We start from the raw sequence: 57,671 nt of genomic DNA, 5'->3' as shown, positions 1-57,671 counted from the left end.
ACAACGTCGCTTTATGGCACAAAGTGTACCTTATGGTATTGGTATGGTTCAGGCTGATCAAGTTGATGACAGTGTTGCATCAGCTAATTCTGGCGGTAAGAAAATTTGTATCATTGATTCAGGTTTAAACTTACCTCATGAAGATATGGGCGTTCAAGGCGGTACTATTAATGGTTCTAGTGATAGCGGAACGGGTAATTGGTTTGATCATGGTGGACCTCACGGTACTCACGTAGCGGGTACTATTGCTGCGCTTAATAACGGCATTGGTGTTCGTGGTGTTATTGGTACTGATCCTAATTTACATATTGTTAAAGTATTTAATGAAGCAGGTTGGGGTTACTCTTCTGACTTAGTTAGCGCAATTAACAAATGTGTGAGCAATGGCTCTGATGTTATTAACATGAGTTTAGGTGGTACCGGTTCAAGTACGAGTGAGAAAAACGGTATTCAAGCCGCTTATGATGCTGGTGTATTACTTATCGCTGCAGCAGGTAACGACGGTGTTGCAACCAGCACTACAGATGTTGAAAGCTTTCCAGCATCATACGACTCAGTAATGTCAGTAGCCGCTATCGATAGCGCTAAAGTATTAGCTGATTTTTCACAGAAAAATAGTCAAGTTGAAATATCAGGCCCAGGTGTTGATGTTTATTCTACTTACCCTGAAGGATTAGGCTCAGTAGTTGAAGTATCAGTGTCAGGCACTGGTTACACAGCCAATGCAATGGAAAACCAAGGCAGCGCGACAGGCTCTTTATATAATTTTGCTACAGGTGAAGTTATTGATTCAGGCGCTAGTGGCAATGTTTGTTTAATTCAACGAGGTAACATTTCTTTCCATGATAAAGTGAAAGCTTGTCAAGACAGTGGTGGTGTCGGTGCTATTCTTTATAACAATGCTGCAGGTAGCTTTGGTGGTACTTTAGGCGATACAAATGCAACGAATATCCCTAGTGTTACAGTATCGGATACAGATGGCGCAGCGATGTTAGCTAACATCGGTTCAAGTGCAACGGTAAATATTGGCGCGGGTAATTACGGTAAAATGAGTGGAACTTCAATGGCATCTCCTCATGTCGCCGGTGTTGCTGCACTAGTATGGAGTCATCATCCAACTTGTACTAACGTTGAGATCCGCAATGTACTTAACGCAAGTGCACAAGATCTTGGTGCTACAGGTCGCGATGTTAAATTTGGTCACGGCTTAGCGCAAACTAAAGATGCGATTGATTACATAACCTCGAATGGTTGTGACGGCAGTGGCTCAGGTGGCGGCGGTGGTACAACACCAGATGATACAGTACTTGAAAATGGTGTTGTGAAATCAGGTTTAACTGCTTCTACGGGTAATGACTTAGTATTCACTATGGAAGTCCCTGCTGGCGCAACAGATATTAGTATTGCTACCACAGGTGGTAGTGGTGATGCGGATTTATATGTGAAGTTTGGTGCAGAGCCAACTGATGGAGATTACGATTGTCGTCCCTATAAATCAGGTAATGTTGAATCATGTGCTAGCACACAAGAAGGTGGCACTTATTACGTGAGACTTAAAGCGTATAGTGATTTTGCCGATGTTACCTTAACGGGTAGCTATACTGAGCCAAGTACAGGTGGCGGCGGAGCTGTTAACCCAATAGATAGCACAGTGAATGACGTGTCAGTAGCCAGAAGGTCTTGGACTCGCTATACCCTTGATTTAGCTGAAGGTTATGCTGACTTGGCAGTTACTTTATCAGGTGGTACTGGTGATGCAGATTTATATGTAACACAAGGTAAGCAATCAACAACGTCTACTTATGATTGTCGCCCTTATAAAAATGGTAACAATGAAACCTGTAACTTTACCGCTCCAGCTAAAGGTCTTTGGTATGTTGATATCTACGGATATTCAGCAGCATCAGGCATAACGCTGAACTTGAAAGCTACACCACAGTAAGGTGTAAATAGCTTACTCAAGTAAGCTTTAACGTAAACGCTTAAAAGGGTAACGAAAGTTACCCTTTTTTATTGCTGATCGACCCTGGTCAGATAAAGCGGTTCTTATATTTGTAAGCAATCTACTGTTAATTACAGTCTTATTTGCAGTTTAAATAAAGTATTACCAAACACTGCTTTTTTATCGAATTTAAAATACACCACACAAATAACTAAAAATTGACAAGTCACTTATTCGTGATATTTTGCTTGCTCTTAAATATTATGCGATAGCAAAAAATATTATTACCTTGCTCATTTTTAACGAGGGGAAGAGGGATAATCGCCATAACTTTAAACAAAAAAAATCGAGAGGCCATTTTACTTTCATTATTTGAGTCACAATATTTTTCGCTTCTACAGCGTTAGCCCTATAAAAAAACAGTTAAGGATTGTATACATGTCAGCATTGATTTTAGATGGAAAACTAATAGCCAAAAAATCTGAAGAAAATTTGCGTTCAAGAGTTACCCAGCTTAAAAAACTTAATAACGGTGCAGTTCCTATCTTAGCCACAATTTTAGTAGGCAATGACCCTTCATCGGCAACCTATGTGAAAATGAAATCAAACGCATGTACCCGAGTTGGTATGGATTCGCTCAAAGTTGAAATGTCAGAGGATACAACAACTGCAGAGTTACTGGCTGAAATCGAAAAACTTAATGCTAATCCAAACATCCACGGCATTCTCTTGCAACATCCGGTTCCATCACAAATTAATGAAAGACAATGTTTTGATTCCATCGATTTGTCTAAGGATGTTGATGGGGTAACTTGTTTGGGTTTCGGTCGAATGGCAATGAATGAAACTTCCTATGGCAGCGCTACGCCAAAAGGAATCATTCGACTTTTAGAAGCATACGATATACAGCTAGAAGGCAAACACGCCGTTGTCGTTGGCAGAAGTCCAATTTTGGGCAAACCAATGGCAATGATGCTGCTTAATAAAAATTGCACTGTGACTATTTGTCATTCAAAAACGATCGGTCTTGATAAAATTATAAAGAATGCAGATATCATTGTTGGCGCTGTAGGTAGACCTGAATTTATCAAAGCAGATTGGATAAAAGACGATGCCGTTGTAATTGATGCCGGTTACCATGAGGGTGGCGTTGGAGACATTGAGTTACAACCCCTTGTGAATCGAGTTAAAGCATATACACCAGTACCAGGCGGGGTAGGACCAATGACAATTAACACATTGATCTATCAGACAGTTGAAGCTGCTGAAATGAAATTAAGGAATAATGTCTAACTATGTTGTATCACAATGATTGATGACGTAGATAAAGAGTCCGAGGGCAAGTACTAAGGCATGAAACACGATTTATTTTTATTTGTTACTTTAAAGTCGTGTTATAAAAATATTAATTATAAATAAATAAATAAATAAATAACAAACAATTAAAGCTGACCAGTTGGTCTTTTATGTTTGTTCGTTGAGGTTTTAGTAAACTTTCGCATCAATTATTGTTGATGTAAATAAGTAAAGTTATTAGCTTTGTTACTAGGTGTTTTATATTTTTTATTCAGAAATACAGTTGCTTATATTAATGTTTTTTCTGGCTAAATGGCTATGTTTAACGTTTTTATAGTTAAAGTAAAGTAACAAATAAAAACATTCATTAACAATGATAAAACTTTCCAATTGGTTATGTTGGGTGTAACCTTTGATTTTGTTAAAGTCGTCATAAACTTTTAAGAGCAACGCAAATATTGTTATTTAGATGATTAATAAATAGTAAGACCCTCTCTAAACGGTTTAACAAATTAACTTATTATATTTAAAGAAATGTGTGACTTAGCTACTAGGGTGAAGGTTGCATAAAATATTAACGCACACTGAGCCTAAAGAATGACTAGTGCTAATCAAATAAAAAAAACGGGTAATATTCGAGCCAAAAGCCGAGTTAAAATACTAATGGCAGCCAGAACAGAGTTTGTTCTGCAAGGCTACAGAGGGGCAACGGTTCAGTCTATTGCTGATAGAGCGGAACTACCAAAAGCAAATGTTCTCTATTATTTCCAAAATAAAGAGAATATTTATCATGCCGTACTTGAAGATACACTGGAAATGTGGGATGAAGGTATAGGGGATATTGAGCCAAATCAAGGTCCAAAAGTTGCTATAGAAAAATTTATTGCTGCCAAGGTAAAGATGTCATTCAAAGAGCCAGAGGCTTCTAAAATATACGCCATGGAAATTATCCAAGGTGCTCCGCACTTACAAGATTATGCTCGTACATACCAACGTCAATGGGTAAGAGAAAAGGCTAAGTTATTTCAACAATGGATAGACAATGGTGAAATGACTAACGTTGACCCTGTTCACTTAATCTTTCTTATTTGGTCTGCTACCCAGCATTATGCTGACTTTGATACGCAAATTTTAACGATAATGAATAAAGCAGATTTTGAAGATAATGATATTGAGGAAGTTATTTCTTTTCTATCTAACATTATTTTACGAGGCTGTGGCTTAATTTAATATACGGCTATCGCAAAATATATTTAATATTGCTTCTGTAATGAAGCACCTTGTTGGCGATATTATATTTATTTCATATAATAAAAAAACGGTTTTGAATAAATTCAAAACCGTTAAAATATTTATATAAGACTGTTATTACACAGAGTTATTAATCAGCCCTAGAAACGGTAGTTTACACCTACCTTCATTTGCCAACCTGAAGAACTTAGGTTTGTTTCTGTATGGTTACGAGTATCTGCACCACCGTAAACTTTATCAAGTTTATACTTGCCATTGTCATCAAGCCCGCCAAAATCATAAATCGCTTTACTGGTATAACGAAGTGATTTTTCTACACCCCAATCATCATTCAAAAGATTAGCAAAGTTATCAATCATGAAGAATATTTCACCTTTATGACCCGCAGAAATACCGGCAAATTCTTGTTTAATACTCAGGTCCATGGTTGTTACCCAAGGTTGAGTTGCGGTATTACGATCGAGTATTTCACCACGTTCGCTAATACCTGCTTGGTTTAAGAATACTTCTAACTCATCCCAAGAAATACCAGACTCATCCCAGTTTACATTCGCGTCATCAGCACCTGATGGAATATAGGCTAAGTAAGCAGAGTTAGAGTAAAAGTCACGAGTATCTCCTAAATCTCCTTTTTTATAGCTGCCCATAGTCCAGCTAAATGGACGACCAGAACGACGTTCAAAGAATACGTTAAAATTAGTATTATATCCTTCGAAAATTTGTACAGCATAGTTAAGGTTAAACTTGAAGCTATGTTCAACTTCGTAGTAACCACGAGATACAAAATCAACGTTTCTGCTCTTAACATTATTATGCTTATAGTTACTTTGCGCTTGTGATGAGCTACCTGCATGATTTTCAGTAACGTCTTGATGTGCGTAAGACATGGTCATGCTAACGCCATTATCCCATTGTTTGGCAAGAGCGGTTGAAATAATAATAGAACGACCATCATCGGATGCATTGGTCATTTGAATATCAAAATTATCTTCTAAATCACCAGAGTAACGACTTTCATAGATAAGGCGTTCATCATCATCGGCGGTTGTTGGGTTTACCATTGCTGTATTTGTCCAAACTGCTTCGTTTTCTTTAACTTGGTACATTAATTCAGTTGACCAATTAAAACCATTGCCTAATATTGGCATATCAAAACTATAATCGGCAGCAATACGGGCACGCCAGCTAGAGGGTAATTTAAAATTAGGGTCGGTGTAGTTTGTGCTACCCGCACCTTTGTCTAATGAATCAATTATTTCAGTCGGCACGGCAAAGTCAGCATCAACAAGGTTATTACTATAATAATCATCAATAGCATTACTTGATGCCGCTACGAGTGTAATACCGTCTTTTTGGAATGGGTTATTATACCAAACATTAGGAATACCACCTTGGAAACGACCAACACCAGCCTCTAGTCTTAGCGATTCTGAGGCGACCCATTCAAAATTAACACGGGGTAAAATGATATCTAAACCGTCAAGGTTTTCTTGGTTAGTGTGACCATAAGTCTCTTGAAATGCGGTATTTAGTGTGGGAGTGTCACTTGATGAAAGTCGCTCATAACGAACACCAGCGGTGACGGTAATATCATCAGTTAAATAGAAGATATCTTCAATATAAAGTGATAATTGGCTACGTGATATATCGTAAGCAAGGTCTTGAGTATCACCGCTATAGGCATTTTGATAGGTAAACTCACCGTACTTGGCTAAGTCTTGTGCAGCAAAATTGTCAAGACTATCAAATTCCCATGAGCCAAGTGAATTAGCACCAAATAAGTTATATAAATTTAAGTCTTCATATTGAATACCAAAATTAATCTCATGCTCATCCATTAAATAAGTAGCATCTAACGATAACGTAAGGTTTTTGGTTTCTGATACATTCGCGTGGCGGTATTGATCTTGACCAAAAACAAATTGTGGACCACGGTATTTAGTAATAGCCGTGACTTGACCAATATCGCTGTTGGTCTCACTATTAGCAGACGAGTCTTTATAGCTTAAACCAACTTCAGTACTAAAGTTATCACTCCAATCGGAATAGACTTTAGTCGAAAAGTTACTTAATTTACTAATGTAATTATAGCGATTTGAGGCTAAATTTACCGTCGAACCACCGGTACCAAAGTTCTTTTCAACTTGATTGTCTTGCCATTGGTAAGTGAAATCTAGTCGGTGATCATCATTAATGTTCCAACTTAACTTAGCTAATAAAGTTTGATCGCTATTTTCTGGATTGCCACCTAAAGAATCGGTCCGACCGTATACGTCACTTAAAATAGTGTTAAATTCAGCAAACTGTTCTTCAGAAATATTATATTCGTGCGCCGCGCCGCTGCCTTCAAAACCATAATCGAGCGCTAGCTCACTAGTCCAACTACTGTAGTTAACAAAGAAAAATAATTCGTCTTCAATAATAGGGCCACCGACGTTAAAACCAAAACGAGATTGGGTTTTTATCGGTTCAACGTAACTTGTTTCAAAGGTTTTATGGCCATTATCATCAAGGATATTATCTCCGTCTTCACTCATCGTTTGGATTTTTTGAACATCACCGGCCATATCAGGTGTTGATGTTTCAGCAAAGCCTGAAAATTTAAATTCATTCGTTCCTGATTTAGTTACTGCATTAATAGTACCACCACCAAAATTGCCTTTTTTAGCCGAGAATGGTGAAACATCAACAGAAATTTGATCGATAGCATCTAATGAAACAGGCGGTTGCTCTGTTGGGTAACCACCGAAATTTAAACCAAAATCATCATTTTGCCCGATGCCATCAACGGTTAAGCTATTTGAGCGAGGATTACCACCAGCAATAACTAACTCGCCATTACCATTGATGCTAGCAAGCGGGTTTAAGCGAGCAATATCTTTAATATCACGATTAAAACTGGGGGCATTTTTAATAAGATCTGCACCAAAAACACTGTTTGAGCCACCAGACGTTTGCAACAATCTTGACCCCGTTACTTGTATACGCTCGACATTATTTACTTGTAGTTGCTCACTGATGCGATGGGTATTGCCTAAGTTTAGAAAGATATTGTCTAAAGTGGTATCGCTATAAATATCTGAATCGATAATAACGGTATAAGGGCCGCCTACACGCAAGCCTTTAGCACTGAAATTACCCGAGTCATTCGTTATAAACTCACGGCTTGTTTTTGAAGGCTCATGAATCACGGTAATTTTTACATTAGAGGCAGCTTCGCCAGTCGGGCTAAGGATTTTACCACGCATAGCGGATGAGGTATCGGCAGCCATTGCCGATGTTGATAAGCCAACGGCGATAACAATCGCACTAGCTATTTTTGATAGTTTTGGTTTGTTCATCTTCGATTTATTCCCATAAGTTGTAAAAGGAACTAACGTAATTATTAATATTCTGCCTTGAAACATAAGCACTAAGTTAGTTCGTTAATCTCTAATAGTTATCAATGTTTAAAATAATTTTTTTTGCTCTTAAGTCATATTTAGCTATATGAGATTAGTAGTGAGCATCATTGTTCTGTAAAGAGACTTTACTAGATTCCACTTTCTCATCACTTGTGTCAAGTTTTTCTTGACCAGATGGACAGGAAAGTATTATTTTAAAAATAGAATATAATTTTATTTATAAAATAGTGCTAATTAGGAGTAATAATGTTGTCACGTAAAAAACGAGCAAATGCCATAAGAATATTAACTATGGATGCTATTCAAAAAGCAAAATCTGGTCATCCTGGAGCACCCATGGGTATGGCTGATATTGCTGAAGTGCTTTGGCAAGATTTTTTAAAGCATGACCCAACAAATCCTGATTGGTGCGATCGTGACAGATTTGTACTTTCCAATGGCCATGGATCTATGCTGATTTATTCCTTATTGCATCTTTCAGGTTATGACTTATCAATAAATGATTTAAAGAACTTTCGTCAGTTGCATTCTAAAACACCGGGCCACCCTGAATATGGTTATACCCCAGGTGTTGAAACAACAACTGGACCACTAGGTGCTGGTATCTCTAATGCTGTGGGCATGGCGATAGCAGAGAAAACATTAGCGGCTCAATTTAACCGAGAAGGGCACAATATAGTTGATCATTTTACCTACTGCTTTGTAGGTGATGGCTGTTTGATGGAAGGTATTTCTCATGAAGTTTGTTCTTTAGCTGGTACGTTAAAGTTAGGGAAGTTAGTGGTCTTTTGGGATGATAATGGCATTTCTATTGATGGCGAAGTTAAAGGCTGGTTCACTGATAATACCCCTGAACGCTTTGCTGCATATGGCTGGCATGTACTTTGTGTGGATGGTCATGATGCTATGGCAATACACAATGCTATTGAGCAAGCCAAAATGGTTACTGATAAGCCAACGATGATTTGTTGTAAAACGGTGATTGGTTTTGGCTCGCCTAACAAATCAGGATCGCATGATTGCCATGGCGCTCCTTTAGGCGATGATGAAATTTCTGCAACCCGTAAGTTTTTAGAGTGGCCTGATGCAACTCGTTTTGCCATACCTGAAGAAATTTATGCTCAGTGGGATCATAAACAACAAGGCCATGATAATAGCCTTAGCTGGTCAGCACAATTTTTAGCGTATAGTACCGAGCACCCAGAGCTAGCGGAGGAATTTAAGCGCAGGGTTATTGAAGGAGAGCTACCGGCAGAATTTGAGCAAAAAGCCGATGCTTATATCGAATTGTGTCAAAGCAAAGGCGAAAATATTGCCAGCCGGAAAGCGTCACAAAACACCATTACTGAGTTTGCAGCAATCTTACCTGAAATACTCGGCGGATCGGCCGATCTTGCCGGCTCTAACCTGACGTTATGGCCAGATGCCAAGGGCATAGAAAGTGATGCAGCGGGTAATTATATTTATTATGGTGTACGTGAATTTGGTATGAGCGGCATCATGAATGGCATATCTTTGCATGGTGGTTTTATCAACTACGGCGCTACCTTCATGATGTTTATGGAGTACGCCCGAAATGCTGTTCGCATGTCAGCACTCATGGGTATTCAAAATATTTTTGTGTACACCCATGACTCAATTGGCCAGGGGGAAGACGGACCAACACATCAACCAATCGAGCAACTAACAAACTTACGCACCACGCCTAATCTCACAACATGGCGTCCTTGTGATGCTACAGAATCTGCTGTTGCTTGGAAAATGGCAGTAAAAAATCAACAGGCACCTACGGCATTAATTTTTTCTCGCCAAAATTTATCGGCAATAATCCGTAATAAAAAACAGGTTACTGACATTGAAAAAGGCGCTTACATACTGACTAACTGTGAAGGTACACCTGAAGTGATTTTGATTGCTACAGGCTCTGAAGTACAACTAGCCTTGGACTCTGCCAAAGTACTCTCAGCACAAGGACAAAAGATACGGGTAGTTTCTATGCCATCAACTAATGTATTTGATGCTCAGACCGATGATTATAAAGAAGACGTTTTACCCTCAATAGTCACTAAACGTATCGCTATTGAAACGGGCCATGCTGATTTTTGGAGGAAATATGTTGGTTTACGTGGTGCTGTAGTCGGTATCAGCCGATTTGGTGAATCAGCTCCGGGTAAAGTGTTACTAGAGCATTTTGGTTTTACCGTAGATAATGTCGTTAATACGGCTAAATTATTATAAGTGTATCCGTTTTTTTATTACCTAGCGCTGTAACTTAACACTTGCAGTGCTTGGCTTAAAATGAATAGGAAAAATGTTATTTTTTTGTTACTTGTTAGTTGACTATGTGGTCAGTTTTAATTAGGTTGTATCAGTACTGATTTTGTACTGGCTCTGTATGAATTTTGTTCGGTTTCATGGATTAGACAACATACAAGGCCAAGAGGAACATAGGGAGGTGTAATCATTATTCAATAAAAGTGAGATCAATAAATGAATTATAAAAATAATATTGCTGCTTTATTACTCAGTGTTGTTAGTAGCTATGCAGCAGCAGACGTTACTAATGGAAGTTTTGAAACATGGTCTGATGGATTACCTACAGGCTGGACTACAATTGATTCTGGCATTAGTGTTAATCCAAATACAACTTTAACACAAGAAGGCTCTAGCTCTGCTGCCATTACAGTGAATACAGGTACTCAAGGTTCAACTGACTTTAGGCAAATGGTTAGTGTTGTTGCAGGACAAACCTATGAGTTTTCTGTAGGAATATATCATACCGAAGGTGGTGTTAAAGCGCGTTTATATATTGATGGCTATCAAGGCTACTCCAATGAAAGCCTACTCAATCAATGGCAGCAAGTTACTCATAGTTATGTTGCAAGTTCAACGACAGACATTGCGGTTGGTTTGCGTTTTTATGACACGTCGGGCTTTGATGGTACTGAAATTGTTTATGTAGATTATTTTCAGCCGACCCAAGCATCAAACGGTGGAACAGGAGATGGAAGTTGCAGCACTAATGATGTTGCGTTTAGTTTAGTCACCGACAACTACGGTTATGAAACCAGCTGGACGTTAATGAATGCGAGTAATCAAGAAGTGGCCAGTGGTAATAGTTATGGTAACTCTTCAAATTATAATGAAAACTTTTGTTTAGCTGATGGCGATTATTCCTTCACCATAAATGACAGCTATGGTGATGGTATTTGTTGTAATTTTGGCAATGGGTCTTATGATTTATCTTTGGCTGGAACAGCGCTAATTTCGGGGAGCAGTTTTGCTAGTACTGAAACTAAAACCTTTACCCTAGGAAATTCTGGCGGTGGAGGAGGTGGCTCAGGCACTTACACGGGCACGTATTACGATACGGTAACGTCACAAGTGGGTTATTCTTTAAAAACAGAATTACATAACTTAATCAATGGCCATTCAGGTCAAGGTTATTCTGCTTTATGGACATTTTATGAAAATCATTCACTCGATGTTTATTTTGAAAATGATGGTTCAATTTTAGATATTTATTCTGAAAATCCTATTTCAACTGACAATTATACTTACACTAAAGTAAGCGATCAATGTGGTAATTATAGTGGCGAAGGGGGTTGTTACAATAGAGAGCATACTTTCCCTAAGAGTTGGTTTGGTGGCCAAGTAGAGCCGATGAACTCTGATGTACATCACATTTATGCCACCGATGGTTATGTCAACTCAAAACGTAGTGGTTTCCCTTATGGGGAGGTGGCAACAGCCTCTTTTACCTCAACCAATAATAGTAAATTAGGCTCTTCAACGAGTACTTTAGGCTATAGCGGTACTGTGTTTGAACCCATTGATGAATTTAAAGGTGATTTAGCGCGAGCGTACTTTTATATGGCGACTCGCTATGAAAATGTTATTAGCAGTTGGCAGAATAATTCAGTTTATGGTGATGCTATTTTAGATGGTAGCAGTAATCAAGTGTTTGAATTATGGCAATTAGAAATGTTAATGCGGTGGCATGCTAACGATCCCGTTAGCAAAAAAGAAATTGATCGTAACGAAGCTGCATTTGGCCATCAAGGAAACCGTAACCCTTTTGTTGACCATCCTGAGTACATTGAAAATATTTGGGGAAACTTATAAACCGTTTATTAGTTTATAAAGCGCTATAAAAACATAATTGTGGGTATTTAGTCTTAAAGATTAAATACCTTTTTTATTGAGTTATACCAAAAAAGCGGAACTCTTGATTTTTATTTTTCCCTCCTTGCGCCGTAATTTTTGTGCTATTTACATTACTGTGATTAGAGCTATTCATGGTGTTAATATAGTATAAATATTGACGTGTTTTTTGCTACAAGTGGTTATTTTAAGCTTTCAATTTGAGATTGAAAATGGCAATAGGACAGGTTGTTTTTACCATTATTATAACTTGACTGTATGGTCAAGTATTTATTATTATGTAATTCTACTAAGTAACTATAATGTAAATGTAGTTAAATAATATAATAACGATTAGGACATTCTTATGCCAACAGCACATATATCAGCTCATGCCGGTGATTTTGCCGAAACAGTTATCATGCCTGGCGATCCATTGCGGGCGCAATTTATCGCTGAAAACTATCTAACCAATGTAAAGCAAGTCACCGCGGTTAGAAATATGTTTGGCTATACAGGAGAATACAAAGGTAAGCGTATTTCAGTGATGGGCTCAGGCATGGGTATCCCTTCTATGTCTATTTATGCTACTGAGCTCTATCGAGATTATGGTGTGGAGAATATTATTCGCGTAGGTAGCTGTGGTTCAATTCGTGATGATATACAGTTAGAAGACATTGTTATTGCGATGGGAGCAAGCACCGACTCTAATGTTAATCGTCAACGACTTAATAATTTCGATTTTGCTGCGATAGCAAATTATGAACTATTAGAGAAAGTTGTTACCACGGCTAAACGATTAGGAAAAACACCTAAAGTCGGCAATGTTTTTTCGGCAGACTTATTTTATGTACCTGAATTTGATGTATTTAAAAAACTTGAAAAATATGGAATTCTTGCTGTAGAAATGGAAGCTGCTGGACTTTATGGCGTAGCTGCGGAACTAGGAAAAAAAGCACTTTGTTTACTTACGGTAAGTGACCATATCAAAACAGGTGAAAAAATGTCTGCAGAAGATCGCCAATTAAAATTTGGTGAGATGATAGAAATGACACTGGAAAGTATTGTTTAGTTGTTGCCACACCTTTTGTAAACTCATGTGGAGCTGATTATCAGCTTCACTAGGTTAACTTTATAACGAAAAGGAAGTCGAAACTTTTCGTTAGTCATATAAAACAAGGATGTCGTCAATTTGAAGTTTTTACTTTTAATATCAGTGTTAGCGCTTAGCACCTGTAGTCCATCACACAAATACGCAACTAATGCCACAGTAACGAGTACGATGAACTTAATTGCTCAAACGGAAGCGATAGCGCCAGAAGGAGTAAAAGGTACATTTCAATTTGTAATGAAAGCCACTTCCTTTGCCAATCAAAGACCTTTACCGACAAACAGAACGTTTGACCGAAGCTTTATAGTGGTACGTCTTATTAACTTGGCTACGATAAACAGTAAATCATGAGTTAGGGTCGTTATTAGTCAATGGCGGCTAATTGGTACTTTTGATAGATTTCTTTCATTTTCCCAGTAGTTAACATTTGTTGTATTGCTGCGTTTAAGGCAGGTAAAGCATGTACTTTGTTTGGATGGACTCTTAGACCAACGTTTACGGATGAAAGCGTATTACCAATTTCTAGCTGACGATAAGCTTTATCTTTAAGCATATAATATTGGATTACTCGTTTATCAATAAAAATTTGGTCAAAGCGTTTGTACAATAACTGTTTTAAAATAAGTCCTTCACCTTTGTTATCTTGACGAAGCACTTCAGGATGATCATATCTACCGTACTTATAGCCCCTGACGGTACCAACCGTTTTGCCAAATAAGTTTTCGGGTGTTTGTACATTGAACGCCATACCTTTTCTAAAAACGATGACATCTTCAGCTTTGGCAAAAGTAATTGAGTATTGACCATATACTTTTTCATCAATGCGCCAGCCATGGAAAATACCGGGTTCTATATCAACATTCCCTAGGAAAAATTCGTGCTGTGCTCTAGCAAAAGGATAATCTATTAAGATAAATCTATAGGGGCTTATTTTTTCTAACTGTTGAAAAATATCAATAAAAATCCCTTGATGCTTACCCTCTTTTTTAAAGGAGTAGGGTGGATTATTGGTATCGTAAAGCATTACCCTTAGCGTTTCTCCATGGCTTGCTAATGATAAAAATAACAAGGATGACATGATAGAGTAAACAATAAACCGCATGGGAACAATTACCTTTTAGGGATGTTTAGTCATGTAAGTATAGTTGCTATAGGAGTAAAGTGGGGAGGGGGTTTTTGTCATAACGACTAGTTTGTACGGTTAAAAAAGTGAAGCAAGTTACCTTGAAAAAAGGCAACTTGACTCATTAAATTATTCTAAAGGACGTTAAACTAAATTTTAAATCTTCTGACTGATAGTAAGGTAAGTCCTGCAATTAAAAAGTAAAAAGTACCACCACTAGATTCAGTATTTATCACTTCAGCGGCTACATTAATAGTAACAGAGGCTGTACTCGTTTTACCTAGATCATCAGTAACGGTAACCATGAACACTAAGCTTTCATCTTTACCTACTTTTGGTGTTACAAAAGTTGCTGACGCGCTATCAGCATTAGTAATAGTCGCAGTTTTACCACTTGTTTGCGTCCAATCATAGCTAGCAATACTGCCATCACTATCTGTAGCTGTCGCGGTTAAAGTAACGTTAGCAGCAGAGGCTACGGACTGTTCATCACCTGCTGAAACTGTTGGTGCTTCATTAGCATCACCACCATCTGCACCACCACAAGCTGAGGCATAAAGACTATCAACCCATTCAGGATGATCGATAAAAGGGTTACGGTTTCCTTGATATTCATAGATGCTGTGGTTACGGTTTGTTTCTAAGGTATCTACAGGATCTTGAGAATGCCAATCAAATAAGGTACACAATTTACCTAGTTCACCTGTACCATCGCTTAAAGTGCTCGTTGCTGTACCAACACTATCGACTAATATTAAGTCAGGCATGGTGGTTTCTGTACCTGCATCGTAACGTACATCCATATAGAACATCATACGGGCAACATCACCTTTGACTTCATCTCTTGGTTCCCAAGTATCTGCTGTGCTCATATTAGCAGGTGCTTCGACATTAGAAGTACCACCAATATCAAAATCACGATTACCACGGTCACTATTAATTGAAACATCTGTTGGGCGTAAGTGATGTATATCGGTATAACCTAACTGACTAGTCTCAGGGAAACCATGAGACTTTGCCCAAGTGTGTTCGCGATTCCAAAAATCTTGATTACTTGAAGCTGAACCACTGCCATTATCTTTTTTGGCTATAGAACGTCCAGAATAAAGTAAAATAATATTGTCACTATTAGCGGGATCTTCATCGGTGTAAGTTAATGCTGTCCATACCTCTGAATAGCTCAGTTGCTTATGGACTGCGCTGATATCTGTGGTGATTGCAGCACGTAAAGCATTCGCTTCAGCGGCATTTGCATTAGCGTAATAACTCGCTTGAACATATGTCGCACGGTCGGCAATTTTTGTTATGTCAGGGCAGTTTGTACAAATTTCATCAACAGGCGTAGTGCTGTCAACTATTAACGTACCGGCAGTAGGTAAAGGTTGGGATCCATCACAAGCGACTTCGCCAGTACAACCTAAACCATCAGCGGTATCTTTAGCAAAAGTTGACCATTCAGTTGACGGGTCAAAAGCATCATCTGTAGTGACATCGCCTTGAGTAATTGATACTTTGCGGCGTAAGGTATGATCTTTAGTGGCAAAATCACCATCACCCCAATTACTACCAGGATCTGTGCCTAATTGTCCAAAGCTATCAATAACACCATCAGCATTTGAAAGTACTAAGGCATCATCACCATTAAAATAAGTAGCACTGGCATCTGACATACCGAGAGGAGCATCAAATTTAAAGGCATCTGTTGCACCATTATTATAAACAACAATGCTAGAGCCCGGTGTCAATAAACCTTGTAGTAAAATACCGTTAGTACTTTCTGTTTTACCATTAGCAAAAAGATCGAGTTTATAACCTCCTGCGGCTAAGTCGACATCTGCGCTACCTAAGTTTGAAATTTCAATGGCTTTATTGCTGCTCCCCCCTTCAACATATTCAGTGATCACGACATTCGCATGGCTGGTAAGTACGCTAAGGCCTAGTACTGCAGATAACATTTGTATTTTCATAATTTTCCTTTGGGTTGTTTGCTCAATGGTATTGAGTCTTTTAGTTAGTATTAATTGCTGTGAGTTAATGTGATTTGAGTACGGTAAATAGCTTGTTTGCTATGTCCGTATTGGTTTGATGCACCGTAAAATTGTTAGCGCCAGTGCCAGTAGAAAACACCTGTACATCAATACCGGTATGACCGCTTGAGGTCCAGCCAGTATTGGTTTTTATATCGATTAATTGTTTTAACGTTTGATAGATTAATTTTTCATCTTTTTGATTAATAAATAAATCAGCTTCCTGAGCAGACACAGGAAATCCAAGTAAAGCCGATAATTTTTCTGCGGAGACCCCCTTTTTTTGTTGTGCTAATTTTGCCGCAATGCTCTGAGGGGACATGGTTAAGCTTTTCAAATACTCAGGTTGCCAACGGTAATCACCCTTAGCACCAAGTGTTAAACCGCCAGTGCTATGATCTGCCGTGGCAACTAATAAAGTATCATTGCTGTTTTCTGCATAATTTTTTAGCCAAGTTAAAGTGTTCGCTAAATCCGACATTTCACCCATAGCGGCAGCTATATCATTGCTGTGTCCAGCCCAATCTATTTGGCTAGCTTCAACAAGTAAGACATAACCGTCAACGTTTTCTAATTGTTTAACAGCGCTTTTGGTCATTGTTAACAGGTGGTTATTATTTTTATTATCTAAGGTCCAAGGCAAGCCCATTTCTGCAAACAAACCTAATACTGCTTGTTGTTTATTGAGTGAAGCAAGTTTGGAAAAATCATCAATATATTGGAAGCCAGCGTTTTTGAATTCGTTGACTAAGTTCCTATCTTGGCGATTAAAATATTTTGTACCGCCCCCCAACATAACGTCTGCTTTAAACTGACCTTTTATCCGATTATCAAAGTAACTGTCGGCAATTCCATTGTAATTTTTACGACTTTCATTGTGAGAAAAATAAGCGGCAGGTGTCGCATGATTAATTTGTGAGGTAACGACTAAGCCCGTTTTTTTACCTAATTGTTTAGCTAACTCCATTAGGGTTAATAAAGGTTTCTTATTTGTATCAACACCGATGGCGCCATTATAAGTTTTATGTCCAGTAGATAACGCAGTGGCTGCGGCAGCAGAGTCAGTGACATAACCTTGAGTGTGTACTGGATAAGTACTAACCATGCCGGCTAATAAATCATCAAACACAGTTGTTTCTACCAGAGGTGTACTTTTATCGTCCATAAAATAACGGTAACCAGTGGTGTAGGCAGGTCCCATTCCATCACCAATAACCATGATAATATTTTTTGCGACTTTCTCTTTCGTTGTTAGCGCTAAGTCAGCCCAGACTAAACGATGGTCTGAAGAAGCTGAACGGGTATCAATCAAACGATAAAGAGGGGAGGTTTTCTCTGGCCAAAACACACCATTTTTTTGTAGCTTGAAACCTGAACGAGAAGGTAAAACATAATCTGCTCGCATGCCCCAACCAGCAGTATGATTGGCAGAAAAAAGGCTGTCACTATTGTTCATGCCTCCAATGCTAGCGGGTGTTATATCATTATTTGTCAATGGGCTAGCGAGCAAGTTTGCTATGCCTTCTTTACGTGCACCGCCTTCATCTTTAGAGGCATTTTGATCTCCTAAAATGACGAAGCGGCTCTCTATTTTAATACCTCCTTTGATACCTTCGTCATCGTAAATGTAGTTGCCTTTGTTCGGGGTAATATAATCTTGCCAGAAGCGAATTTCATCGTGGTTTCTCGCGCCATTGCGATCTTCTTTGCCATCAAATACAGGTGGTGTTGGGTGGCTTGCTAATATATGAACAATTTTTCCTTGCACATTGACGGGAATATCCCAGTGAGATTTAGAAGATAAGCGCAGGATTTGGGCTTCTTGGCTGTTATACCAAGGCTCGTTAGTGCTTGGGTCGATAGGCATAATTGCATTGGGCATATCCTTCCAGAGAAAATTTTGGAAGGTTCTAATTGCTTGTTTTTCTATTGGGTACTTAGACAACAACACCATGCCAAAATGACCAGGGAAGTGGCCAAAACCTTGAGCATCACCAAGGTTATTTGTTTTTTTACCGTTATTATCTAAATCAAATGGCGTGTTAAGACCGGTATTTACCGGGGCAAAATAATAATAAGGATAATCAATGGTCTGGGTGCCTTGTTGAGATTTTCCTAAGTATTCTTTTAAAAATAGCTCAACACCTTGTTTAGGGTCAGCAATATAGTCAAATTCATTGAGAAGTATGATGTCAGGACGTGAACGTTGAATGATTTCTGCGATATTTTTGATTTGTTGATGATCACTCTTAAGTGCATTAATTAATTCTACACCTGTGCCTATTTCACCTTTAGGCAAGTAGTTTGTCGCGTCCATGCTGACATTGAAAGTCGCCACTTTGATAGTCGTTTCATTTTTGTTGTGCGTTTGAGCATTAATAACTGGATTAAGTAATACAGTCGTAAAAAGGGTAATTAACAATTTTACTGAAACGGAATAAGAGTTAGTTTTTTTTTCCTGTTTTTTACACACAAAATAAGGTCGAAATATCATGGTTTTAAAGCCTAATCATAAAGTTCTTAGTAAACATTCCCTACTGAGTAGGGCGGATTATGTTTCAATATAAAAACCTGTCACTATTGTCAGGTTGTATTTGAATGTAAAGTAACTTGACCATTTGGTCAATATATTTTTAATAAATAAATATTAAGGAATAATCAAAGTATACCCAGACAATTATTTTATCGATTTATAGCGTTTTGATAAGTTTAAATAGGAGCTAAATGTTTTTAATAATAATAAATGTCATTGTGATATTAAATTTAAACTCTGTATTAATTCGTTATCATTCAAATGGTTGACTGTTTTGTGCTCACAGAGGTAACACAGTCGTGGTGGATTTAGTGAGTGATGAATAGGCCAATGAAATCCGTGCATGAAGTACCTCTGGCAGGGCAACTAGGATGGGCAGACTATCGATGTAATTTAAGGTCACGTGACGAAGTTATTACTATTTTATTCGAAAATATCCTATTGACCTAGCTAGTTTCTTAGTTTAAATTAAAAACCTGACTACCTAGTCAGGTTTTGTGGTTAGGGTTACTATCAATAATAAAATTCTTCATACAACGGTATATTTTCTCGTATCGAGTGTCATAAGAAATAACAAGGAATAATATGGATACCAATATTTTACGCAGCATCTTGGGGGTTTTTCTCCTCTTGGGTATTGCATATTTAGCCTCATCAAATAGAAAAAGTATTAATTGGCGTACTATTATTGGTGCATTAGCGTTACAAATATCATTGGGGGCTTTTGTACTCTATATGCCAGCAGGAAAGGATATTTTGCTCGGTGTTACTAATGGTGTTTCGAGTGTTATTGGTTATGCCAATGCCGGAATTATCTTTATTTTTGGTGAACAAATAGGGCAAAAAAGTTTGGGTTTTATGTTTGCCTTTCATGTTTTACCTGTGATTGTGTTCTTCTCATCACTGATCGCCGTACTCTATTACATTGGTGTGATGGAAGTGGTGATTAAACTTATCGGTGGTGGTCTGCAGAAACTACTAAAAACCAGTCAAGCGGAGTCTATGTCCGCTACAGCGAATATTTTCGTTGGTCAAACAGAAGCGCCCTTAGTGGTTAAACCTTTCTTGCCTAAAATGACACGTTCTGAACTTTTTGCTGTGATGGTAGGGGGGTTGGCTTCAGTCGCGGGCTCTGTCGTTGCAGGTTATGCAGGTATTGGCATTGATTTAAAATACTTAATTGCCGCGAGTTTTATGGCGGCACCTGGCGGTTTGCTAATGGCAAAAATGTTAGTACCTGAAACAGAGCAACCTAATGATGATTTAGCTAATTTGAAAACTGATGCTAAAGAGGCTGTTAATGTTATTGATGCCGCTGCTACAGGCGCATCAAATGGCATGATGCTAGCGCTTAATGTGGGTGCCATGTTATTAGCTTTTGTTGCTTTATTAGCAATGGTTAATGGTTTGTTAGGTGGTTTTGGTGAATTATTTGGCTTTGAAAATCTCAGTTTACAACTCATCTTAGGCTATGTTTTTCAGCCTGTTGCCTACCTTATTGGTATTCCTTGGCATGAAGCGAATATGGCCGGTAGTTTCTTAGGACAAAAAATTGTTATCAACGAGTTTGTCGCGTATTTAGATTTTATCACCGTTGCTGATCAGTTAAGTACTAGAACTCAAGCGATTATTACTTTTGCCCTTTGTGGTTTTGCAAACATCTCTTCGGTAGCTATTTTATTAGGGGGTATGGGCAACATGGCACCTTGTCGTCGGCATGACATTGCCAAACTAGGTATGAAGGCTGTATTGGCCGGCGCTATGGCTAATTTAATGAGTGCGACTATCGCGGGTATTTTTATCTAATCACTCGTCTTATACCAAGCAGGTTATACCAAACAAATTTAACCTAACTAAATATACAAAAAACTTTTTAACAGGAATTATCATGCAAGCACATCTTTCTCAATTTTCTCAACTTGAACAATTAAAAACAATGACAACTATCGTCGCCGATACAGGGGATATTGAAGCGATAGCACAGTTTTCTCCTATGGACGCGACAACTAATCCGTCATTATTATTAAAAGCTGCGGCTATTCCTGCTTATCAAACACTGCTAACAGAGGCCGTTGATTGGGCTAAAAGCCAAACGAGTGATAAAGCAGTACAAGTGAGTCTTGCCGCTGATAAGTTATCGGTATTAATTGGCTTAGAGATTTTAGCGACTATACCGGGTAGAATTTCTACTGAAGTAGATGCCCGTTTATCTTTTGATAAAGAAGCCAGTATTGTTAAAGCTCGCCAACTCATCGCTATGTATAAAGAGGCGAATATAGGCAAAGAACGAATTTTGATTAAATTGGCGTCAACATGGGAAGGCATTCAAGCAGCCAAGCAACTTGAGCAAGAAGGCATCCAATGTAATTTAACGCTGTTATTTAGCTTTGCTCAGGCAAAAGCGTGTGCAGAGGCTCATGTGTATCTGATTTCACCTTTTGTTGGCCGTATTCTCGATTGGTATAAAAAAGACACAGGGCATGAAAGCTATCTAGCGAGTGAAGATCCGGGAGTGATTTCAGTCACTGAAATTTATAACTATTACAAACAGCACAGCTATAACACCGTTGTGATGGGAGCAAGCTTTCGTAATGTTGATGAAATTATCGCACTTGCGGGCTGTGATCGTTTAACCATCAGTCCGCCATTGATGGCTGAATTGGCTGTAAATCATGAAGTGATCAAACAACAGTTAATAGCGGCAACGAGTATACAAGACCAACCAGCGGCTTTAACTGAAGCCCAATATCGTTGGGAAATGAACCAAGACGCGATGGCAACAGAGAAACTAGCAGAAGGTATTCGTAACTTTGCCATTGATCAGTGCAAGCTTGAAGTACAACTAAAGCAGTTATTCTAAAATAGCTAAAGGAAACTTTAATGATAATTGATAGCTTTAATGAGAACTGGCGAGAACTTCAACAACACTTAGCTGAAATGGAAACTAGTCATTTACGCGATTTTTTTGCCAGCGACTCTCAACGCGCAGAAAATTTATCGGTGAGTGCTTGTGGTTTGAATCTTGATTATTCAAAAAATCGCATCACGCTAAAAACTCGTACCTTATTAATGAGGTTAGCCGAATCGGCTCAGCTAGAGAAAAAACGTGATGCTATGTTTGCCGGTGATGCGATTAACAATACTGAGAATAGATCGGTATTGCATACCGCTTTGCGACAACAAGATAATAAACCGGTGTTTGTTGATGGCGTGGATATAGTGCCTCAAATAAAAGCCGTGCGACTGAAGGTAGAAACCGTCGTTAACCAAGTACGCAACAAAGATTGGCTTGGTTATAGCGGAAAATGCATCACGGATGTTTTAAATTTAGGTATTGGTGGTTCTTTCTTAGGCCCCAAGATAGTGACTACTTCGTTAAAACCTTATGTTCAAGGTGGCCCTAAACAGCATTTTGTTGCCAATATTGACGGTAATCATCTGCATGATGTCTTAACGACATTAAACCCAGAAACAACGTTGGTACTGATTGCCTCCAAGTCATTTAATACTCAAGAGACATTGACTAATGCTGAATCAACGCGTCAATGGTTTTATGATTACGGTGTTACTTTTGAACAGTTAAGTCGTCATTTTATTGCCATTTCCTCTAATGTTAATAAAGCCGTAGCCTTTGGCATTAGCAGTAATAATGTTTTCCCAATGTGGGATTGGGTCGGTGGTCGATATTCTTTATGGTCTGCTATTGGGATGCCCATCGCGATGGCAATCGGTAATGTTGGCTTTACAGAATTACTTAAGGGAGCGGCTGATCTTGATAAGCATTTTAATGACGCGCCACTTGAGCAAAACTTACCGGTGTTAATGGGTATGTTAGGAGTATGGAACCATAATTTTTTTGATTGTCAAACCCATGCTTTATTACCTTATAGCCACTATTTACGAGGATTTCCTGCTTACGTGCAACAAATGGATATGGAGTCTAATGGTAAAAGCTGTCAGCTTAATAATGAAATGGTAAGTAGTACAACGGGTCCTGTTATTTGGGGAGCTGAAGGCACTAATGGTCAACATGCTTTTCATCAGTTATTACATCAAGGCACTTCGGTAGTGCCGGTTGACTTTATTCAGCCATTAGTGGCTGACCACGATATGGACGGTCACCAAGATATGTTAGTGGCCAATTGTTTTGCACAAAGTAAAACCTTGATGCAAGGAAAAACCTACCAACAAGCTTATGATGAGCTTGTTGCATCGGGTATGGATGGTATTTTAGCTAAAGTGATTGCTAAGCATAAGGAAATGCCAGGTAATAGACCTTCCAATACACTGACCTTTGATCGTCTAACGCCTTATCAATTAGGAACATTAATTGCTTTGTATGAACATAAAGTGTTTGTTCAAGGGGTCATTTGGAATTTAAACTCTTTTGACCAATGGGGAGTTGAGCTAGGTAAAATTTTAGGTGATGATATATTAGCCCGTATTGACCAACCAGATAATACCGAGCTTTCAGATAGCTCTACAGAGTTATTACTTACCCAGTATCGGTATGCGAATCAGTCAGTAATTTAGTGACTTAAATGCAGCGTATCAAGCAAGTAAAGATAAACACCGAGTAATATTATTGCTCGGTTTTTTATTGCTTACTTACGTAAGTGAATATTTCATCGTTACAAGGTAATAATTAATCTTGAATTAAGACCTTGCTTTAAGTTTAATCGTTAAATTAACGATAATTATCTTCTGCTGATAACAGCGGTAACCGTATAAAACGCAGTCATCATTATTGAGATTTTACATGACAAATAAACAACGTTTACCACTACTGATTTTAATGGTTATTTTTAGCCCATTAGCTATAGATATATTTCTACCCGCTTTACCTCTAATGGCTGAAGAATTTATCGTTCCTATGAATCAAATTCAGTGGAGCATAACAATATTTATTTTAAGCATGGGCTTTGGTCAGCTAATAAGTGGACCACTGGCTGATCGTTATGGTCGCCGACCCATTGCGTTAGGCGGTATTCTCATTTATGGCTTGGCTGCTATCATTTCTGCTTATTCAGAAAGCTTTACGTTTTTTCTTCTTAGTCGTTTACTACAAGGTCTTGGTGCTTGCGCGATAGTTGTTGCAGCCTTTGCCAGTGTGCGTGATAAATACAACGCTATTGAAAGTGGTGTTATGTACTCTTATTTAAATAGCGCTATTTGTTGCATTCCTGCACTTGCCCCCTTGTTAGGTAATGTTTTAACTGAATACTTTGGCTGGCGTAGTAACTTTGAATTTATGGCGGGATACGCTGTTTTTGCAGGTTTTATTTTATTTTTTACGCTTAAAGAAACAAGACCAGAGCATATAGAACAACATAAAAATCTGATCACTATGGGGCATTTTATGCCGGTCATAAAACATCCGGTATTTCTGTTTAATGCTGTGGTCGTGATGTTAGCGATGGCAATTATTATTGCTTATGTCAGTAGCGCTCCTGCTTGGTTAATGGTGACGTTAGGTTTAGACCAGCAAAACTTTGTTTATTGGTTTAGTTTAAATGCAGTGTTTAATATTGTTGCTTGTTTTCTGGCACCGAGAGTTTTAGTAAAGTTTGGTGCAAGAATAACGATAGGCTTTGGTATGGTTTTATTGATTATGGCTGGTTTGTTAATGTTAACTTTGTTGGCTTGGAAAACACCTATCGCCTTTATGTTACCCATAATGATCAGTTCACTGGGGTTCTCACTGCTGATGGGTTCATGTGCAGGACAAGCGCTTGCGCCTTTTGGTGAAAAAGCGGGTTCAGCGTCAGCACTGTTAGGCTTTGTACAAATGAGCGGTGCGGCAGTTATTGTTTATTTATTACAATTATTACCGCTAAATGAAGCTGAGCAATTAGCCTTGTTGATGCTGACCATCATTCCCGTTTATGTCATATGGAAATTACCCCAGGTGAAAGCACATATTATGCTGGATAGTTAACAAATTTATTCATCAATTACTCTATAAATGAGAGCGTTTAGTACTACTTATATTGGCCACCCCTTAAATATTACTTAATAGAAGTATTATCTAAATAATGCTTCTACTTTATTGAAGCATGCGATTTACTCTTAATCATTACGCCCATTAATTTTTACTCGAAATTATTCCTCTAAACGTAAAATTTTCGATGATACACCGGACATAAATTTAATAATTACATGACGCTTTGGTACACATAGTGATTTAACTATAGTGATACTTTGATTTAACGCTCGTTTACCATTGCTAACTTCGTTATTAATTCCATTGCTATACTGCTTTATAGAGAATTATATTGTCGTGCAAATAATGGGAAAATCTGATATTTTATTTGTAACAGAATGCAGGTGGAATTACTGTCATCAAATTAAGGGTAAGTCATGAGCGATAAAATCAATAAAGATAAAAATCTATTGAATGAGCAATCAAATAATCCGGTTATAGTCGTACAACCAGATAATATTATTGATACTAAAGAAATTGCTGAAATTGCTGCTAAAGAACTCGCCGAAATTGAAGCTATTCAGGCTGAAATTGAAGGAAATGATGCACTTATAGAAGATATTGAAACCGCCGCCGGTGAAGCAAGTGATGGTGGTCGTTCTGTTGTTGTAGATGTCTCACGTGATGGTAAAGAAATACTTGCAAGCTCTGATTTTAAAACAGCTACTTTTGCTCTGAATTCTATTACCAACGATTTAACCGATACAAATACACTATTTATCAGTTCGAACGATACCTCTATCCTATCCACAGATACCGCAGATACCACATTGTCTGCTCAGTTTACTGATAATTTTGTCTCCGGCGTGACTTATACAACTTCATCAGGCTTAACCGGTACTACGGGCGATACCGGCACAGCGGGTGAGTTTAAATATAATGCAGGCGATACAATAATGTTCACCATTGGAGATGTAATCCTTGGTCAATTTAGTGCCGATGCAATCAATGGTGATATTGTCTTTTTACAAGATATTGCTGGTAGCTCACTTTCTGATAGCAATTCAAGCCACGTTGAAAATATGGCTGTTTTCCTGCAAGCATTAGACAGCGACCTAACTGATAGCACTAGTGGAGATGGTATATTAAGTACTGATAATCTAATCGACAATGATAGTTCTTACGCGACAAATATCACCATCTCACCAGCTATTCTCGATGCATTTAGTGGGTATATTGACCCAACAACGGGTGAAGTCTTAGATATTACTACCTCTGGTAAAGAGATGATCTCACAGGCATTAGCTTCTGTGGGAATTGAGTTCACACGTGAAACAGAGCAAGACGAAAGTGGTAATGGTGAAAATACCTTTGAAACGGTCGCAATGAATCATGTTGCACAGACCATTGATGAGTTAGCTGGAGAACGAGCACCTGACAGTGCGGAACAACGAGAAGTAGATACCATTGATGTCCCAGGCGGATTGATCAATTACCATTTTGCAGAAGCAGATGGCGTTATTACTTTTACAACGGATGATCTTTTAGAAGGGGCTGTTGGCCAACAAGTAATAACAACCAACTTAGTTGTTGAGAATGTTCAATTATCTACTGATTTTCAAAGCATAGGTACACTTGTTGATTTGGGCGATGGTAATTACGAAATTCAACTTAATGAAGGCGTAACAGGTAAAGAACTAGAAGGCCTAGCTATTGATTACCGTGTTGAAGATTGGACCGTTAGTAAAGAGGTAACATCTCAGACCTTAGATAGCCATAAATCCCACCTTTCGGCAGACATTGCCGATGTACCAGAAGATGTAGGATTCAATCAATTTACTTTAAATAGTTCATTAACGTTTGATAGTAACACTCAGTTACAGATTAATTTTACTAGCGAATTGCTGAGTGAACAGCTAACAACTCAAATCGGGCAAGAATTAGCCGCCCTTGGCAAAGATGCAGTTGTAGAAAATGGCATTATCCAAGTTGCCGAATATGCAGATGATTATACTGTACCACTTGAATACTCAAACGATGGTGGTAATACATGGTCTGCGATGAGTGTTGTTGCGATTGATACGACGGCTAGTATTCCTCGTCCAATATTTGGTTTTGAGTTAGCTGCGGGAAATAATAGTATTGAGATCCGCGTACCTATTTTTGATGACGCAATTATTGAACCTACAGAGTACTTCCGTGCTGAGATTAATGGTGACGACTTTTATGATGAAACCATATTATTTGCTATCGAAGATAACGATACTGTTGAATCTGGACTACCAACAATCGATATCGATTACGTGCTTGTTACTGAAGGACAAGGCGATGCGGTATTTACCCTAACACTAAGTGAAGCAAGTGATGAAGTCATTACTGTAAATTACAGTACGGCTGAACTTTCTGCTAAATTTGGCGATGATTTTGAAGCAAGCTCTGGCATAGTTACTTTCCAGCCTGGTGAAATAACAGCCACAATTTCAATCGCAATTACTGATGATCTAATTAGTGAAGACTCCCCTGAGTTTGCATTAATAAACCTTTCTGATGCAACGAATGCTGTGATCAACGATGCACAGGGCACGTTACGTATTTTTGATAATGATTACCCGCTCGAAATAACGGTGAGCGCAGTAGCAATTAGTGAAGGTGAGCAAGCGGTATTTGTAGTAGATGTCAGTAAGGATCTTGGTGATAAATCTGATTCAATAATGCTTCTTAATTTGTCTCTTTCAGATGGCACTGCAATCGATGGATCTGACTATGACTCGTCAACACTAAAAGTATTTTATGGAGATGCATCAGCTCCACAATATTTAGAATTTGATGGCAAGGGTAATTATATTGTTCCAATTGGTGTTACAGCATTAAGTGTTGTAGTTGATACAAGCGATGATTCGTTTTTCGAACAAACTGAAACGTTCACATTAACTGCAAAAATTGGTGATATAGAAGGTGTAGGTAGTATTGTAGTTGCAGATAATGATGCTATTACCAATTTAGGTCCAACACTTAGTGCTGACAATGCAAGTCTAGATGAAGATAGCGGCAGCATCACGGTCAACTACACGGCGGCTGATGTCGATGGCACGATTGTCTCTACTACCGCAACGGTCCCGGCCGCGCAAGGCACGGTAACGATTAACGAAACTGACGGCACCATTACCTTTACCCCCGCTGAAAACTTTAATGGTGATGCCACCATTACACTGGTGACCACGGATGATGATGGCGCGACGGCAACAACTACTGCAACGATTGCGGTAGCGGATGTCAATGATGGTCCAACGATCAGCGCTACCAATGGCGCAATGAATGAAGACGATGGCAGCATCACGGTTGCTTACACAGCGGCTGATGTCGATGGCACAATCGCCTCGACTACCGCAACGGTTCCGGCCGCGCAAGGCACGGTAACGATTAACGAAACTGACGGCACCATTACCTTTACCCCCGCTGAAAACTTTAATGGTGATGCCACCATTACACTGGTGACCACGGATGATGATGGCGCCACGGCCACGACTACTGCAACGATTGCGGTAGCGGATGTCAATGATGGTCCAACGATTAATGCTAACAATGGCACCATGAATGAAGACGATGGCAGCATCACGGTCAATTACACTGCGGCTGATGTCGATGGCACGATTGTCTTTACTACCGCAACGGTGCCGGCCGCGCAAGGCACGGTCACGATTAACGAAACTGACGGTACCATCACCTTTACCCCAGCAGAGACCTTTAATGGTGATGCCACTATTACTCTGGTGACCACGGATGATGATGGCGCCACGGCCACGACTACTGCAACGATTGCGGTAGCGGATGTCAATGATGCTCCAACGATTAATGCTAACAATGGCACCATGAATGAAGACGATGGCAGCATCACGGTCAATTACACTGCGGCTGATGTCGATGGCACGATTGTCTTTACTACCGCAACGGTGCCGGCCGCGCAAGGCACGGTAACGATTAACGAAACTGACGGCACCATTACCTTTACCCCCGCTGAAAACTTTAATGGTGATGCCACTATTACTCTGGTGACCACGGATGATGATGGCGACACGGCCACGACTACTGCAACGATTGCGGTAGCGGATGTCAATGATGGTCCAACGATTAATGCTAACAATGGCACCATGAATGAAGACGATGGCAGCATCACGGTCAATTACACGGCGGCTGATGTCGATGGCACAATCGCCTCTACTACCGCAACGGTGCCGGCCACGCAAGGCACGGTCACAATCAACGAAACTGACGGCACTATAACCTTTACGCCAGCAGAAAATTTTAATGGTAATGCCACCATTACCTTGGTTGCCACCGATGATGACGGGGCTACCGCAACGACCAGCTCAATCATCAGTGTTACAGCTATCAATGATGTCACCACACTGACGATCACGGATAGCTCAGCGACTGAAGGTGTTACGGCGGTTGGCGCGATCATGGCGACGTTCAGCGTCAATGATGACGATGAAGGGGTGAGTGTAGACTTCACTGCGGGCACCAATACCAACGGTTATTATGTGATTGATGGTACGGACGTAAAATTAACGCAAGCGGGTAAAGATTACTTAGAAGCTAATGGCGGTCAAGTACTACCGGATGTCAGCTTAACGACGTCAGGCACCTCGAATAATGAAACGGCCGTTAATGATGTCACCACAACGTTGGTTGATGACCCTACTATAACCACAGAAGATGATAATCAGACTAAAGAAGACATCACTTTAACCGTTGCTGCTGCTCAAGGAGTATTAAGTAACGATATCGATGTTGATAATGCTCTTACTGTAACAACATTTACAGTAGACAGTGATGTTACAGTTTATGTTGCGGGTACCACTGTATCTATTGACGGAATAGGTGAGTTAACACTTAATGATGATGGTTCATATGAGTTCGTTCCTGTGGCAAACTATTCGGGTACTATTCCTGAGGTAACTTATACGACCAACACAGGCGAGACAGAAACGCTTACTATTTTAGTGACTCCTGTTGCTGATGCGCTATCAGATGATGATGTAACTATTATTATTGGCGATGAAATTGATTATGGTGTTGGTGGTAATTCACCCGGAACAGGTGGCACTGACACTGATGGTAACCCTACCTATACTACAGGTGACGGTGTGGTATTAACGGCTGTGGGAGCGAGTGATGGATTCAACTTTAGTAAAGGACTCGGGATTGGTTTAGATAGTGGTAATAATGGCGAAGATAAAAACCGAATCGATTATGGTGAAAGTATAAAGCTTGAATTCCCTAATGATATTAAATCTATCTCAGGAGTTATGAAAAACACTGCTGGTGAGACAATCTATATAATATCAGAAGATCCAAGTTTGGATACATCAGATATGTCTTCAATTACATTGAGTGGAACAGTTATATTCTCAGGTAATTTAATAAGCGGAAGTGATGTGACCGTAGACTTAATCATTAACGGAGTTATTGTTGACACCGTTGCGATTATACCAAATGCAGATGGAAGTAATACTGGGACATGGTCTATCGATTTTAATTCAACAACAGCTGGAATAACAGAAATCACCAGTAGTGCGATAGCATGGACTATTGATGGAGATATAATGAGTAATGGTAGTGACCCATATACATTAACGACAGATGTATTTATGGGTAATGTTACCTTTGGCTATGACGAAAGTGTATCCTCAAATGTCGTATACAATGATGGGTATCAAATATCTGAAGTTTCTTTTTCGGCCTCTACAGACACTTCACACACTTACCCAATAGACATAGGCGCAGTTCTTGTGGATGCTGATAACAGCGAGAGTATTCAATCCGTTGTTGTCAGTGGTTTTCCAATAGGATCTACTATTACCATTGTAGATGCAAATGGAGTTGAAGAGCTGATTGAAGCAGATGTAAATGGATTCTTCTCACTTCCTGTAGATTTATTATCTACAGCTGCTGATGGTACTACATTTGTCGATAATATATATCTAACAACTCCTGATGCTTTAGTTACTGGTTTTGTACCAACTATAGACATCACAACGACTGAAATGAATGCTGATCCATCCGTGCCAGATGCCCATACAATTTTGGGTGGTTCAAATGATAATACATTTACTGGTGGCGATGGTAATGACTATATTGATGGCGGTTTGGGAAATGATATTCTTATCGGAGGGTTGGGAGATGACCTTCTTATCGGGGGAGTTGGAGCAGATACCTTTGTTTGGTTAGCAGGTGATTCAGGTACTGATCATGTGAAAGACTTTAACTTTGCTGAGGGTGATGTACTTGACCTGAGTGATTTACTACAGTTAAGTGTTGGTGACAATCTCAATGATTTCTTAGACTTTGAAAGCGATGGTGTAGATACAACCATTACTATATTTGCAGATGGTAATGGTGAAGTTACGCAAACAGTCGTATTAGATAATTTAGATTTAGGCAGTAATGATGTTAATATAATCAACGATATGTTAACGGGAGCTGTAAATGGCGGATCACTATTTATTGGAGATAGTAGCGTTTTAGATATGGTGGATATACTGCCTATTCCTGATGAAACCAATTAGCCGCGATTATTAAAAGGGATATTATTTAGGGTATTTTTTAAGTTGAGCGAGTGAACAATGGAAGTATTACATTGTTCACTCGCTCACTTAGACCGATATAGTTAACCTACAAGTTACTTTATTTACATATAATTAATGCAGGTAATATATATAGCTTTATAAGCTGTTTACCTCAATAAAATATCCATAGGGATACAATCATTTAAATGTCATCAGCACAGCCGCAATGGACGATTAACGCCTCACAACGTATTAGCGAAGATCCACTTTTAGACTGCTTAGTTCTATTGAGTGAGCATTTTGGTAACCCTTGCTCAGCTGAGGCACTCGCTGCAGGTTTACCATTAACCAGCAGTGTACTCTCTCCTGAGTTATTACCACAAGCTGCTATGCGTGCAGGTTTAAGTGCTAAATTAAGCCGTAAAAGCCTTGATAATATTCCCAAGATGTTACTTCCTTGTATATTAATGCTTAAAGATCAAAAAGCATGCATCTTACAATCGTTAGATTTTGAAACCAATATAGCCGTTATTTCACTGCCTGAAACCGGGGGAGAAGAGCAGTTAACTATCGAAGAACTAGAATCTGTTTATGTAGGGTATTTGTTTTTAATTAAACAAAAATACCATGGCGATCGTGATTTTGATGTACATATTGGTGATACTAAGAAGCATTGGCTATGGGATACTATTCTTGAGTCAGCACCTATTTATCGCGATGTCATTATAGCTTCTATTTTAGTCAATATTTTTGCTTTGGTATCGCCACTATTAGTCATGAACATCTACGATAAAATTGTGCCTAATTTAGCCTTTGAGAGTTTATGGGTACTTGCGGTAGGTGCAAGTATTGCTTACATTTTTGATTTGATTCTTAAACAGTTAAGATCTTATCTAATTGATGTCGCAGGGAAAAAAATTGATATTCAAACATCGTCAAAACTGTACGCTAAAGCGATTGGCATTTCATTAGAGAAAAAAGCACCCAGTGTCGGTGGAATGGCAAGACAACTTGGTGAATTTGATAGTGTGCGTGATTTTTTATCCTCGGCAACGGTAACCGCATTAGTCGATTTACCTTTTTCAATACTGTTTGTTGTTATTATATATATTGTCGCAGGTGATTTAGCCATATTTTCGGTGATTGCTACGGTGTTCATTTTAGGTTATGCCTTTTTAGTACAAGCGAAATTACGACATGCAATTGAAGAAAGTAATAAATTTTCTGGCTTACGCCATGGACACCTTGTTGAAAGTCTCTCTTCATTAGAATCAATTAAAGCCAATGGTGCCGAAGGCATAGTGCAAAATGCTTGGCAACAGATGCTTGGATATACCTCTAATTGGCAACTTAAAACCAAAATTATTACTAACTCAGTCGCTAATTTTTCTAGCTTTATTGTACAGATGGTAGTTGTTGGTGTCATTGTATTAGGGGTTTATCGTGTTTCTGATGGGCTTATATCAATGGGCGGGATCATTGCCGCCGTGATGTTATCAAGCCGAGCTGTTGGGCCGATGGCTAAAATAGCTTCGTTAATGACTCGATACAATCAAACCGCAAGTTCATTAAGGCAGCTTGATGGCATTATGAGTCAAGAGAGTGAGTTTGAAAATAAAGGCCACCTTGCTAGCCGTACTAAGCTTGAAGGTAATATTGTTTTAGAACATGTAAATTTTAACTACCCTGAAGTCGAAAAGCCTGCGTTATACCCGTTATCACTAAAAGTGACCCCTGGTGAAAAAATAGCAATCATTGGTCGAAATGGCTCAGGTAAAACTACGCTTGCTAAGTTGTTGTTAGGATTGTATACACCAAAACAAGGTAGTATTCGTTATGATGGTTTACATCAAGGCCAGATCCATCCGAGCGATCTTCGACGTAATATTGGTTATCTACCACAAGATATCGTACTTTTTCATGGTTCAATTAAAGATAATATCCTATTTGGCACTAAGCAGGTGACGGAATATCAATTAATGAGAGCTGTGCAGCTTTCGGGTGTTAACTTGTTTACTGATATGGAATCACAAGGGTTAGAGTTACAAGTGGGTGAGGGAGGCCTGTCACTATCACGCGGTCAACGCCAAGCGGTGGCTTTAGCACGTGCAATTTTAAATGATCCACAAATGTTACTGCTCGACGAACCAACAGCAAGTTTAGATGCAAGAGCGGAAAAACTCTTTATTGAATCGATGAAAAAAACGGTACAACAACGCACGCTATTACTTATTACGCATAAAATGCATTTATTGCAACTCGTCGATCGCATTATTGTTTTGGATAATGGCCATTTAGTAGCTGACGGTGATAAAACAACTATCTTAGAGCAGTTAAAGAGTGGGTTGTTAAATACAGCCTCTAAAGAAAGAGCTCCAAGATGAAGATAAGTAAACAAGATTTAGAAATGGCTGATGATGTTTATGGTGCTATTCTAACGCAAACACCGACCGTACATCGTTTAACTATTTGGTCATTAGCCGCATTTTTTACCTGCTTTATCATTTGGGCTTATTATGCTGAACTTGACCGAGTTACACGTGGAGAAGGAAAAATAATTCCCTCTTCACAGGTACAGATAATACAAAGTCTAGATGGTGGTATATTACAAGAACTCTATGTTAAAGAAGGGATGCAGGTAACTAAAGGTCAAATTATAGCGCGGATTGACGACACACGTTTTCGTTCTGATTTAGCGCAACAAACGCAAGAGGTTAATGCACTTCGTGCTAACATTATTCGGTTACGTACTGAACTTAGCAATGTGTTAGTTGCAGATGTTGCAGCGTGGCAACTTCAAGTTAAAATTGAAAAAAAGCAATTACAATTTCCTGTCGATCTTAATACAAGCTCACCTGAACTCGTTGCCCGTAATCAAGATGAATATAACACCCGCTTGAATAATATTGAAAACCAAGTGGCGATACAAGGTCAACAGATAAAACAGCGAGAGCAAGAAATTAAAGAGTTAACGTCTAAAATTTCTACACTTGAAAATAGTTATGGGCTAGTTAATAGTGAACTTAAATTAACGATTCCTCTGGCAAAAAAGAGGATTGTACCGCAAGTAGAGTTACTAAAATTACAGCGTATAGCAAATGATATAAAAGGTGAACTCAGTGCGTTACGTTTATTAAAACCGAAAGTAAAGTCAGCCTTTGAAGAAGCTGTGCTAAAACGAAGAGAAGCTGTTTATCTCTATCGGACTGATGCTCGTGCCGTGTTAAATGAATTACAAGCAAAACTTTCACGCTTAAATGAGGCTCAAGTAGGAGCTCAAGATAAAGTGAGTAAAGCACTAATATTATCTCCAGTGATAGGAACGGTAAAAACATTGCACATAACAACGTTAGGCGGGGTGATTAAACCAGGAGAAGTGTTACTAGAAATAGTTCCTTCAGAAGATAAGTTATTAGTAGAAGCAAAAATCATTCCTAAAGATATCGCGTTTATCTATGTTGGTTTAAAAGCCATGGTTAAAATAACCGCGTATGATTTTACTCGTTATGGCGGGCTTGAGGGGGTTGTTGAACACATTAGTGCAGATACTACTCAAGACGAAGAAGGTAATAGCTTTTATATAATAAGGGTAAGAACTACCGAGTCAAGCATGCGTAGTAGGGACAATAAAGAAATGGCAATAATTCCTGGAATGATGACAAGTGTTGATGTGATGATCAGCAAAAGAACGGTACTTGAATATATTTTAAACCCACTTCTAAGGGCTAAAGAGCTCGCGCTGAGAGAATATTAAAGTCAATGAAATAGACAAATAAAAAAGCGCTGTGGATTCTTAATATGGTGATATCGTTTAATAATGATTCATATAACAGCCACTATGGTTATAAATAATAATAATAGAGAATAATATGAAAAAAGAACATTTTAGACGAGTAGAAATAAGAACAGCGAAGCTTTTATTTTGTGCAATGCTTATCCCTACCATTGTACATGCTCAATCACTAGAGCAAGCGGTTGCCTTTACATTTGATACACACCCTGAATTACGTGTTGCTTACTCACGTTTTAAAGTCAGTGAGAAACAAATAGAGCAAGCTCAATCAGGTTACTGGCCAACGATAGATGTAACTGCTGGTATTGGTTATGAATATACTGACAGTCCCAGTACACGAAGACAAATAGGGACAAATGGAGAAGGTACAGCTGAATTACCAAGACGTGAAATAGGCCTTAGTTTGAAGCAGGAGCTCTTTAGTGGCTTTCATACCCGTAGTGAAGTTGAACGTACTCGTTATACAACGAGTGCTGATCAGTGGCGTTTACTTGGTATTGCTGAAGATTTAGCATTAGAGGTAAGTAAAGTTTATATTGATCTTATCAAAGCTAAGCAACTAGTGGCACTAGCCGAGAAAAACTTAGCAGCCCATCAAGAAATTTATGAGCAAATAAAACAGCGTACAGATTCTGGTTTTGGAAGTTCAGCTGATCTTTCACAAATTAATGGTCGTATCGCAAAGGCTCATTCTAATTTAATCGCCTCTAAAAATAATTATTTAGACAGCGAAGTGACTTTTTATCGCGTTATTGAACAACGTCCTTACAATTTAGTTATTCCGTATCCGGATGCTTCTTTATTACCTAAAACAGAAGAAGAAGGGCTGCGGTTAACGCTCAATAATCATCCTGTAATTAAGTCTTCGGCTAATGATATTGAAGCCGCTCAAGCTCAATATAGTACAGCAAAATCAAACTATTACCCGAAGGTTTCTTTTGAGTTGAATGCTAATTACAATGATAACTTAGATGGTGAGGATGGTAATACTTTTGGTGGAGGTGATGTCGGAGGTCAGAATAATGAAGTGGTTGCCATGCTGCGTTTTTCTTACAACATCTTTTCTGGTGGCAAGAATGATGCTTATGCAAAAGAAACGGCTTATAAAATAAGTGAAGCTAAAGAGTTAAAAAGCAGTGTACACAGACAAGTAACAGAAGGCTTTATCTTATCTTGGAATGCATTTGAGCAATTAAACTTACAAAAAAAATATATAAAGATGCATGTAATTTCTTCTAAAGATACACAGTCTGATTACAAAGAACAGTTTAAAGTGGGCCAACGTAGCTTATTGGATTTACTCGATACAGAAAATGAATTATATCAAGCACGTCGTGACTTTTTAGATGCCGAGTTTACTGAAATATCAGCACAGTACCGAATTTTGCATGCTATGGGGTTGTTAGTAGAAGCATTACGAGTGACACGACCGAGCACTTGGTCTGGTGAAAAAGAATTTACGGAGTACTCAAAATGAAACTGATAACTATATTAAGTGTACTATTACTTAGCGCTTGTTCGGTACAAGTGATTGATATGACACCTGAGCCAACCAAGCAAAAGTTTGATTTAAGCGATAGTGAGGGTGACGGTATTATTCTAGCGCGTGATGAATGTCCTAATAGCAATGCTGGAGCACAAGTTGGTAATAACGGATGTGGCTCTAATACTGTACATAAAATACGCCATAGGTTAGACGTAAATTTTGATACTAATTCTTTTAAAGTGAAAGATGAGTATATTGAGAAAATTGGAAAGCTCGCAGAATTTATGACTGAATATCCACAAGTTGTAGTATCCATTGAAGGCCATACTAGTATTAGAGGTTTAGCGGCACATAATATAAAATTGTCACAAAACCGTGCGGAAGCGATTAAAGAAATTCTCATTCAGCAGTTTAATATTGCTAGTGATCGAGTTACTACTGTGGGTTATGGGTTCGAAAAATTACTATTAGAGGGGAATGATGAGTATATTCATGAGAAAAATAGACGTATTGTTGCCGAAATTAGCAGCGATAAAGAAATTATCGATATGAAATGGACCATTTACAGTGTCGATAACGAAGTAGAATAAACTATTGGTGAAAAATATATATTTTATACCGACATATAAAATACTGATAATTGGTAGTTTTCTACTGGTTATGGTATCGATGTTATACGCAAAGAATACAAGTAAATTAAACGAACCACAAATAATCGCAGCCCTGAGTAGCCATTATGGAGAACGGGCGGGGAAAAGAGGTAAAGCGTGGTTTCGGTTAATGGAAAATTCTAATGGGTTAGACGAAAACAAAAAAATAGAAAATGTTAATAACTTCTTCAACCTATTACGTTTTATCGACGATATTAAGCTTTGGGGTGTGAGTAATTACTGGGCCACTCCACTTGAATTTTTAGGCGTAAATGGAGGCGATTGTGAAGACTTTGCTATTGCGAAGTATTTTACGTTATTAGAGCTTGGTATTCCTGATAAAAAAATGCGCATTACTATGGTAAAAGCAGTTACTTTAGACCAATACCATATGGTGGTTGCCTATTATGAAACACCGGGTTCTGTACCTCTCATCCTTGATAATATTGACGGTAAAATAAAACCAGCGACAAAACGAAAAGATCTCATTCCAGTGTACAGCTTTAATGGTAAACAACTTTGGCTTAATAAAAAGAAAGGCCAAGGTGTACTTGCGGGTAAATCACAACGCCTAAAACGCTGGACGGACTTAAATCAACGCATGGGAATCTCAAACCTCAAGCAACCAAAATTGAGAATGGAGTAAAAGAATGACCCTTTTTAATCAGATAAATTCACTGTTATTTGCATTGTTTTTATTAGTGATGACTAGCCTGGTCTATTTTCAGTTTACTGAAACTAGAACGTTTATGGTTAGCCAAATGGAATCAGACCTGAATAATACGGTTACATCATTAAGTCTGATGATAAAACCACATTTAGAAATCGGTGATGAAGCAACTGTTGATACGCTAGTGAATGTTATTTTTGAAGGCGGATTTTATAAGCAAGTGCACTTAACATGGCTTGCAGACCAAAAAAAACAGGTATGGGAAAATAAAGTTACCGTTAAAAATGTACCGCAATGGTTTATAGATTTAAATCTCTTCGATACACAAAGTAAAGAGGTCACTATTACCTCGGGTTGGTTACAGTTAGCAATACTAGAAGTAGAATCAAATCCCGCGATTGGTTACCGCGAATTATGGCGAATCATGAATGATACATTAATGATATTAGCGGCATTATTTCTTATCTCTGTCTTTGCATTACGGTTACGTTTAAAAATAATTTTAAAGCCGCTACATGAAGTTGCTCAACATGCGCGTGATGTTTCACAAAGAAAATTTCACCCCGATATGACATTACCATCAACGTCTGAACTAAAAGAGGTTGTTGGTGCTATTAACTCAATGTCTGGGCAGTTGAAACAAGTTTTTACTACGCTGGATGATGAGGTGAATAGCCTTAAAAATGATACGTTATGTGATCAAGCTTCACAGTTACCGAATCGCTTATACTTCACAGGTCGATTAAATAGCTGGCTAAATGAGCCTGGTTTTGGCGCGCTATTGTTAGCTGATTTCAGCTGGTTAGACGAAATACACAGCAAATATGGTTACCAAGTTCGCGATCAAACAATTAAAGTTGTAGCGCAAAAATTAACGACTTCTTTGCCTTTTCCTTCTGATACCTTGGTTGCACGTATCTCAAATACAGAGTTTGCCTTTTTAATCCAGAAAGCTGATAAAAAGCAGATCAGCGAATACTTACAGGCTCTTATTCGACTCATTAATCAAGAAATGTTAAATGCAGGCTGTGAGCCTAATCAGAAATTTTCGATTGGTGTAAGTGAACGAAGTGAAGGTGTTACGCGTGCAGAACTCTTGTCACAGGCAGATAACGCCCTACAAAAAGCACTTAATGAAGATAAGTCAAGTCATTGGTTCTATGTTGAAAAACAGCAAGAATTTAGCCGTGAAGGATGGCGAAATCAACTTGAAGAAGCGATCAGTAATAATGATTTTATTTTTCAGTGGCAGCCTATTCAACAATGTATTGATAACAAGATTATACACCGTGAAATTTATTGCCGTTTAGAAATTGAGGGTAAAATAGTACAAGCAGGACAATTTATGCCTTATGTAGAGCGATTTTCACTTGGGCATCAATTAGATAAGTGTTTATTAGATGCAATAAATGATAACGACTTATTTGCATTAAATCGAGAGCCTATTGCTGTGAATTTATCGCGAAAAAGTATTACCAATCCTGAGTTTCATCTGTGGCTCACTTCCTATTTAGAAAAAGTAAAATCACCTGAAAAAATCCATTTTGAGATATCAGAGTCTGGAATTACTCAAAACCTAACGGCATGTATACAGCTTTGTGAAATAATTGAGAATGCAGGGGCAAAATTTGGGGTCGATAATTGTGGTAGGCAGATGGGATCACTGACTTATCTACAAGAATTAAAACCGCATTATATTAAATTAGATATGTCACTTTCATGTTATAACAATGACAAAGATGAAGAGAATCAGCAAAACCTAGAGCTTTGTCGTGCATTGGTTAATATTGCCAGAGGATTAAGCATTAAAGTTATTATTACAGGTATTGAAGATGTCAAACACCTGCAAACGATCAAACCTCTTAGAGCTGATGGGTATCAAGGATATATTATGCCGCCTGTTGAAATAGTAAATGGGTAAGTAAGGATCAAAATAGGTACTCAAAATTACTGTTTCTTTGGTAAAGGGCTTTATTCTCCTACAGACGAACAATTTGTAAATTGAATAGTTAAAGCCCTGCAATTACGTGTTAGTTATTATAAGATAATGCCTAACACGTAATAGTTAAAGACTATTAGGGTTAAAGCTTCAATTCGTTTAAAAAAGACTGGCCGTAATCCATGGCTTTCAATTTAAATAAACTTGCTAAGGTTTGTCCAAGATCGGCAAACGTATTGCGTTGCCCTAGATTTACGGAATCGATATGGTTGTGATAGGCAATAACGGGGACAAATTCACGGGTATGGTCATTACCAGGCCAAGTGGGATCGCAACCGTGATCAGCCGTTAATAAAAGTAAATCATCATCCGCCATTTGCGCTAAGAATTCAGCTAAACGTTCATCAAAATATTCTAAGGCTTCACCAAAACCAACAGGGTCACGTCGATGACCAAAGTCTTGGTCAAAATTAACTAGATTAGTAAAAATAATGCTGTTATCAGCGGCGGTTTTCATATGAGCAAGGGTTGAGTCTACTAATGCTGGAATACCCGTCGCTTTAGTTTGAATACTAATACCCTGGTGAGCAAAAATATCAGCAATTTTACCGACACTAATCACAGTTCCACCGGCTTGCGTTAATTTTTCTAAGACTGTTGTTGCAGGAGGTAATACCGAATAGTCTCTGCGGTTACCTGTGCGTTCAAAATCGGCAGAGTTTTCACCAACAAAAGGGCGAGCGATAACGCGACCAATATTCATGGGATCAAGTATTTCACGTACTTGCTCACAGTACTTATAAAGATTGTCTAAGCCAAAGTGCTGTTCATGTGCAGCAACTTGAAAAACACTATCGCCAGAGGTGTAGCAAATAGGAAGGCCCGTTTTTATATGCTCTTCGCCTAGATCTGCAATGATATTGGTGCCAGAGGCGTGGCAATTACCTAATAAATCGTTATAACCTGTTATTTGGTTTATTTGAGCGATTAGCTCAGGTGAAAAGCTATTCACTTTGTTAGTAAAATAAGTCCAATCGAATAAAACAGGCACGCCTGCCATTTCCCAGTGACCACTGGGGGTATCTTTACCGGTACTAATTTCTGCTGCATAACCATAGGCACCTTTACATGGAGTGACAGGCTCTACGCAAAGTGTTCGTTTTGATGCTTGCTCACACGCTTTTACCAAACCTAATTTACTTAAGTTAGGTAGTTTTAATGGTCTACTTTTACTTTGCTGAAATTTTTCAGCCAAATTGGCGAAGGTGTTGGCATTAACATCACCAAAAGCGTCGGCATCAGGGGCATGACCTAAACCAAAACCGTCTATTACAAGGATAATAGCTCTCGACATGATTTTCTCTTTTTAAAAATTAGTTGAATATAAAGTTAAGGCGACAATAAAGTCGCCTTAACTAAGGGGGTTGTACAACAAATATTGTCCTAACTAGATTACTAGGTAATTAGTTGATGGATCACTGGCTCAATAGTAACTTGGGACTCTGAAATTTCGACCGCCGTTAAATACTGTTTAATTGCAAGTGTGGCTTGGGATTCGTCATTGGCATGAACAATCGCAATAATATCACCTTCAGCTACTTTTGTGCCTTTAGGTTTAATGTCACTAAAGCCAACGCTATAGTCTAACTTTTGATTGTGATCGACACGACCACCACCCATTTGTACTAATGCCATGCCTATAGCACGGGTATCCATTGTACCAATAAAACCGTCCCTAGAAGCGACTATGGTTTTTATAACATTAGCTTTAGGGAGAATATTTTCAGCATTTGTTAATAAATCAGCAGGACCGCCCATAGCGGTGATCATTTGGCTGAATATTTCTGCTGCTTTACCTGATGTTAAGGCCTCTTCGGCTAAATCTGTTGCTTGTTGAATATCAGCGGCTATTTTACTGGTTAATAACATGCGAGCAGCAAGCGCTATAGTAATTTCGTGTAGTCTTGGCTCACGGTATTTTCCGGTTAAATAGTCGATAGTTTCTTGTATTTCTAGCGCGTTACCTACCGTTGTACCAAGTGGTTGGTTCATGTCGGTAATTAAGGCTTGGGTTGGTGTACCTGCACCATTGGCAACTGACACTATCGAATGGGCCAACGCCTGGGCTGATTCAATATCAGCCATCATGGCACCATTACCTACTTTGACATCCATCACTAAAGATTCAAGACCCGCGGCTAATTTCTTCGATAAAATGGACGCGGTAATCAAGGGAATTGACTCTACCGTGCTGGTAACATCTCGGATGGAGTAAAGGCGTTTATCAGCAGGTGCTAAATCTTTTGTTTGTGAAATAATTGCCGTACCTTGCTCTTTAACAGTCGCTTGGAACTCTGGCAGGCTAGGGCGGACATTAAAACCGGGGATAGCCTCTAATTTATCAACAGTGCCACCGGTGTGACCTAAACCTTGGCCCGCAATCATGGGTACATTAGCACCACAAGCGGCAACTATTGGCGCTAACATTAAGCTAACTTTATCGCCAACACCACCGGTTGAATGTTTATCAACGATAGGTTTATCCAATTTATTATGCCAGTTAACTACCGTTCCTGAGTCACGCATAGCCATGGTTAGATTAACGACTTCATCAGTTGTCATACCGTTTAACCAAATGGCCATCGCCATAGATCCAACTTGTGCATCGGTGAAATCACCATTTTTAAGACCATCAACAAAGCTTTGAATTTCATCGACTGTTAAGGTTTGTTTATTACGTTTTTGACGAATAATATTTTGAGGTAAGTGCATAGTGAGTCCTTAAGATAATAATTGAGGTGTAAAAGCATCGGGAAGCAACTCTGCAACCGTCCATACTTTCAAATGGTCTAGGTGGTTAGTTGATGCTACTAAGGCATCTTGGCTAAGAAATTCAGCGATTACTTGTCGGCAAGCACCACAGGGGGGCGTTAATTGTTCCTGTTGAGTGTAAACCAGTAGTGCTTTTATTTTGCTTGATTGTTGGTTGACAGCAAAAGATAAACAATTGCGTTCAGCACATACCGTTAATCCGTAAGAAGCATTTTCGACATTACAACCGGAAAATATTTTATCTTCGCTATTGATTACCGCTGCGCCAACATGAAATTTACTGTAAGGCGCGTAAGCATTTAACGCTGATTTTTTTGCTTCGGTGATAAGTGGCTGCCAATTGGCTAGCTTCATGTTGTTTTTATCTAGTTTCATATTTATGCCAGTAACATACTATTCTATATATTTAATAAGTGTATATTGTGTTTATTTGACTCTTGTGTCAATATTTATCTCTACTTACTGACCACTTGGTCAAGTAATTTTGTTTTGCAATGTGCCGCATCATGACTGTAAGGTACTGTTTAATAGTATTTTAAATCTTTGGTTGTATATATTATTTCCTTGTGTAATTATTTATAGCTATATACTGTCCAGTTGGTCAGGTATTTCAATGGTATTTGATTTTTATTAAAAGAGTGTTGTTATGTCCCTGTTAGAAGTCTTTGGTTATGTAGCTAGTGTGTTAATCGCCTTATCTTTAATGATGTCTAATATCAAACGGTTACGTTGGCTAAATTTTTATGGTGCTGCTGCTTTTAGTACTTATGGTTACTTTATTGATGCTTATCCCGTTTTCATTCTTAACGGTTGGGTTGCTTTAGTGGATGCTTATTATTTAGTGCGTATTTATCAGGAGAAAGATCAATTTAATTTAGTCAGGTTAAAGTCAGTTACATCGCCGTTATTTAACTTATTAAAAGAACAATACGGAAAAGACATGATGCAGTTAGATCAAAAGTTCCACTGGCAGCAACTCGATGATGCTGTAGTGTTATTGCTATTTAGAAATATGAAACCAGTTGGCTTATTTTCTTATAAAGCATTAGATGATGAAGGCAGAGTGGAAGTACTATTAGACTATATCATTCCTGAAGATAGAGATTTTAAAGCCGCAGAATTTATGTTTACAGGGCAGAATAACCCACTTAATCAAGAAGGAGTGAAGCATTTAATAGTGCAATCTGTTGATAATAAGCATGAGCTTTATTTAAAGCGTGTCGGCTTTATCAAAAAAGCTCATGATTTTGAATTAGTCTTGAATTAGTTATTTCTTGAGTTGGTTAATCTATAAAATGATAAGTTTTAAGAAGATCGAAATGTTATTGAACGTAGACAAGAAATTTGAAATTTCAGGCAGGATTTAAAGCGAGACACGACGTAAATTCCCATTGTGATAAAAATAAATTCATTGCACAGTATATTCCTATTTTTATGCGTATTATCCATACCTCGGATTGGCATATTGACTAATCCAAAATAATATCGTGTGCAAAACTTGCTATCGCCTTCTGCCAGTCATGGTTGCTTACTTTTAATGCATTTTGACCTATGGAAATTTCGAATCGACAGCTGGTATCGGTCTGCGTTCTAGGCAAGGGGAGTAAAGCCATATTATATTGCTCGGACCATTTCATAACTTTGGGCATTAATTCTTTGGCAGACTGCTCTATTACTAAATGGAATAGATTGCACGGGGGACATAAGGGAATAGTATGTGTGGGGAAGTGCTGATTAAATAGTTTTGCTATGGTCGCAGCTTTGGCGACAAAGTCTGGCATAAGAGGGATATTGTCAGTCAACCCCTGTTTCGCAGCGAGTATATCGGGAAATAACGTGATCAGGTTACCACCTAAACGACGCGTCCAGATACGCGCCTCATCAATAAACTCAGCAGAGCCCGTCAACATGGCGCCGGCGATCCCATCAAGATCTTTATAAAAACTTACATAGACAGAGTCAAATAAGCTACCAATTTCAGCTAGCGTTTTTTGATAATATTCACTGCAAGACCACAAACGAGCACCATCTAAATGCAGAGCGATACCTTGGCTTTTTGCCCATTTTTGTTGTGCTTCAAGTTCTTTCCATGTGGGCAGCTGGCCACCAATTTCTCTCATGGGCAGTTCAAGTAAAAGTGCTGCTAAAGGAATATGAATAGTGTCTAGATCTGCGCGATTGATCACTTCATTTAATTTGCCCACTAAGCAGGAGTCAAGTCCGTGCAAGACTTGATAAGCGTTTTGTTCGTGGAGTTGTAAATGGCTGGTGGGGTGAAAAGCAACTTGGTTACAGTGCTTTTTCTCTGCCCAAATGCGTAATGCCATAGTTTGTGCCATGGTGCCAGAGGGGAGGAAAAGTGCGGCTTCGTGCCCCAACATAGCGGCAACCTGCTGTTCGAATTCATTAACTAGCTCACCCTGACCGTAACAATCCGCCTCAGAATATTGTGCAGCTAAAGGAAGTAAGCTCTGTAAGCGCTCGGTCATTGTTCTCTGGGGATGGCGAAAGAGACTGTTGTCACAGTTAGCAAGGGTGCGCAGATATTGTTTTTTGAAATCGCTACTTAACATATTAATTTTCTGGATGTTGGGCCTATCCATTGATATTAAAGGGTATGACATGGATAAGATAGTTCATTAGCATCTTAGTGTGTTTCAAGCCTCGATAATATTACCCTAAATGAACTAAGGTTTTGATTAGTATGAAACCTGCCCAAAGGGATACTTCTTTTATGGACTTATTGGTATAGTCGGTATTAAAGGTGCTCGTGCAAGTTAGGTTTAAATACTCTGTAATACCTGCGTATACAACGTGATCATTAGTTGCGATACCTGCAAAACCACGATCCAAGAGTTTGGTTACGAAGTGCAGAATTTAGCATGTCAAAACGCTTGATTCAAATCTTTAGATAACTAATGTTAATGAATTGTTACATTTTAGTGTTTGTTTTTACCCCCTACCTATTATATGTTCATGCGCTAATTCATTCGCTTAACTAAAGTGTATTTGAGCCATACAGCTTGGCTCTTTTTACATTTTATGACCCCGAGCAAAACAAAAAACAAGGATGTTTTATTGTGAAATTTAAATAATTGCTACGATAAGTTCGGCTGTATTCGAATTTATTTTGTTGGGACTTAGCATTGTTAATCGATAAAGTTACTTTTACCTGCTGTTGACACTTCCAAGTTTTCTCCTATTTACCCACGTCTCATTTTCTACTTTAATTATATTTTTAATATTTTAAAGTGCATTATTTAAGGAATTGAAAAATTATGAAATTAAAAAACAAACTGTTAATCACCTTTTTAGCCATTGCACTAACACCAATGCTTTTGGTTGGAGGCATATCAAGTTATGTCGCCAGTAGTACTATTGAAAAACAAGCTTTTTCACAATTAGTTGCCGTTAGAGAAATTAAAAAATCACAAATACAAGGGTACTTCGCGGAGCGAAAAGGGGATATTGAAGTACTCAGTGGAACCATTCAAAAGGTGTTGGATTTTAGCACTACAGACGCTTTGAACGTTTCTGCACATGATAATCATCAATATTTTGAATCCTTTATAAAAGCTTATGGTTATTACGATTTTTTCATCATTGATAATACAGGTGGGATTTTTTATACGGTAAGCAAAGAAGCGGATTACCAAACTAATTTGTTGGCTGGTCAATATCAGGACTCCGGTTTAGGAAAATTATTTAGACGCGTGCAAAATAAACAGACTTTTGGCATGTCTGACTTTAGCCGTTACGGCCCTAGCAACGGCGAGCCTGCAGGGTTTATAGCATTGCCTTTTACCACTAGCACAGGCGTCTCTGTTGTTATTGCCTTACAATTATCGATTGAAAATATAAATAAAGTAATGCAAGAGCGAGCCGGAATGGGCGACACGGGTGAAAGTTACCTTGTTGGTAGTGATTTATTGATGCGCTCAGACTCTTTTCTTGATCCTAAGGGCCATTCAGTCATGGCCTCTTTTGCAGGAACCGTGCAACAAAATGGCGTAAACACTGAAGCCGCTAATTTAGCCATTCAAGGCAATACGGGGCAAAAAATAATTACTGATTATAATGGCAATCCCGTTTTATCTGCATACACGGCCATTGAGCTTGATGGTATACGTTGGGGCTTGTTATCAGAAATTGATGTTGCTGAAGCGTTTGCGCCAATACAAACACTGTATTGGAATATATTAACGATTATCTTATTTTTTGTCGTGGTGATCATTGCGGTAGCCCGCTCAATTACCAAATCAATTATAACACCATTAGGTGGTGAGCCAGGTGAAATGAAAAGCATCTCGGAGACCATTGCTAAAGGTGATTTAACCGTGGATTTTGATACATCTCGTGAAATGCAAGGTGTTTACGGCGCCATGAAACACATGGCCAGTCACCTTTTAGGCGTGGTCAGTGAAATTGTTGATAACAGTAATAACTTAGCCAGTTCAGCTGAAGAAACGAGTGCATTAAGTTTGCAGTCTTCAGTAAGTTTAGAAGAGCAGCAATCGAGTATTGAACAAGTTGCGACAGCAGTGGAAGAGATGTCTACAAGTATTAATGAGGTCGCCATGAGTGCTGCCAATGCTGCAACTTCAGCCAAAGCAGCACAATATTCCTCCAATGAAGCCAATAATAAACTGACACAAACGATTAATGACCTAGGACAATTAGATAGAGAAATTAGCAGTGCAAGCGAGGTTATTCAAACGTTAGAAACTGACTCTCATGAAATTGGATCTGTTCTTGAGGTGATACGTGGTATTGCAGACCAAACGAATTTGCTGGCACTTAATGCTGCCATTGAAGCGGCAAGAGCCGGTGAGCAAGGACGAGGTTTTGCTGTTGTTGCTGATGAAGTCAGAACATTAGCTTCAAAAACACAAGAGTCGACTAAAAACATTGAAGACATGATTGGAAAACTGCAAAGTGCTTCAAATTCAGCGGTAAAAGCAATGATGACTAGTCGAGATGTATGTGCAGACACATTATCCAATGCACACACGACAGCTGACATGATCCATACCATGAATGGAGAAATAGCTAGTATTACCGAAATGACAGAGTTGATTGCAACAGCTGTTGAAGAGCAGTCGTGTGTCTCTAATGCGATATCTCAAAACATTACGGCAATAAGTGACGTTGCCTATGAAAATGCGGCAGCAGCTACCCAGGTATCAACAGCGGGGCAAGATATTAGCGTAATAGCATCTAAATTAAATCAGCTAACTCAACACTTTAGAGTGGCTTAGTTTTAATTAGTAGCGTTCAAAGCACCTATAGTTAAATAGGTGCTAGTTTTTCTTCTGGTACAGCGTAAAAAGCACCTTACCTATTTTTTAGTTATTTATGCTCAATTAAGACGGGGCGGGTATAGTCGTTAGAATCTCCACGTACCCATTTTGATACTCTAATCTTAAATAACCTTACTTTCCTTAACCGTTTCATCGTTAGCAATACGATAGAACTCAGCAAACACAGTCATGGTAATTTGCAAATACTCTTTTTAGAGAAAGTTGAAATTTCCAGCACCAAGGTTATCTAAAGTTATCTAAAGTTATCTAAAGTTAAATTGGCTAAGGGATAACCTGATAATCATCTAACGTTGTTACAAATAAACTTGCTTACTAAAATGTGAATGAAGCAGTTTATCCCCATATAAAACAAATTTTAAAGATAATGAAGTTAATTTATTATCTATGTGGTTTAGATAAAGCTAACTATTACAATTTGTAGGTGAAGGTTTTTCTATTATTTTTCTATTTCCATACATCCTAGGTTTTTAATAAGACTTTGAGTCGTCTACTGCTCATTATCAAGCCTCTTAAAAAAAGGAAGCCTAAATGAAATTAAATAAACTCGTATTGACCCTCTGTTTATCTGCAACTAGTTATCATCTTTATGCGGTTGAACCGATAGAACCTATTATGCTTGAAATACCCAGTGGTAGTTTTGCAATGGGGGATACTAGCGAGAAAGACAGTCAACCTATTCATAACGTAAACGTTGCAGAATTTAGTTTAGGAAAATACGAAATCACGAGAAAAGAATTTAGGCAATTTGTCGAAGCAACAGGGTATGAAATGCCCTCACAGTGTATTCATCAACTTAATGGTTGGTTTAATTATGGTGAAACTGCCGGTAGTTGGGACAATAATTCACTAACAACAAATGATTTTCAACCGGTGAATTGTATTGGTTGGAAAGCTGCCAATGCTTACACCCAATGGCTAGCGAAGGAAACTGGACGACCATATCGATTACCTAGTGAAGCAGAGTGGGAATATGCAGCGAAAGCAGGCACAAAGACCAAGTTTTATTTTGGTGATGATGTTGATCAGACCTTGGTATGTGATTATGAAAATACAGCGGATTTAACAGGCGAAAATATATTACAGCGTGATGCTAATACCAGTTATGTAAACTTTTTTAATGGTAAATCTAGTTGTGTTGATCACTCGGCCTATTCAAGTATTGTCGGTATGTATAAAGCTAATTCATTCGGTCTACATGATATGGTAAGTAATGTCGTTGAGTATATTGCTGATTGTTATCAAGACAGTTATAACAATGCCCCCAATTCTGGTGAAGCGCTTATTGACGACGTCTGTGAATATCGTGTAACGCGCGGTGGCAGTTGGCATTGGAATACCTTTTCAACGAGCCAAAGAGGACGAATAAATGAAACATTTGTTGGTGGCGTTGAAGGTTTTAGGGTTGCACTTGATGGTAACGTTTCCTCAGTATCAAACAATACAAAATCATTCTCAAAAGAATTACAAACAGCTCAACTAAATGAACAACGCAGACGCGATGCACTGCTTCCTTACCCAGACAAAATAACTAATTTAACATTAAACCAAGCGAGTGGTTTAGTGACATTGACGTGGGATAAAAGCTTGCAAGAGGGAATTGATAGTTATCGTATATACCGAAATGCCGGTATTGGTGGTTCTTTTAAGCTGATGGCAGCTAATCTAATAGAAACAACGTTTAAAGATGCCAATGTTGATGGCCTTAGATATGAATACACGGTAGTCGCTGTAAGACAGCATCAACAAAGTGATTATAGTGATGTGGTAACGACTAAAGCTCCTATAGCTAGAGCGCCTGGTAGAATAGAAGCGGAAGGTGCCGTTAAATTACAAGGCGCTGACGTCACAAGAACGTCTGATATTGAGGGAAAATATAATCTCACTGGATTTGGCGGTATAGCGGATAACGCAGAAATAACGTATGAAATTGAAGTACTAAAGTCTGGGGATTATTCTCTTAATTACCGCGCTGCAGCTCCTCGAGATACAAAAGGTTTTAAGGTGTTGGTTGATGGCAAAGAAGTGGCAATTGAAAAAGTGTTGAAGACCGGAGGTTATAATGAATGGAGTACTCAACAAGGCGGCATGTTACACCTTAACAAAGGCAAGATAACGCTAGTAATAAAATCATTGGATAATAACTGGAAGCTCAACTGGTTAGAACTAAATAAAATTTAAATTTAGTGAATAAATGAAGATGCTTAGGGTTATTGACCTTAAGCATTTTATTCAACAAATTAGGGAGGGACGGTTCGAAATACTATCACCAAAGCTTCATACATTGTTGAGTTGGTAAGTAGTATATGAAATATGAGTGACTACACTTAATTTACTTGTTCAGGTAAACTACGGTCAACTCTTCATTGCACAGTCTCTTACCGTTTTTATGCGTATTATCCATACCTCAGATTGGCATCTTGGCCAATATTTTTACGGCAAAAGCCGCGCCAATGAACATCAACAATTTCTTACTTGGCTATTAGCCCAAGTTACCACCCATAATATTGAGGCGATTATAGTTGCGGGTGATATTTTTGATACATCAACACCGCCAAGTTATGCCCGTGAAATGTACTTTGATTTTATTGCTAAGTTACATGTGACCCAATGTCAGCTCGTTATTTTGGCCGGAAATCATGACTCTGTTGCCATGTTATCGGAGTCTCAGGCGGTGTTAGCCAGTTTATCTACCCGTGTTATCACCCAAGTTATTCCAGCCTCAATTGGTGAAGGCGAAATGGAAAGTGACATTGAAAGTGCTGCGCTAAATCAGCAAGTATTTCCGCTAATGAATGCCAAAGGAGAACCATCAGCCATTATTTGCGCGATTCCTTTTGTTCGTCCCCGCGATGTTATTAAAAGTCGAGCAGGACAGTCCGCTAAAGATAAACAGCAAAGTTTGCAACAAGCGATCAGTGATCACTATCAGACGCTTTATCAATACGCACTTACCTTATCGAAAAACTTAGCCAAAGACCTAAACCTAGCGCAGGGCGAGCAACTGCCTATTATTGCAACGGGTCACTTAACGGCGCTTGGCGTATCGGTAAGCGATAGCAAGAGTGATTCGGTCAGAGATATTTATATTGGCTCATTAGAAGCGTTTCCAGCCAGTGCTTTTCCGCCGGCCGATTATATTGCCCTTGGACATATTCACAGAGCACAGCAAGTCGCAAAATCAGAGCATATTCGTTACTGCGGCTCACCAATACCGTTAAGTTTTGATGAAGCCAAACAAGATAAACGTGTGCTTATGGTTGATTTCACTTCAGGAAAGCTCAAGCAGGTTGAAGCGTTAATTGTGCCGTGCTTTCAACCCTTATATATGGTGAAAACATCGGTAGATACACTCGAAAGCTCACTGCAAGAAACGTTAGTCGCTTTTGAAAATCGCCAAGTAGAAGATACTCTTCCTGCGAGCGTTAAGGCTTGGCTTGATATTGAAATTGATAATGGCGACCATTTGAGCGATTTATCACAACGGGTGAGTGACTTAGCCGATGATATGCCTTTTGAAGTGTTATTGGTACGTCGTTGTAAAAAGGCGCGCCAACGTCGACAGGCACAACTTTCACAACAAGATAACAGTATGTTAAGTGAGTTGTCTTTAGCTGAGGTATTTGATTCGCGTTTATCACAACTTGATTGGCAAACAGATGAAGAAGTCAGTCGTAAAACACGTTTAAAGCAATTATTTACCGAGATTTCCGTAGAATTAGCATCCCAGCAGAAACCAGTTAACTTACCTGCCGAGAAAAATACTGAAACGTTAAAAATAAAAGAAGCTGATCAAGGCGTTAAGACTGAAGAAGTTGGACAAGAAAATTTATGAAAATATTAAGTTTACGCTTTGAGAACATTAATTCACTCAAAGGCAGTTGGAAAATAGATTTTACTGAAGCACCTTTTGATAACAATGGCTTGTTTGCCATTACTGGCCCTACTGGCGCAGGTAAAACCACCATACTCGATGCCATTTGTTTAGCGCTTTATCATGAAACACCACGACTAAATCAAAAGTCAGGTTCGGGTATATCTAAAACTAAAAACCAACTAATGACACGTCACACTAGCCATTGCATGAGCGAGGTTGAATTTGAGGTAAAGGGACAGGGCTACAGAGCTTTTTGGAGCCAAAAACGCGCACGCAATAAGCTTGATGGTAATTTATTGGAGCCTGTTGCTGAGTTAGCCAAACTTGATGGCACCATAGTGTCAGACAAACTGAGAACGGTTCGTACTGACATAAGTGAATTAACAGGGCTGAATTTTTCACGTTTTACCAAATCTATGATGCTCTCTCAAGGAGAGTTTGCCGCCTTTTTAAATGCTCCTGCCAATGAACGCGCACAGTTACTCGAGCAACTTACCGGTACGGAAGTTTATGGCGATATATCAAAAAAAGTTTTTGATAACCACCGCAGTGCCAGTGACGAGTTAAAATTATTACAGGCGAAAAGTCAGGGGGTCACCTTGCTCAACGATGAGCAAGTCAGTGAACTTGAGCAGCAACTTGAACAAACTACTAATGAAGAGAAACAGTTAAATGAACAATTACAGCAAGCCCAATTAGTAAAAAATTGGAGCTCAAATTTTGTCGCTAATGAACAAACGCAAATAGCAGCCAAACAGCGACTCACAGCGGTTGAAGCGCAAGAAAAACTAGCAGAAAAGGATCTTGGTTTACTAGCGCAATCTACAATCGCCGAGCCACTTCGTGCGCCCTATGAAAAAATGGTGCACTATCGTGAGCAATATCAACAAACCTTACAGCAAGTTACAAATCAAACACAGCAGTTAGATCTACTAGACCAAGACGTTGTAGCTAGTGCAGAAAAGTTAACACAGCTCAAAGCTACTCAGCTTGAAGCTGAAACACAGCGTAAAGTGATTGAGCAAGTATTGCATGAAAAAATTGAGCCACTTGAGCATGCCATCAACCATCAAAAAGCGATTTTGTTAGAAACAAACAACACTGTTGTGACTCAAAATAAAACGCTAAATCATAATATTGATAACGTAAAAGTTGCCGGCGTTGAGCAACAAAAAGCATTAACAACGGTTGAGCAGCAGCAAGCGTACTTAGCAAACAGCCAAGCGTTACAGCAGCTGCCTGAAAAATTACCACTGTGGCAAAATCAGTATCAACAATTAACGAAACAGCAAACGAGTGTGGAGCGCTTATTAAATGAACAAAGTGATGTTGATAGAACACTTTCAGATTTAACGTCAGAGCAGCAAATCAAGCAGCAACAGATTGCGAAAAGTGAAGCGCAATTACAGCAACTTAATAACCAAAAGCAAGTGATGTCAGAGCAAGTACAACAACTTGTCCGAAACAGCCAAGTGGCTCAAGGGATCTTGGCTAATGTTACCGATCGAAGCGCGGGTAAAGAGACCGAGCTTAATATTATCGCCGTAGCTACGGCGCTAAATCAAGCGGTTATTGATAGGCAGAACGAACAGTTAACGTTAAAGCAAGCTATGCAGTTAGCACAGCGTTTTCATGTCTTAGGGCAAGAGCAGCAAACGCTTTCATTGCAACAACTAAACGACAAAAAACAACTAGCAGTAACTGAGCAAGAACTAACACAGTTACGTCAACGCTATAGTGCGAATAATCAACAGAAAAAAGATGTTGAAACCTTACTTTCGCAACAACAAACCATTATGGCGTTAAGTGACCACAGAGCAAAACTTCAGCCAGAAGAAGCTTGTCCTTTGTGCGGCTCGCTTGAGCATCCTGCAATCAGTGACTATAAATCTTTGGATAGTGATGAACATCAACAGCGGTTATCTCAACTCAATATTGAACTAGCACAAATAGAAAAACAGGGAAATCAGCTCAAGGACGTTAAAGCACAATTAACGGCGCAACTTAACGCCCAGCAGAATCGTTTGCAAGGCATAATGAGCGAACAAAATGGGATTGAGCAACATTGGCAGTCGTTAAATGTTAACCAATTCTCATTACAAAACGTCGATGCGGAACAAAGGTTAGCTAAGCAACTAAACGATATCTTGCATCAGCTTAAAGAACTCGTTTCCTTACAACAACAATTGCAAGAAAATAGCCAGATACAACAACAAAACGCGGAAAAGATCATTCATTGTGATAAGCAATTATTAGCTCAGCAGAGCCAATTACAATTGGTACAAGAGCAAGGTAATGCGCAACACAATGTTAAAACCAAAATTGGTACCAACTTAGCCTCCGAGCAACAAGCTATTGTCACGCACAATGCGCAATTGTTAGCAGATATCATGGCCACTCATATAACAGAAAAGATAGCATTACCCATGAGTGATCGTGACCAGCAAACTCAGAATATTTGTATTGATGAAAACTGGCTGGCGTCAGTTTCGAAACAAGGGCAAGAATATCAAGGTATTGTTAACACACACCAAACCGCACAAGACCACTTAATAACGCTTGAAAACAATCTTGCTTTATTAAAGCAGCAAGTTGAACAGCAACAAAATCAGCTAAACCAAACAACAACACAGTTAAGTCAGCAAGAAAGTGAGTTAGCCATTAATAATGCCTCACGCCTTACTTTGTTTGTTGAGCTGGGATTTGATGATGTTAGTATGCAAGATACTGTTTTTTTGAGGGCTGATATCAGCAAAAATCGAGAAGATAACGAACGTTCGTTGAATAGCGCTGATATCGTGCATAATGAAAAATTATCAGTGCAACAACTTAATAAAGGTCAATTAACTACGGCAACTGCCCAGTTAGAAAGTTTGTTGGAACAAAATGACAGCGTAAAAACTGATTGGGATAAACACTTCTCTATCAGCAGCTTTATCGATGAAGCACAGTTCTTATTGGCATTGATTAGTCCTGAAAAAGCACAGCAACTTCATAAGCTTGCTAGCGATATTAGTGATAACAAGAAACATGCGCAAGTATTGATTGCTCAAGGTGACAAAGTAGCGCTGGAGTTAGCAAATAAAAAGGCTGAGTTGAGTGAAAGTGGCGCCGTTGATTTTGATGATGAATCAGTTTCAAATACGCTCATTAAACTGTCAGAACAATTAAAGCAGTGCCAACAAAAAACAGGACAATTCAGTCAACAAATTAGCCATGATAAAGCCAATAAAATCCAACAACAATCTCTGCTTGAGCAAATCAAAAACGCGCAACTTGCGTTAGATGATCTTAGCCACCTTAATGCACTGATTGGCTCAGCCGATGGTGCTAAATTTAGAAAGTTCGCGCAAGGTCTAACGTTAAGTAATTTAGTGCATTTAGCTAACGCGCAATTAGAGCGACTCTTTGGTCGCTATCAACTGCAATGCCAGCAAAGTGATACCTTGGCGCTGGAAGTTGTTGATACTTGGCAAGGAGATACTGCACGCGATATTAAAACCTTATCTGGCGGTGAAAGCTTTTTGATAAGTTTAGCCCTCGCTTTAGCTCTATCAGATTTAGTCAGTAACAAAACGAGTATCGACTCACTCTTTCTTGATGAAGGTTTTGGTACGTTAGATAACAATACCCTTGAAGTGGCACTAGATGCGCTCGATAACTTAAACGCCAGTGGCAAAATGATTGGCGTCATCAGCCATGTTGAAGCCCTAAAAGAACGTATTGGCGTGCAAATAAAAGTTAAAAAGCTCAGTGGTTTAGGTGTTAGCAGTTTAGATAAACAGTATGAGTTTCATGCTGATACGGTTAACGAGCCTGAGAAAGATAAAGTGTAACGACATTATAACTTAGCGAGTAACAAAGCCACTCATCATTAAATACTAAACATTAGAAATTAAAGATTAATCACTAAATAATAAGCAAGGGCACTTCTTTGGAAATTTGGATTTACTTCACTTTATTAGCTGCAACAATGCAGGCGGTAAGAACAGCAGGACAAAAACAATTATCGGGTAAGCTCAATTCAATGGCGACTACTGGAGTACGCTATTTCTTTGCCTTACCTTTTGCATGGGGCTATCTCTGGTGGTTGCTCGACTTTAGAGAAGTAGCAGTACCAGCGTTGAACAATGACTTTTTACAATACGCATTAATTGCTTGTGTGATGCAAATTTGGGGCACCGCGTGTTTGGTGGCGGCTTTTCGCTACCGTAACTTTGCCGTAGCGACTAGTTTGGCTAAAACTGAGGCGATTCAAGTCGCTATTGTTGGCGCTTTGTTATTCGGCGCCACGCTTTCTGGTTTGGGTTGGTTTAGTGTCGTTGTCGGTGTTGTTGGCGTATTTTTAGTCTCTAAAGTGAAGTTTAACCTCAGAGATTTATTGGCTGATTCACAAAGTCTTATTGGCATGGGCTATGGTTTAGCTGCAGGTCTTGGCTTAGCGATTACCACCTTACTTATACGTCAATCAAGCTTGGCACTTAATACTGATTTAATGGTCAGTGCAGCCGTCACCTTAGTGTTTATGATCACGGTGCAATCGTTGATCTCATTCATTTACGTTTACCTTCAAGATAAATCACAATTCCCCGTTATGTTTAAACACTGGCGGTTATGTTTATTTGTTGGCATAACCAGTGTATTAGGCTCTATTGGTTGGTTTACTGCAGCGAGCTATCAAAATGCCGCTTATGTAAAAGCTTTAGGGCAAGTTGAATTCTTTATTACCTTGGCATTAACTTACCGTGTCTTTAAAGAAACTATTACCTTAAAAGAATACCTAGGCATGTTCCTGATTGTGCTAAGTGTGGTTATCTTATTACTTTGGTCATAAAGTAGAGCCGTAAAAATAGGGTAGTAAATCCATTTGATTACTGAGTAAAGATAGGTAAAATGCACACCATAACAGTAAAGTTTATTTTTACTCACGCGAGTATTAACCTGAATATTAACAAAAGTACAAAAGTACTAAAGAAGAGATCACTATGAAAATTGCTGAAAAAACCGTTGCTCACTTTCACTACACCCTTAAAAATGAAGCGGGTGAAGAAATAGAATCATCAGACGGTCATGAGCCTCTAACCTATTTACATGGCGCTAACAACACTTTACCTGGCTTAGAAGTAGCATTAACAGGTAAAAGTAGAGGCGAGAAGTTTTCAGTAACTTTACAACCTGAAGAAGCTTACGGTCCTTATCAAGAAGGTTTAGAGCAACGTGTTCCTGTTAAACATTTACACGGTTTAGTAAGCAAAAATGCTAAATGGAAAAAAGGCATGACTGCTGCAGTTCAAACTGACGCGGGTCAACGCCAAGTTACTGTAGTTAAAGTGGGCAAGTTTATGGTTACTGTTGATATCAACCCACCATTAGCGGGCAAAGTGCTTACTTTTGATATTGAAATAGTTGACGTACGTGAAGCGACTGAAGAAGAAGTACAACACGGACACGTTCACAGCGCAGATAGCAGCTGTGGTCACGATCACTAGTTCAACATTTACTATTAATTAGCCGTTGTACGGTTGAATAATTGATATATAAAAAACGCTAAGTAGGTTAACTACTTAGCGTTTTTTTATATGTGCATTACCGCGTCTGTAGATAGTCACAAATTATAAAAATTCTTGAACTGCATTTCCTAGGCCGGAGCTAGATTGGGAATAATAATTAAAATTATTGCGTAAAAGTAGTGAGAAAACGATAAAAGCTTCACAAAAAACAAAAAAATAATGGCAACTAAGTGCGCATTATTGACGTTAGCTACTGGATGTCTTTAGGTCAAGT

33 protein-coding genes (1 of these 33 running past the window's edge) are annotated in these 57,671 nt (G+C 38.8%); 25 read left to right on the top strand and 8 right to left on the bottom strand.

What is annotated here, in order from left to right; translation table 11 throughout:
- The 3 genes from CXF71_RS03075 to CXF71_RS03065 all read left to right on the top strand — a co-directional run.
- Window positions 1-1,942, top strand: the 3' portion of a protein-coding gene (locus CXF71_RS03075) for a S8 family serine peptidase (RefSeq protein ID WP_101231529.1). The gene continues 419 nt to the left of window position 1, outside the view; only the last 1,942 of its 2,361 coding nucleotides appear in the window; the start codon falls outside the window, past its left edge; it ends in the stop codon at window positions 1,940-1,942.
- Window positions 1,943-2,380: 438 nt separating this feature from the next.
- Window positions 2,381-3,235 carry a bifunctional methylenetetrahydrofolate dehydrogenase/methenyltetrahydrofolate cyclohydrolase FolD gene (folD, locus tag CXF71_RS03070; RefSeq protein ID WP_101231528.1) on the top strand — a complete coding sequence of 285 codons (855 nt, stop codon included), beginning with the start codon at window positions 2,381-2,383 and terminating at the stop codon, window positions 3,233-3,235.
- Window positions 3,236-3,835: 600 nt separating this feature from the next.
- The gene (locus tag CXF71_RS03065; RefSeq protein ID WP_101231527.1) at window positions 3,836-4,468 is read left to right on the top strand and encodes a TetR/AcrR family transcriptional regulator; all 633 of its coding nucleotides are present in this window, start codon (window positions 3,836-3,838) and stop codon (window positions 4,466-4,468) included.
- Between the two features lie 161 nt (window positions 4,469-4,629).
- On the opposite strand, the gene CXF71_RS03060 is transcribed toward CXF71_RS03065, so the two are convergent.
- A complete protein-coding gene (locus tag CXF71_RS03060; RefSeq protein ID WP_101231526.1) occupies window positions 4,630-7,830 on the bottom strand; it encodes a TonB-dependent receptor in 3,201 nt (1,066 codons plus the stop codon).
- Window positions 7,831-8,139: 309 nt separating this feature from the next.
- Between CXF71_RS03060 and tkt the strand changes: the two genes are divergently transcribed.
- The 4 genes from tkt (at window position 8,140) to CXF71_RS03040 (ending at window position 13,498) form a co-directional block, all read left to right on the top strand.
- A complete protein-coding gene (gene tkt / locus CXF71_RS03055) occupies window positions 8,140-10,131 on the top strand; it encodes a transketolase (protein ID WP_101231525.1) in 1,992 nt (663 codons plus the stop codon).
- 252 nt (window positions 10,132-10,383) lie between these two features.
- Window positions 10,384-12,018 (top strand): HNH endonuclease signature motif containing protein, encoded by a 1,635-nt coding sequence (locus CXF71_RS03050; RefSeq protein WP_101231524.1) that lies wholly within the window; start codon window positions 10,384-10,386, stop codon window positions 12,016-12,018.
- A 385-nt stretch (window positions 12,019-12,403) separates the two neighbouring features.
- Window positions 12,404-13,108 (top strand): purine-nucleoside phosphorylase, encoded by a 705-nt coding sequence (gene deoD, locus CXF71_RS03045; RefSeq protein WP_101231523.1) that lies wholly within the window; start codon window positions 12,404-12,406, stop codon window positions 13,106-13,108.
- 120 nt (window positions 13,109-13,228) lie between these two features.
- Window positions 13,229-13,498, top strand: a complete 270-nt coding sequence (locus CXF71_RS03040; protein ID WP_101231522.1) for a hypothetical protein — start codon at window positions 13,229-13,231, stop codon at window positions 13,496-13,498.
- 13 nt (window positions 13,499-13,511) lie between these two features.
- Here CXF71_RS03040 and CXF71_RS03035 read toward each other — a convergent pair whose 3' ends face one another.
- The 3 genes from CXF71_RS03035 to CXF71_RS21905 form a co-directional block, all read right to left on the bottom strand.
- Window positions 13,512-14,249, bottom strand: coding sequence for a substrate-binding periplasmic protein (locus tag CXF71_RS03035; protein ID WP_101231521.1), 738 nt, complete (start codon window positions 14,247-14,249; stop codon window positions 13,512-13,514).
- A gap of 170 nt (window positions 14,250-14,419) precedes the next feature.
- Window positions 14,420-16,237: an endonuclease gene (locus CXF71_RS03030; protein ID WP_101231520.1), complete on the bottom strand. Its 1,818-nt coding sequence runs from the start codon at window positions 16,235-16,237 to the stop codon at window positions 14,420-14,422.
- A 64-nt stretch (window positions 16,238-16,301) separates the two neighbouring features.
- Complete coding sequence (locus tag CXF71_RS21905) at window positions 16,302-18,791, bottom strand: alkaline phosphatase (protein WP_101231519.1); 2,490 nt, start codon at window positions 18,789-18,791, stop codon at window positions 16,302-16,304.
- Window positions 18,792-19,415: 624 nt separating this feature from the next.
- On the opposite strand from CXF71_RS21905, the gene CXF71_RS03020 reads away from it, so the two are divergent.
- From CXF71_RS03020 to CXF71_RS02970, 11 genes are all read left to right on the top strand, one after another.
- A complete protein-coding gene (locus CXF71_RS03020; RefSeq protein ID WP_101231518.1) occupies window positions 19,416-20,636 on the top strand; it encodes a NupC/NupG family nucleoside CNT transporter in 1,221 nt (406 codons plus the stop codon).
- An 82-nt stretch (window positions 20,637-20,718) separates the two neighbouring features.
- The gene (gene tal / locus CXF71_RS03015; RefSeq protein WP_101231517.1) at window positions 20,719-21,690 is read left to right on the top strand and encodes a transaldolase; all 972 of its coding nucleotides are present in this window, start codon (window positions 20,719-20,721) and stop codon (window positions 21,688-21,690) included.
- Window positions 21,691-21,710: 20 nt separating this feature from the next.
- On the top strand, window positions 21,711-23,363 hold the full coding sequence (pgi, locus tag CXF71_RS03010; RefSeq protein WP_101231516.1) for a glucose-6-phosphate isomerase: 1,653 nt from the start codon (window positions 21,711-21,713) through the stop codon (window positions 23,361-23,363).
- A gap of 226 nt (window positions 23,364-23,589) precedes the next feature.
- Window positions 23,590-24,768: a multidrug effflux MFS transporter gene (locus CXF71_RS03005; RefSeq protein WP_101231515.1), complete on the top strand. Its 1,179-nt coding sequence runs from the start codon at window positions 23,590-23,592 to the stop codon at window positions 24,766-24,768.
- Between the two features lie 422 nt (window positions 24,769-25,190).
- The gene (locus CXF71_RS03000) at window positions 25,191-31,322 is read left to right on the top strand and encodes a beta strand repeat-containing protein (protein WP_101231514.1); all 6,132 of its coding nucleotides are present in this window, start codon (window positions 25,191-25,193) and stop codon (window positions 31,320-31,322) included.
- Window positions 31,323-31,528: 206 nt separating this feature from the next.
- The gene (locus CXF71_RS02995) at window positions 31,529-33,706 is read left to right on the top strand and encodes a type I secretion system permease/ATPase (protein WP_101231513.1); all 2,178 of its coding nucleotides are present in this window, start codon (window positions 31,529-31,531) and stop codon (window positions 33,704-33,706) included.
- A complete protein-coding gene (locus CXF71_RS02990) occupies window positions 33,703-35,076 on the top strand; it encodes an HlyD family type I secretion periplasmic adaptor subunit (RefSeq protein ID WP_101231512.1) in 1,374 nt (457 codons plus the stop codon). The genes CXF71_RS02995 and CXF71_RS02990 overlap by 4 nt, the downstream gene beginning before the upstream one ends.
- Window positions 35,077-35,191: 115 nt before the next feature.
- Window positions 35,192-36,592, top strand: a complete 1,401-nt coding sequence (locus CXF71_RS02985) for a TolC family outer membrane protein (RefSeq protein WP_101231511.1) — start codon at window positions 35,192-35,194, stop codon at window positions 36,590-36,592.
- On the top strand, window positions 36,589-37,191 hold the full coding sequence (locus CXF71_RS02980; protein WP_101231510.1) for an OmpA family protein: 603 nt from the start codon (window positions 36,589-36,591) through the stop codon (window positions 37,189-37,191). Before CXF71_RS02985 ends, CXF71_RS02980 begins: the two co-directional genes overlap by 4 nt.
- 70 nt (window positions 37,192-37,261) lie before the next feature.
- Window positions 37,262-37,897 carry a transglutaminase-like cysteine peptidase gene (locus CXF71_RS02975; protein ID WP_101231564.1) on the top strand — a complete coding sequence of 212 codons (636 nt, stop codon included), beginning with the start codon at window positions 37,262-37,264 and terminating at the stop codon, window positions 37,895-37,897.
- 4 nt (window positions 37,898-37,901) lie between these two features.
- A complete protein-coding gene (locus CXF71_RS02970) occupies window positions 37,902-39,842 on the top strand; it encodes a bifunctional diguanylate cyclase/phosphodiesterase (protein ID WP_101231509.1) in 1,941 nt (646 codons plus the stop codon).
- A 160-nt stretch (window positions 39,843-40,002) separates the two neighbouring features.
- Here the strand turns inward: CXF71_RS02970 and CXF71_RS02965 are convergent, their stop codons facing one another.
- From CXF71_RS02965 to CXF71_RS02955, 3 genes are all read right to left on the bottom strand, one after another.
- Window positions 40,003-41,214 (bottom strand): phosphopentomutase, encoded by a 1,212-nt coding sequence (locus tag CXF71_RS02965; protein WP_101231508.1) that lies wholly within the window; start codon window positions 41,212-41,214, stop codon window positions 40,003-40,005.
- Between the two features lie 101 nt (window positions 41,215-41,315).
- Window positions 41,316-42,632, bottom strand: coding sequence for a thymidine phosphorylase (gene deoA, locus CXF71_RS02960; RefSeq protein WP_101231507.1), 1,317 nt, complete (start codon window positions 42,630-42,632; stop codon window positions 41,316-41,318).
- Window positions 42,633-42,641: 9 nt separating this feature from the next.
- Window positions 42,642-43,067, bottom strand: a complete 426-nt coding sequence (locus tag CXF71_RS02955) for a cytidine deaminase (RefSeq protein ID WP_232771363.1) — start codon at window positions 43,065-43,067, stop codon at window positions 42,642-42,644.
- A 271-nt stretch (window positions 43,068-43,338) separates the two neighbouring features.
- On the opposite strand from CXF71_RS02955, the gene CXF71_RS02950 reads away from it, so the two are divergent.
- On the top strand, window positions 43,339-43,959 hold the full coding sequence (locus CXF71_RS02950) for a hypothetical protein (protein WP_101231506.1): 621 nt from the start codon (window positions 43,339-43,341) through the stop codon (window positions 43,957-43,959).
- A 202-nt stretch (window positions 43,960-44,161) separates the two neighbouring features.
- On the opposite strand, the gene CXF71_RS02945 is transcribed toward CXF71_RS02950, so the two are convergent.
- The gene (locus CXF71_RS02945) at window positions 44,162-45,265 is read right to left on the bottom strand and encodes a threonine aldolase family protein (protein ID WP_101231505.1); all 1,104 of its coding nucleotides are present in this window, start codon (window positions 45,263-45,265) and stop codon (window positions 44,162-44,164) included.
- A 705-nt stretch (window positions 45,266-45,970) separates the two neighbouring features.
- On the opposite strand from CXF71_RS02945, the gene CXF71_RS02940 reads away from it, so the two are divergent.
- From CXF71_RS02940 to CXF71_RS02915, 6 genes are all read left to right on the top strand, one after another.
- Entirely contained in the window at window positions 45,971-47,950 is a 1,980-nt protein-coding gene (locus CXF71_RS02940; protein WP_101231504.1) for a methyl-accepting chemotaxis protein, read from the top strand.
- Between the two features lie 591 nt (window positions 47,951-48,541).
- The gene (locus CXF71_RS02935; RefSeq protein ID WP_101231503.1) at window positions 48,542-50,191 is read left to right on the top strand and encodes an SUMF1/EgtB/PvdO family nonheme iron enzyme; all 1,650 of its coding nucleotides are present in this window, start codon (window positions 48,542-48,544) and stop codon (window positions 50,189-50,191) included.
- Window positions 50,192-50,399: 208 nt separating this feature from the next.
- Window positions 50,400-51,845, top strand: a complete 1,446-nt coding sequence (sbcD, locus tag CXF71_RS02930; RefSeq protein WP_101231562.1) for an exonuclease subunit SbcD — start codon at window positions 50,400-50,402, stop codon at window positions 51,843-51,845.
- The gene (locus CXF71_RS02925) at window positions 51,842-55,723 is read left to right on the top strand and encodes an AAA family ATPase (protein ID WP_101231502.1); all 3,882 of its coding nucleotides are present in this window, start codon (window positions 51,842-51,844) and stop codon (window positions 55,721-55,723) included. The genes sbcD and CXF71_RS02925 overlap by 4 nt, the downstream gene beginning before the upstream one ends.
- A 98-nt stretch (window positions 55,724-55,821) precedes the next feature.
- A complete protein-coding gene (locus CXF71_RS02920; protein WP_101231501.1) occupies window positions 55,822-56,721 on the top strand; it encodes a DMT family transporter in 900 nt (299 codons plus the stop codon).
- A 151-nt stretch (window positions 56,722-56,872) separates the two neighbouring features.
- Window positions 56,873-57,376 carry an FKBP-type peptidyl-prolyl cis-trans isomerase gene (locus CXF71_RS02915; RefSeq protein WP_101231500.1) on the top strand — a complete coding sequence of 168 codons (504 nt, stop codon included), beginning with the start codon at window positions 56,873-56,875 and terminating at the stop codon, window positions 57,374-57,376.
- Window positions 57,377-57,671 lie beyond the last annotated feature (295 nt).

The organism is Colwellia sp. 12G3 (assembly GCF_002836775.1).
Classification (GTDB): Bacteria; Pseudomonadota; Gammaproteobacteria; order Enterobacterales; family Alteromonadaceae; genus Colwellia.
Note: the sequence above shows the minus strand (reverse complement) of the source record. Positions and strands in the feature narration are given on the sequence as shown.

Coding starts and splice junctions, on each gene's coding strand:
- folD (WP_101231528.1), top strand. CDS start 2,381: ATGTCAGCATTGATTTTAGATGGAAAACTAATAGCCAAAAAATCTGAA.
- CXF71_RS03065 (WP_101231527.1), top strand. CDS start 3,836: ATGACTAGTGCTAATCAAATAAAAAAAACGGGTAATATTCGAGCCAAA.
- CXF71_RS03060 (WP_101231526.1), bottom strand. CDS start 7,830: ATGAACAAACCAAAACTATCAAAAATAGCTAGTGCGATTGTTATCGCC.
- tkt (WP_101231525.1), top strand. CDS start 8,140: ATGTTGTCACGTAAAAAACGAGCAAATGCCATAAGAATATTAACTATG.
- CXF71_RS03050 (WP_101231524.1), top strand. CDS start 10,384: ATGAATTATAAAAATAATATTGCTGCTTTATTACTCAGTGTTGTTAGT.
- deoD (WP_101231523.1), top strand. CDS start 12,404: ATGCCAACAGCACATATATCAGCTCATGCCGGTGATTTTGCCGAAACA.
- CXF71_RS03035 (WP_101231521.1), bottom strand. CDS start 14,249: ATGCGGTTTATTGTTTACTCTATCATGTCATCCTTGTTATTTTTATCA.
- CXF71_RS03030 (WP_101231520.1), bottom strand. CDS start 16,237: ATGAAAATACAAATGTTATCTGCAGTACTAGGCCTTAGCGTACTTACC.
- CXF71_RS21905 (WP_101231519.1), bottom strand. CDS start 18,791: ATGATATTTCGACCTTATTTTGTGTGTAAAAAACAGGAAAAAAAAACT.
- CXF71_RS03020 (WP_101231518.1), top strand. CDS start 19,416: ATGGATACCAATATTTTACGCAGCATCTTGGGGGTTTTTCTCCTCTTG.
- tal (WP_101231517.1), top strand. CDS start 20,719: ATGCAAGCACATCTTTCTCAATTTTCTCAACTTGAACAATTAAAAACA.
- pgi (WP_101231516.1), top strand. CDS start 21,711: ATGATAATTGATAGCTTTAATGAGAACTGGCGAGAACTTCAACAACAC.
- CXF71_RS03005 (WP_101231515.1), top strand. CDS start 23,590: ATGACAAATAAACAACGTTTACCACTACTGATTTTAATGGTTATTTTT.
- CXF71_RS03000 (WP_101231514.1), top strand. CDS start 25,191: ATGAGCGATAAAATCAATAAAGATAAAAATCTATTGAATGAGCAATCA.
- CXF71_RS02995 (WP_101231513.1), top strand. CDS start 31,529: ATGTCATCAGCACAGCCGCAATGGACGATTAACGCCTCACAACGTATT.
- CXF71_RS02990 (WP_101231512.1), top strand. CDS start 33,703: ATGAAGATAAGTAAACAAGATTTAGAAATGGCTGATGATGTTTATGGT.
- CXF71_RS02985 (WP_101231511.1), top strand. CDS start 35,192: ATGAAAAAAGAACATTTTAGACGAGTAGAAATAAGAACAGCGAAGCTT.
- CXF71_RS02980 (WP_101231510.1), top strand. CDS start 36,589: ATGAAACTGATAACTATATTAAGTGTACTATTACTTAGCGCTTGTTCG.
- CXF71_RS02975 (WP_101231564.1), top strand. CDS start 37,262: ATGGTATCGATGTTATACGCAAAGAATACAAGTAAATTAAACGAACCA.
- CXF71_RS02970 (WP_101231509.1), top strand. CDS start 37,902: ATGACCCTTTTTAATCAGATAAATTCACTGTTATTTGCATTGTTTTTA.
- CXF71_RS02965 (WP_101231508.1), bottom strand. CDS start 41,214: ATGTCGAGAGCTATTATCCTTGTAATAGACGGTTTTGGTTTAGGTCAT.
- deoA (WP_101231507.1), bottom strand. CDS start 42,632: ATGCACTTACCTCAAAATATTATTCGTCAAAAACGTAATAAACAAACC.
- CXF71_RS02955 (WP_232771363.1), bottom strand. CDS start 43,067: ATGAAACTAGATAAAAACAACATGAAGCTAGCCAATTGGCAGCCACTT.
- CXF71_RS02950 (WP_101231506.1), top strand. CDS start 43,339: ATGTCCCTGTTAGAAGTCTTTGGTTATGTAGCTAGTGTGTTAATCGCC.
- CXF71_RS02945 (WP_101231505.1), bottom strand. CDS start 45,265: ATGTTAAGTAGCGATTTCAAAAAACAATATCTGCGCACCCTTGCTAAC.
- CXF71_RS02940 (WP_101231504.1), top strand. CDS start 45,971: ATGAAATTAAAAAACAAACTGTTAATCACCTTTTTAGCCATTGCACTA.
- CXF71_RS02935 (WP_101231503.1), top strand. CDS start 48,542: ATGAAATTAAATAAACTCGTATTGACCCTCTGTTTATCTGCAACTAGT.
- sbcD (WP_101231562.1), top strand. CDS start 50,400: ATGCGTATTATCCATACCTCAGATTGGCATCTTGGCCAATATTTTTAC.
- CXF71_RS02925 (WP_101231502.1), top strand. CDS start 51,842: ATGAAAATATTAAGTTTACGCTTTGAGAACATTAATTCACTCAAAGGC.
- CXF71_RS02915 (WP_101231500.1), top strand. CDS start 56,873: ATGAAAATTGCTGAAAAAACCGTTGCTCACTTTCACTACACCCTTAAA.